Origin of the sequence: Klebsiella sp. HMSC16C06, from assembly GCF_001808325.1 — a bacterium.
Classification (GTDB): Bacteria; Pseudomonadota; Gammaproteobacteria; order Enterobacterales; family Enterobacteriaceae; genus Klebsiella; species Klebsiella variicola.
In genome coordinates, this window is the sequence record NZ_KV793007.1 from 1 (window position 1) to 56,012 (window position 56,012).

Below are 56,012 nucleotides of genomic sequence, written 5' to 3' on the forward strand. Positions count from 1 at the left end.
CGTAGGTTTTAGCCAGAACGGTAGTGATGGCAGCAGTCAGGGTAGTTTTACCATGGTCAACGTGGCCGATAGTACCAACGTTGACGTGCGGTTTTGTACGTTCAAATTTTTCTTTAGACACGGCTATATTCCTTACTATAGTGCTCTCCCCTTCGGAGAGAGCACGGGACTTAGGTTTTAATCCTGTGGATTATTTACCACGGGCTTCAATAACGGCCTGAGCAACGTTGTTCGGCGCATCATCATACTTCAGGAATTCCATGGTGTATGATGCACGACCTTTGGTCAGAGAACGCAGCTGAGTTGCATAACCGAACATTTCGGACAGCGGTACTTCAGCGTGGATCTTAACGCCGGTTACTTCGGATTCCTGACCGCGCAGCATACCGCGACGACGGCTCAAGTCACCGATAACATCACCAGTGTTCTCTTCCGGAGTTTCTACTTCAACCTTCATGATCGGCTCAAGCAGAACTGGTTTTGCTTTCTTAAAGCCTTCTTTAAAGGCAATAGACGCAGCCAGTTTAAACGCCAGCTCAGAGGAGTCAACGTCGTGGTAAGAACCGAAGTGCAGACGGATACCCATATCAACTACCGGGTAACCTGCCAGCGGACCAGCTTTCAGCTGTTCCTGGATGCCTTTATCAACGGCCGGGATGTATTCGCCAGGAATTACACCACCTTTGATGTCGTTGATGAACTCGTAACCTTTCGGGTTAGAGCCCGGCTCCAGCGGGTACATGTCGATCACAACGTGACCGTACTGACCACGACCACCAGACTGCTTGGCGTGTTTACCTTCGATATCGGTAACTTTCGCGCGAATCGCTTCACGGTAAGCAACCTGAGGTTTACCGACGTTCGCTTCAACGTTGAATTCACGCTTCATACGGTCAACGATGATGTCGAGGTGCAGCTCACCCATACCGGCGATGATGGTCTGGTTAGACTCTTCGTCAGTCCATACGCGGAATGACGGGTCTTCTTTAGCCAGACGACCCAGAGCCAGACCCATTTTTTCCTGGTCAGCTTTGGTTTTCGGCTCAACGGCGATGGAGATTACCGGCTCAGGGAATTCCATACGCTCCAGAATGATCGGCGCATCCGGGTCACACAGGGTGTCACCAGTGGTTACGTCTTTCAGACCGATAGCAGCAGCGATGTCGCCCGCGCGAACTTCTTTGATCTCTTCACGTTTGTTAGCGTGCATCTGTACGATACGACCGAAACGCTCACGTGCAGCTTTCACGGAGTTCAGTACGGTATCACCAGAGTTAACCACACCGGAGTACACACGGAAGAAGGTCAGGTTACCAACAAACGGGTCGGTAGCGATTTTGAACGCCAGTGCAGAGAACGGCTCTTCGTCGCTTGCGTGACGCTCAGCCGGGGTATCTTTACCGTCGTCCAGAATACCGTTGATTGCCGGAACATCAACCGGGGATGGCAGGTAATCAATTACCGCATCCAGCATCGCCTGAACACCTTTGTTCTTGAACGCAGAACCGCAGGTTACCAGGATGATTTCGTTGTTCAGAACACGCTGACGCAGAGCTTTTTTGATCTCTTCTTCAGTCAGTTCTTCACCACCCAGGTATTTCTCCATCAGCTCTTCGGAAGCTTCCGCAGCGGACTCGATCAGGTTCTGGTGCCATTCGTCAGCCAGGTCCTGCATGTCAGCCGGGATATCTTCGTATTCGAAGGTAACGCCCTGGTCTGCATCGTTCCAGTTGATGGCTTTCATTTTCACCAGGTCAACAACACCGGTGAAACCTTCTTCAGCACCAATCGCCAGCTGCAGCGGAACCGGGTTCGCGCCCAGACGGGTTTTGATCTGACCAACAACTTTCAGGAAGTTCGCACCCATGCGGTCCATTTTGTTAACGAACGCAATGCGCGGAACTTTATATTTGTTTGCCTGACGCCATACGGTTTCAGACTGTGGCTGAACACCACCAACTGCGCAGTAAACCATTACCGCACCATCAAGAACACGCATGGAACGTTCTACTTCGATAGTGAAGTCAACGTGCCCCGGGGTGTCGATGATGTTTACACGGTGCGGTTCATACTGCTTAGCCATACCAGACCAGAATGCAGTAGTCGCAGCGGAAGTGATGGTGATACCACGTTCCTGCTCCTGCTCCATCCAGTCCATGGTAGCGGCGCCGTCATGAACTTCACCGATTTTGTGGTTTACACCGGTGTAGAACAGAATACGTTCGGTAGTAGTGGTTTTACCGGCGTCGATGTGCGCACTGATACCGATGTTACGGTAGCGTGCGATGGGTGTTGTACGAGCCATTTGATTCCTCGTTTATTTCTTTAGGCGTTCAGTTAAGTTATCCAGAGCGGGCGACTCATCTGAAGCGCCCGCCTGGTGACTATGACTCCGAAGGGATTACCAACGGTAGTGTGCGAACGCCTTGTTGGCTTCGGCCATACGGTGAACGTCTTCACGTTTCTTAACTGCAGTACCTTTGTTGTCTGCAGCATCAGTGAGTTCGTTCGCCAGGCGCAGAGCCATGGATTTATCACCGCGTTTACGAGCAGCTTCAACGATCCAACGCATTGCCAGAGCATTACGACGAACCGGACGAACTTCAACTGGAACCTGATAAGTAGAACCACCAACGCGGCGAGACTTAACTTCTACAGTCGGGCGCACGTTGTCGAGAGCGACTTCGAAAGCTTCCAGTTCATTTTTACCAGAGCGCTGAGCCAGGGTCTCCAGCGCGCTGTATACGATTGCTTCTGCAGTAGATTTTTTACCATCTACCATCAGGATATTGACAAATTTAGCCAGCAGTTCTGATCCGAACTTCGGATCCGGCAGAATTTTACGCTGACCAATGACGCGACGACGTGGCATGGAAATACTCCGTTGTTAATTCAGGATTGTCCAAAACTCTAAGAGTTTAGTATGACATTAAGGTAAATCAGTTTGGCCTTACTTAACGGAGAACCATTAAGCCTTAGGACGCTTCACGCCGTACTTGGAGCGAGCCTGCTTACGGTCTTTAACGCCGGAGCAGTCAAGCGCACCACGAACGGTGTGGTAACGAACACCCGGAAGGTCTTTAACACGACCGCCACGGATCAGGATCACGGAGTGCTCCTGCAGGTTGTGACCTTCACCACCGATGTAGGAGGTGACTTCGAAACCGTTAGTCAGACGCACACGGCAAACTTTACGCAGTGCGGAGTTCGGTTTCTTAGGAGTGGTGGTATATACGCGAGTACATACGCCACGTTTCTGCGGGCAGGCTTCCAGCGCAGGCACGTTGCTCTTTGCAACTTTGCGTGCGCGTGGTTTGCGTACCAGCTGGTTAATTGTTGCCATTAAATAGCTCCTGGTTTTAGCTTTTGCTTCGTAAACACGTAATAAATCGCCTCATATAATATGAGGACGCAGAATTTTAGGGCGGTGCCGAAAAGGTGTCAAGAAATATACAACGATCCCGCCATCACCAGGCCAGCTGACCGGCATGTTTTACCGTGAGTCTGACGAAATCAGTATAGCTAACCCTACCGACACTGTCCGCAATTTGACCAGCCAGCCCGCGGGCGTCAACGTCGTCTTGCAGCACATAGAGGGTTATGGGGGCGGATTGCAGGATCTCAAGGAAGCGACCGCCGGCGATGGCCGCCGTGACGCCATCAGACAGCAATAACAGATCGTCGCCGTGATCCATCACGCGAAGCATTGCTGCAATATCGGCATGCCAGGGAGAAACACTGAGCGTATGGAGCATGGGGACCTCAGAAACGCAAAATCACATCAAATTCATGCAGACGGGCGCGCAGGGTATCCGGCGCCAGGCATTCGACATCCACCACCCACGGAGTAGCGGGGTCCAGACCGCGCTCCCGCGCGGAGTCGGCACACAGCCAGCACTGATCGATGTCATACAGTGACAGCAGTTTAAAGGTGGCTATGTAGTCGCGAGCCAGCACTGCACCCGGCCGTTGATCGGGCAGCAGTTGAAAAACGCCGTCGCCTACAAAGAACACGCCAATCTCGTCGGTGAGCGCGGAGGTTGCTAATAAGGCATCGAGCCCTTCCCTGCCGGCGGCGCTGCCGTGCGGCGCGGAGGAAAAAATAAAAGCCACACGTTTCATCAGAACTGCACCATCCGATCGCAAGTGAGCGCGGCTTCCGCCAGCGCGCCGAGCCCGCTCAGCGTGAAGCCGGGTTGCAAATTGTGGCTGGCCAGCGCGAGCTGTTGCGCCTCACGCTCGTCCGTTACGCCTCGACGCAAGGCAGCCGCCACGCAGATGTGTAGTGCCACACCTTGTTCATCGTGCAATGATTGCCACGCGCGCACCAGATCGAACTCATCGCTGGCGGGCGCCGTCAGTTGGTTAGCGTTGAGCACGCCTTCGCGATAGAAAAAAACGCATGCCAGTTCATGACCTTCCTGTAATACGGCCTGGGCAAACTGCCAGGCGCTGCTCGCCTGCTGGGTCCCATAGGCAGGGCCAGTCACCGTGAGGGCAAAACGCATTACTTATCCAGCCCCTGGAAATCGCCGCTCTTGAACTGGCGGATATAGAGGTAGACGGTATGCTTGGAGATATTCAGACGATCGGCCACCTGGTTAATGGCGTCTTTGATATCGAAGATCCCTTTTTCGTAGAGATTCAGCACGATTTGGCGGTTTTTCGCATTATTAGACACGCTGCGATCGGCGTTCACCTCTTCAATGGTGAATTCCAGCGTCTGCGCGACCAGATCGTCAACCGAGGAAGCAAAGTTCACCGGTGAGTTGACCTCCGGCGTTTCTGGCGGAATAAAGGTGCTCATGATCTGGGAAAAAGGCACATCCAGATTCATGTTGATGCACAGCAGACCGATCACCCGATGATCGCGATTGCGAATGGCTATCGTCACCGACTTCATCAGTACGCCGCTTTTGGCGCGGGTGAAGTAGCATTTGGAAACGCTGCTATCGGCGCCCGTCATATCGTGCAGCATGCGCAGCGCAAGATCGGTAATCGGTGAACCGATTTGGCGGCCGGTATGTTCACCATTGGCGATACGGATGGCAGAGCATTTAAGATCCTGCAAAGAATGCAGCACGATTTCACAGTGCGAACCGATGAGCATCGCCAACCCGTCCACCACCGCTTCATAAGATTTAAGAATATCGAAATCGGTCTGGTCAAAGGGACGTTGATCCAGCAGGTCAAGCTCGCTGGTTTCGTTGGTTAAAAGCGACCTGGACATGAAAAAAAGCACTCCTTTTCAGGAGCCTGTCGTTATTGTCAGGGCAGGCTCATCATCATTATTAAGCTATCTAAAGTAATACAGCGCCTGAGGATCTTTCCAGTTTTAATTATATCTGCGCTCAATAAAAAAGCCGCCGCCTCTGACGAGACGGCGGCCTGAACCCGATTACTTCTTAGCGTCAGCGTTCGCGTCTGCGGCTTTCGCGTCGCCAGCGGCTTCCGGCTGTGCATCCGCCTTCGGCGCCGGTTTGATATCCAGCAGTTCTACGTCAAAGACCAGCGTAGAGTTGGCCGGGATCCCCGGAACGCCGGTTTTGCCGTAAGCCAGATCCGGTGGAATGACCAGCTTGATTTTACCGCCTTTCTTGATGTTCTTCAGGCCTTCCGTCCAGCCCGGGATCACGCCGTCCAGGCGGAAAGAGAGCGGCTCACCGCGGGTATAAGAGTTATCAAACTCTTTACCGTCGATCAGGGTGCCTTTGTAGTTAACCACCACGGTGTCGCTGTCTTTCGGCGCATCACCAGTGCCTTCTTTCTCGACTTTATACAGCAGGCCAGTTTTCGATGTTTTCACGCCCTTCTCTTTAGCAAAGCTATCGCGGAAGGTTTTGCCTTTGGCTTCGTTCTCAGTCGCGTCTTTTTCCATTTTCTGCTGAGCCGCGGTCTTCACGCGCGTTTCAAAGGCCTGCAGAGTCTGTTCGATCTCCTGGTCGGACAGCTTGCTCTTATCGGCAAACGCGTCCTGTACGCCGGCGATCAGCTGGGCTTTGTCCAGTTTAATGCCCAGCTTTTCTTGTTCTTTCAGGGAGTTTTCCATGTAACGCCCGAGAGACGCGCCCAGTGCATAGGCGGATTTCTGATCGTCATTTTTAAATGCCGATTTACTCTCAGCCGCTGGGGCTGCCTTCGCCGCCGCATCTGCAGCAAAGGTCAGCGGTGCATTCAGGGCGACGGCCATTGTGGTCGCCAGCAGCGTTACTTTAAACAGTGATTTCATCCATTTCTCCAGGGCCGGGGCCTCTCACCCCAGGGTTATCGTAAAAAGCAAAAAACGTACTATAGAACGTTGCCGTTAAAATCTACATACGGACGTTCCTGAATATCGCCTCTTTTAGGACTATTTTTGTATGAATAAGTTTCCTGTCAGACGCAGCGATGCTGCGCGAAAAGAGAAACTTAAGTAGAATCCGCTCGCAGGATCAGACTAAAGAGGTTACCCATGCACGATAGCACATTAGAAACGCGCCTTGCAGAGCTGGAAAGCCGGCTGGCGTTTCAGGAAATCACCATCGAAGACCTCAATAAAACCGTGACCGCCCACGAGATAGAGATGGCGAAGATGCGGGAGCATATGCGTCTGATGATCGAGAAACTGAAGGCGACCCAACCGTCCCATATCGCCTCTCAGGCAGAAGAGACGCCGCCTCCCCATTATTGAGACGTAAAAAAAGCGGGTTTCCCCGCTTTTTTTGGCTATCCGCGCGAACGCGACGCCATTAGTGGCAACCGCAACCGCCGTTACCGCAACCACCTTTGCCGTGTTCATGGTCGTGACCATGATCGTGGCCGTGGCCGCCGCAGCAACCGTCATGACCATGGTCATGATCGTGATCGTGGCCATGCGCGCCATGCACGTGACCATGCTCCAGCTCTTCAGCCGTTGCTTCACGAATAGCGACAACTTCCACATTGAACTTCAGGTTCTGGCCAGCCAGCATGTGGTTGCCATCAACCACAACGTGGTCGTCTTCAACTTCAGTGATTTCTACCGGTACTGGACCCTGATCGGTTTCCGCCAGGAAGCGCATGCCAACCTGCAGTTCATCAACGCCCATAAAGACGTCTTTCGGTACACGCTGCACCAGGTTTTCGTCATACTGGCCGTAAGCGTCGTTAGCGCCGACGGCTACGTCAAATTTGTCGCCCACTTCGTGGCCATCCAGCGCGTTTTCCAGGCCGGAAATCAGGGAGCCGTGACCGTGCAGGTAATCCAGCGGCGCGCTTACCGGAGACTCATCAACCAACACACCGTCTTCTGTACGTACCTGATAGGCCAGGCTGACCACCAGGTCTTTTGCTACTTTCATGATATCTCCTGAGATGGGAAGAATAGTGGCGCAGATTGTAGCGGAATTCTGCAGCCGTGTACCCTCTAGCTTAAAAAAAGCCGACGGATAACGCTAGTCGGGATGAAAAATGCCAATCACCTGCTCCTCTTTGCGTACATGCTCACGGGCCTCTTTATCCGCCTCACGCATCTGATGACCGCACTTAACGCATTCAACGACATCGACATTATTCTCACGCCACATCGCCAGCGAATCCTGCGCCTGGCACGCCGGACATTTCGCCCCGGCAATAAAACGTTTACGCACTGCCATATGATTTACCTTTATTCAAACTCGTCCCAGCCGTCCAGCTGCCGGCTTTCTTTCTGCATTTCACGCTGAAAAATCTCTTCCAGTTCGCGTCGGGCTTCCCGCACGCGAGATACCTGTACCGTATCAGTATGCACTGGCATTAACTCGCGCAGCATTCGCATATCGAGCCGTCGGAAGTGCAGTTGCGCGCGCTGGGCCTGGTGAGGATGCATCCCCAGGGTGATGAGCGCTTTGCGCCCCAGTTCCAGTGCACTGGAGAAGGTTTCACGAGAAAACTGCGTCACACCGGCCTGCAGCAGCTCATGCGCCTCAACGCGACCGCGTGCGCGGGCCAGAATATGCAGATGTGGAAAGTGTTGTTGACACATTTCCACCAGCCGCATGGTGTCTTCTGGCTCATTACAGGTGATGACGATCGACTGCGCCTCTTCCGCTCCCGCCGAGCGCAGCAGCTCCAGCTGGGTGGCATCGCCAAAATAGACTTTATAGCCATAGTTACGCATCAGATTCACCGCGCTGATGTCCCGCTCCAGCACCGTAATACGCATCTTATTGGCCATCAGCAGGCGACCGATAACCTGACCAAAGCGACCAAACCCGACAATAATCACCTGCGGCTTGTCATCCTCCACCCACGGCGCCTCATCGGTATCATCTGCCGGATTCAGCCGTCGCGACAATAGCTTATCTATCCCCTTCATCAGCAGCGGCGTCGTCATCATCGACAACGTCACCGCCACCAGCAACAGCGCCATCTGGTCATGCTGAAACAACCGCTGAGACGCGGGCAACGAAAAGAGGACAAAGGCGAACTCGCCGCCCTGGCTTAATACGCCCGCAAACTGCATCCGCTCTGAACTTCGCAGGCCATAGAGACGGGCCAGCAGATAGAGCACCAGCATTTTTACCGCCACCAGCACCGCCACACTCACCGCCACCCACAGCAGATGGGTATACAGCACGCCAAGGTTCAGCGCCATGCCGACGGAGATAAAGAACAGCCCGAGCAGCAGCCCCTTGAACGGATCGATAGCGATTTCCAGTTCGTGGCGATACTCGCTTTCCGCCAGCAGCACGCCGGCGATAAAGGTACCCAGCGCCATCGACAACCCCAGCGCCTCCATAAACAGCGCCGACCCAAGGACCAGCAGTAGCGTGGCGGCAGTAAACACTTCCCTGACCCCTGAGCTGGCGATGAAACGGAACACCGGCCGCAGCAGATAGCGTCCGCCAATCAGCATCCCGGCAAAGGCCAGGACCTTCATACCGACCGTCAGCCAGTTAACATGCTCATCCACTGAACCGGCCAGCAGGGGCACCAGCGCCAGCGCCGGGATCACCGCCAGATCCTGAAACAGCAGGACCGAAAAGCCTAACTGCCCCGATTCGCTGCGGCTCATTCCCTTCTCACGCATCAGCTGCAGCGCCATGGCGGTGGAAGACATCGCCAGGCCGATCCCGCCGACCACCGCCGCCTGCCATGAAAACCCGGTCGTCATCAGCAGACCGCCGAGGATCGCCGCGCTGAGCATCACCTGCGCCGCGCCAACGCCGAAGATGGAGCTTCGCAGCCGCCATAGCTTGGCCGGATTAAGCTCCAGGCCAATGATAAACATCAGAAACACTACACCGAGCTCAGAGAAATGGAGAATTTCATCCACATCGCTGATAAACCCAAGTCCCCACGGGCCAATCGCAATCCCGGCCAGCAGATAGCCCAGCACCGCGCCAATACCCAATCTTGAGGCCAGAGGTACGGCAATAACGGCGGCGAACAAAAAAAGAACGCCCGCCAGCAGCAAATCAGATCCCGCCATGTATACCTCCGGCGGTAAGGGGATTGGCCAGCCAGTCCCGGTAGGCCCGAGCGCGGCTACGCAATTCCTCTGGCTGTTGCCGCCGGGCCCAGTAGACAATAATGGGGCTCATCCAGTGCATACGGCACATGCCGGCGGTCAGTTCAAAAGGACGTAAAATATCGTTCATCGGATAGCGATTGGCATCGCGACGGTAGGCGCTCTCAGGTTCGCCGGTGGTGATCACACTACGCCAGTACTTTCCCGCCAGTTCGTTCCCCCCGGCACCGCTGGCGAAGCCGCGGCTTAACACACGATCCAGCCACTCCTTGAGCAGCGCCGGACAGCTCCAGGTATATAAAGGATGCTGGAAAACAATCACCTCATGCTGGCGCAGCAGGTCCTGTTCATGAGCGATATCGATAAAAAAATCCGGATAGTGCGCGTAAAGATCGTGCACGGTGACGTTCGGCAACTGTAAGGCCGGCTCTAATAAAACCCGGTTGGCCACGGAATCATGAGATTCTGGGTGGGCATACAGCAGCAACACTTTCGCTGTCTGAGACATCATTCCCCTCCCGTAGGTCTTCTGGCGGCCTGCGCAGCCCCGGTGTTCTGACACCGCCAGAATGACTTTGTGTATCGTCTTCGTTTTGGGCTACCATGGCGGCCCGGTGAAGCGATTCGCTTCCACACTACATTATCATAATGACAAATTAACATAGTCTGAACATACGGCGCCTTATGATTGTTTTCTCCTCGTTACAAATTCGTCGCGGCGTACGCGTCCTGCTGGACAACGCCACCGCTACCATCAACCCTGGCCAAAAGGTCGGTCTGGTGGGGAAAAACGGCTGCGGGAAATCGACGCTGCTATCGCTTTTGAAAAACGAGATAAGCGCTGACGGCGGCAGTATGACCTTTCCAGGCAGCTGGCAGCTGGCATGGGTGAATCAGGAAACCCCGGCGCTGCCTCAGCCGGCTATCGATTATGTTATTGATGGCGATCGTGAATACCGCCAGCTGGAAGCCGCGCTCCAGCAGGCAAATGAGCGCAACGACGGCCATGCCATCGCCACGGTCCACGGCAAGCTGGACGCCATCGACGCCTGGACCATCCGTTCGCGCGCTGCCAGCCTGCTGCACGGTCTGGGATTCAGCAACGAACAGCTGGAGCGGCCGGTCAGCGATTTTTCCGGCGGCTGGCGTATGCGCCTTAACCTCGCCCAGGCGCTGATTTGCCGCTCCGATCTGCTGCTGCTCGATGAACCGACTAACCACCTCGACCTCGATGCCGTCATCTGGCTCGAAAAATGGCTTAAGGGTTACACAGGGACGCTGATCCTGATCTCCCACGATCGCGATTTTCTCGATCCTATCGTCGACAAAATTATCCATATCGAACAGCAGACGATGTTTGAGTACACCGGTAACTACAGCTCGTTCGAAGTGCAGCGCGCTACCCGTCTCTCTCAGCAGCAGGCGATGTACGAAAGCCAGCAGCAGCGCGTTGCGCATCTACAAAGCTATATCGACCGCTTCCGCGCGAAGGCCACCAAGGCCAAGCAGGCGCAAAGCCGTATCAAAATGCTGGAGCGGATGGAGCTTATCGCCCCGGCGCACGTGGATAACCCATTCCACTTCAGTTTCCGCCAGCCGGAGAGTCTGCCTAACCCGCTGCTGAAGATGGAGAAAGTCAGCGCCGGTTACGGCGAGCGTATTATCCTCGACTCCATCAAGCTCAATCTGGTGCCGGGCTCGCGCATCGGCCTGCTGGGCCGCAACGGCGCCGGGAAGTCGACGCTGATTAAGCTGCTGGCAGGTGAACTCCAGCCGGTGAGCGGCGAGATCGGTCTCGCAAAAGGTATCAAGCTCGGCTACTTCGCCCAGCATCAACTGGAGTTCCTGCGTGCCGATGAGTCGCCGCTGCAGCACCTGGCGCGCCTGGCCCCGCAGGAACTGGAACAAAAGCTGCGTGATTATCTGGGCGGCTTTGGTTTCCAGGGCGATAAGGTCAGCGAAGAGACCCGCCGCTTCTCTGGTGGAGAAAAAGCGCGCCTGGTACTGGCCCTGATCGTCTGGCAGCGCCCTAACCTGCTGCTGCTCGATGAACCGACCAACCACCTTGACCTCGATATGCGTCAGGCCTTAACCGAAGCGCTGATCGACTTTGAGGGAGCGCTGGTTGTCGTGTCGCACGATCGTCACCTGATCCGTTCCACCACCGACGATCTGTACCTCGTCCATGACGGTAAAGTCGAGCCGTTCGACGGCGATCTGGAAGATTATCAGCAGTGGCTCAGCGACTCGCAAAAACAGGAATCACAGAGCAGCGACGCGCCAAAAGAGAGCGGCAACAGCGCCCAGGCGCGCAAGGACCAGAAGCGTCGGGAAGCGGAACTGCGCAGCCAGACCCAACCGCTGCGCAAAGAGATCGCCCGTCTGGAAAAAGAGATGGACAAGCTCAACGCGCAGTTGGCCAGTGCGGAAGAAAAACTTGGCGACAGTGAGCTTTATGACGCCTCACGTAAAGCCGAACTAACCGAATGCCTGCAGCAGCAGGCCAGCGCGAAGTCCGGGCTGGAGGAGTGTGAAATGGCCTGGCTGGAGGCCCAGGAGCAGCTGGAGCAGATGCTTCAGGAAGGCTAATATTGACTTCCTCATCCTGCCTGCGCGTACGATGCCGCTGGCAGGGTGGGTTTCTGCCCTCTCCATGGCCTGCCATCAGTGACATCAATGATTTGTTTTTGCTGTAACCTGGCGTCGCTGGCCACAAGACCACATATTGGCTAACCCCTGTGCGCCCTGCGCGGTATAGTCATCATCACGTTTATTAATTGTTCTGGTGCTATGGTTGAAATCATCCCCACAGACATGACGCCCCCCGAAAACGATTCGCGTGAGTTCCATCCGATGCGCGGCGTGGGCAATCGTCATCTGCAAACCATGCTGCCGCGGCTGATTCGCCGTAAATTGCGCTTTACCCCGCACTGGCAGCGCCTTGAGCTGCCAGACGGCGATTTTGTCGATCTGGCCTGGAGCGAAGACCCGCATCAGGCGCGCCATAAGCCGCGCCTCGTCGTCTTTCATGGTCTCGAAGGAAGCCTGCACAGCCCGTACGCCCATGGTCTGATCCACGCGGCGATGCAGCGCGGCTGGCTGGGCGTGGTTATGCATTTCCGCGGCTGCAGCGGCGAACCTAACCGCAATAACCGCATCTATCACTCCGGCGAAACAGAAGATGGCACCTGGTTTCTGCACTGGCTACAGCGCGAGTTTGGTCCCGCGCCGACTGCGGCCGTCGGCTATTCACTGGGCGGCAATATGCTGGGCTGCCTGCTGGCAGAAGAAGGCGACCGCTGCCCGCTGGATGCGGCGGTGATCGTCTCCGCGCCTTTCATGCTCGAAGCCTGCAGCTATCATATGGATAAGGGCTTCTCGCGGGTTTATCAGCGCTATCTGCTCAATCTGTTAAAAGCCAATGCCTCACGCAAGCTGAAAGCGTATCCTGGCTCACTGCCTGTCGATTTACGCCAGCTTAAAGGGATGCGCCGCATCCGGGAATTTGACGATATGATCACCGCCAAAATCCATGGTTTCGCCGATGCGCTGGATTATTACCGGCAATGCAGCGCCATGCCGCGGCTCAGCGATATCACTAAGCCAACGCTCATCATTCACGCGAAAGACGATCCATTTATGGATCACCACTCCATACCACCGCAGGAGCAATTGCCGGCGAACGTTGAGTATCAATTAACTGAGCAAGGCGGCCACGTTGGTTTCGTCGGCGGCACCCTGCGTAAGCCGGAGATGTGGCTGGAAAGACGCATCCCGGACTGGTTAAACCGTTGGCTGGAGGTCCCCGTATGATTATTCCCTGGCAGGATCTGGATCCCGAAACGCTGGATAACCTGATTGAAAGCTTTGTGTTACGTGAAGGCACCGATTATGGTGAACATGAACGTTCACTTGCCGATAAAGTCGCCGATGTAAAACAGCAGTTGAAACGCGGAGAGGCGGTTCTTGTGTGGTCGGAACTGCATGAGACGGTCAATATTATGCCGCGCGCGCTGTTTAACGGCTAAGGCGACGCCACTACATCGTTTAACCAGGGAGTTGTTATGTCTGCCAAACATCCGGTGATCGCCGTCACGGGCTCCAGCGGCGCGGGCACTACCACCACCAGCCTTGCCTTTCGCAAAATCTTCGCGCAGCTAAACCTGCACGCCGCGGAGGTGGAAGGCGATAGCTTTCATCGCTACACCCGCCCGGAAATGGACATGGCGATCCGCAAGGCGCGGGATCAGGGCAAACATATCAGCTACTTTGGCCCGGAGGCGAACGATTTTGGCCTGCTGGAGCAGACCTTTGTCGACTATGGCCGCCACGGAAAAGGCCAGTCGCGGAAATACCTGCACACCTATGACGAAGCCGTACCGTGGAATCAGGTGCCAGGGACTTTCACCCCCTGGCAGCCGCTGCCGGAGCCGACAGACGTACTGTTCTATGAGGGGCTGCACGGCGGGGTTGTCACGCCGCATCATGATGTCGCCAGCCATGTCGACCTGCTGGTCGGCGTAGTGCCTATCGTTAACCTCGAGTGGATCCAAAAGCTTATTCGCGACACCAGCGAGCGCGGCCACTCCCGGGAGGCGGTGATGGACTCAGTCGTCCGCTCGATGGAAGACTACATCAACTTCATTACCCCGCAATTTTCCCGCACCCATATCAACTTTCAGCGCGTGCCGACGGTAGACACTTCCAACCCGTTTGCCGCGAAAACTATTCCCTCGCTGGACGAGAGCTTTGTGGTGATCCATTTCCGTAACCTGCAGAATATCGACTTCCCCTGGCTGCTGGCGATGCTGCAGGGGTCGTTTATCTCGCACATGAACACGCTGGTGGTGCCGGGCGGTAAAATGGGGCTGGCGATGGAGCTTATCATGACGCCGCTGGTCGAGCGCCTGATGGAAGGCCGCAAGATCGGCTAACAGAAAAAACCCCGGCCAGGCCGGGGTTGAGATGCTTCACAACGGCAGGCGAAGACTACGCCTCGATCACTTCATAGGAGTGGGTGATCTTCACCGCTTTTTCCAGCATCAGCGCCACCGAGCAGTATTTCTCTGCCGACAGATCCACCGCCCGGGAGACCGCGGCATCTTTCAGCGCCTTACCGGTGACGATAAAGTGCAGATTAATATGCGTAAACAGACGCGGCGCCTCTTCGCGGCGCTCCGACGTCAGCTTCACTTCGCAGTTGGTCACCTCATGGCGACCTTTTTGCAGAATAGAAACCACATCGATCGCACTGCAACCGCCCGCCGCCATCAGCACCATCTCCATCGGGCTGGGTGCCTTATCCCCGGAGTTGCCATCCATCAGAATCTGGTGTCCTGACGCGGACTCCCCGATAAAGGTTAACCCTTCAACCCATTTCACACGCGCTTGCATAAAATTTAACTCCAGTATCGCAATTTTCCTGTCAGATTACGCGCACATAACAATTCTCGCAACGGAAGGCGACCTGCGTCATGCTGAAGCGAGACACCAGGAGACATGCGGCGAAAGCTATGCTAAAACAGTCTGGATGCTACAGTATTACATTGATGTACTGCATGTATGCAGAGGAGTTCACATTACGGGCTGTCGAAAAATCATCAGCCAGCTTCCCAGGTATAGGGAAACAATACGATTGCATGCCCGGACGCCGTGTAGTGTCGGCGCCCGGAGATAGCTTATAACAGAGGATAACCGCGCATGGTGCTTGGCAAACCGCAAACAGACCCTACCCTTGAATGGTTCTTGTCTCATTGCCACATTCATAAGTACCCATCAAAGAGCACGCTGATCCACCAGGGTGAAAAAGCAGAAACGCTGTACTACATCGTTAAAGGCTCCGTGGCTGTACTCATCAAGGATGAAGAAGGTAAAGAGATGATCCTCTCCTACCTCAACCAGGGCGATTTCATCGGTGAATTAGGCCTGTTTGAAGAGGGTCAGGAGCGTAGCGCCTGGGTACGGGCGAAAACCGCATGTGAAGTGGCCGAAATCTCTTATAAGAAATTCCGTCAGCTGATCCAGGTTAACCCGGACATTCTGATGCGTCTCTCTTCGCAAATGGCTCGCCGTCTGCAGGTCACGTCTGAGAAAGTGGGCAACCTCGCCTTCCTCGACGTGACGGGCCGTATCGCCCAGACGCTGCTGAACCTGGCGAAGCAACCTGATGCCATGACCCACCCGGACGGTATGCAAATTAAAATTACCCGTCAGGAAATTGGTCAGATCGTCGGCTGCTCTCGTGAAACGGTTGGCCGTATTTTGAAAATGCTGGAAGATCAGAACCTGATTTCCGCACACGGTAAAACTATCGTCGTCTACGGCACCCGTTAAGTTGCTAAGCGGCGTATTGCTCCTGCAGTACGCCGTTCTTGTTTTTCCCTCATGTGGCGCAGGCTGATTTACCACCCGGAAGTCAACTATGCACTGCGGCAAACGCTGGTGCTGTGTCTGCCTGTGGCTATCGGTCTTCTGCTCGGCCATCTCCAGCAGGGGCTGTTGTTTTCCTTAGTGCCCGCCTGCTGCAACATTGCCGGTCTTGATACCCCGCATAAGCGCTTTTTCAAACGTCTGATTATCGGCGGCTGTCTGTTTGCCGGATGCAGTCTGGTGGTGCAGTTGCTGCTCGCTCAGGCCATTCCCCTGCCGCTTATTCTCAGCGGCCTGGCGCTATTGCTCGGCGTCACCGCGGAGATCAGTTCGCTGCACGCGCGCCTGCTGCCCGCGTCGCTGATCGCCGCTATCTTTACCCTGAGCCTGGCGGGCAATATGCCCATCTGGGAACCACTACTGATCTACGCTTTCGGTACGCTGTGGTACGGCGTGTTTAACTGGCTCTGGTTCTGGCTGTGGCGCGAACAGCCGCTGCGGGAGTCGCTCAGCCTGCTTTACCGGGAACTGGCTGACTATTGTGAAGCCAAATACAGTCTGTTGACCCAGCATACCGATCCGTCGACCGCCCTGCCGCCGCTGCTCACCCGCCAGCAGAAGGTAGTCGACCTGATTACCCAGTGCTATCAGCAGATGCATATGCTGGCAGCCAACCAACGCAACGATCACAAGCGTCTGCTGCGGGCGTTCCAGGTTGGGCTGGATCTACAGGAACATATTTCGGTTAGCCTGCATCAGCCAGAAGAGGGGCAAAGGCTGGTGGAACGCAGCCATGCCGAAGCGGTGATCCGCTGGAATGCCCAAACCGTCGCTGCCCGCCTGCGCGTACTGGCGGATGATATTCTCTATCATCGCTTTCCGCAGCGCTTTCAGATGGATAAACAGATTGAGGCTCTGGAAAAGATCGCCCGCCAGCATCCGGACAACCCGGTCGGTCAGTTCTGCGCCTGGCACTTTAGCCGTATCGCCCGGGTGCTGCATACCCAGCGCCCCCTGTATGCCCGGGATCTGATGGCCGACAAAGAGCGTCGTTTACCGCTGTTTCCCGCGCTAAAGAACTATCTGTCGCTGAAATCACCCGCACTGCGCAATGCCGCGCGCATCAGCGTGATGCTGAGCGTCGCCAGCCTGATGGGCAACGCCCTGCATTTGCCGAAGCCCTACTGGATCCTGATGACGGTGCTCTTCGTCACGCAAAACGGCTACGGCGCCACGCGGGTGCGAATTGTTCACCGGGCGGCGGGAACGCTCGCCGGCCTGGTCATCGCCGGGCTAACCTTGCACTTTCACGTTCCGGAGAGCTATACCCTGAGCGGGATGCTGCTGATTACCCTGCTCAGCTATCTGATCATCCGTAAACACTATGGCTGGGCGATGGTAGGCTTTACGGTGACGGCGGTGTATACCCTGCAACTGCTGACGCTCAACGGCGAACAGTTTATTGTCGCCCGGCTTATCGACACGCTTATCGGCTGCCTGATCGCCTTCGGCGGGATGGTCTGGCTATGGCCGCAGTGGCAGAGCGGCCTGCTGAAAAAAAACGCCCACGATGCGCTGGAGGCCGACCAGCAGGCGATTCGCCTGATCCTCAGCGCCGATCCAAAAGCCCCCGCGCTGGCCTACCAACGCATGCGCGTCAACCAGGCGCATAACGCGCTCTACAACTCCCTGAATCAAGCGATGCAGGAGCCCGGTTTTAATACCCATTATCTGGAAGATATGAAGCTGTGGGTGACGCACAGTCAGTTTATCGTCGAACACATCAACGCTATGACCACCCTGGCCCGGGAGCATACGATGCTCACCCCGGATCTTGCCCAGCGCTATCTCGAATCTTGTGAGATTGCCTTGCAACGCTGCCAGCAGCGGCTGGACAGCGATGGTCCCGGCAGCGCAGGGGATGCTAATATTCTGGAGTCGCCGGAAACAGAGGTGCCGAACGGTCCGTTAAGCACCCTGGAGCAGCACCTGCAACGCATTCTGAGCCATCTGAACACCATGCATACCATATCGTCAGTAGCATGGCGTCAGCGGCCGCATCATGGCATCTGGCTGCGGAAGATCAGCCGTTAATCACCTTTGCCACTGCCTGGGCAAAACGCGCCATCCCCTCGGCAATATCCTGCTCGTCGATGATCAGCGAGGGAACAAAACGCATCACGTCCGGCCCGGCGTTGAGCACCATGACGCCGGCTTGCGCAGCGGCATAGAGGAAATCACGCGCGCGGCCCTTGTGCTGCGGCTTGAGTTCGGCGCCAATCAGCAGGCCCATCCCGCGAATATCACTGAACAGATCAAATTCAGCATCCAGCTGCTGCAGGTGTTTGACGAACAGTTCGCGCTTCGCGCTCACGCCATCCAGCACCGCCGGGGTATTGATTAGATCGAAGGCGGCGTTGGCGACCGCGCAGGCCAGCGGGTTGCCGCCGTAGGTTGAGCCATGGGAACCCGCATGGAAGGCGCTGGCGATCTCATGGGTGGTCAGCATGGCGCTGACCGGGAAGCCGCCGCCGAGCGCTTTGGCGCTGGTCAGAATATCCGGCGTCACACCGTAATGCATATAGGCGAACAGCGATCCGGTACGTCCCATACCGCACTGCACTTCATCAAAGACTAACAACGCCTGGTGCTGATCGCACAGCTCACGCAGCCCCTGCAGGAAGGCCGGCGTCGCTGCCGTCACGCCGCCTTCGCCCTGAATCGGCTCCACCACCACTGCGCAAGTGTGGTCATCCATCACCGCTTTTACCGCCTGCAGGTCGTTGAAGGGAACATGGACAATATCCGCCGGTTTCGGGCCGAAACCATCGGAGTACTTCGGCTGCCCACCGACGGAAACGGTAAACAGGGAGCGGCCATGGAAGGCATTATGGAAGGCAATGATTTTGGTTTTATACGGGCTATGGCGGGTCACCGCATAGTGACGCGCCAGCTTAAAGGCCGTTTCATTGGCTTCCGTACCGGAGTTCATAAACACCACGCGCTCGGCGAAGGTGGCCTCGACAACTTTACGTCCCAGACGCAGCGCTGGCTCATTGGTAAAGACGTTGCTGGTGTGCCACAGCGTTTCGCCCTGCTCGTGGAGCGCCGCCACCAGCGCCGGGTGGCAATGGCCGAGCGCCGTCACCGCGATACCGCCGGCAAAATCAACATACTCTTTGCCCTGCTGATCCCAGACGCGGCTGCCTTTCCCTTTCACCGGGATGAATTCTGCTGGTGCATAAATCGGCAAAATAATTTCATCGAATGTGGCGCGGGTGATTGCCGGTTGTTCAGTTGCCATGTCTTGCCCATCCCTCTTCGTTATGCAGATGTAATCATGAAAATATAATCACAAAATATGCATAAAAAATCAGTCAATGGCAACTGAAAATCACCGCTTCAGAAAGTTTTCCAGCAATTGATGGCCCTGCTCGCTGAGGATGCTTTCCGGATGAAACTGCACGCCCTCAAGATCCCAGTCGCGGTGGCGGATCCCCATAATCTCAGCGCTGGCGCTGCGGGCGGTGACGATAAACTCGGGCGGGAGCGTCGGCGGATCAATCACCAGCGAGTGATAACGGGTCACCGTCAGGGGATTATTCAGCCCCTGAAACACCCCTTCGCCGTTATGCTCGATAAGCGAGGTTTTACCATGCATCACCTGTGCCGCCCGTACGATGGTCGCGCCAAACGCCTGGGCTATCGCCTGGTGCCCGAGACAGACGCCCAGTAGCGGCGTTTTCCCCGCATAGTGGCGGATAACCGCGAGGGAAATCCCCGCCTCATTCGGCGTGCAGGGGCCTGGCGAGATCACGATTTTCTCCGGCGCCAGCGCCGCTATCTCCTCCAGCGTCAACGCATCATTGCGCCTGACCAGTACTTCCGCACCCAGTTCGCAGAAGTACTGATACAGATTCCAGGTGAAAGAGTCATAGTTATCGATAAGCAGGATCATAGCGGCTCCGGAACAATCAAAACCGGGCTATTCTACTCAGATTCCCGCGCTTCGCTTACCACTTTGCGAAAGATCGCCACCAGCGGAGCCGGATCGCCCATCGCGCTCTGCTGGCAGGCCGCGCTCCAGCCGGCGGGGTCGACGTCACGCCAGTCAAGCAGGTAGCCGGCATGTATCGCCAGCTGTTCAAAGAAAATGCGCTGGGTCAGGCCATTGCCAAGACGAAAAGGGTGCAGCACATTAATTTCGCCATAGAACCAGCTCAGGCGTTCAATAAAGGTCTCGCGCGGCAGGCCATTGAGATAATCCTCCTGCTCAAGGGCCTGCATCAGGGCGTTCCCCTCCTCCTCGATCCGGGCAAAGTGGCAGAACGGCGTATCGCCCAGGTAGAGGTTCACTTCACGTAACCGGCCGGCCCAGTCAAACAGATCCTGATACAGCTGATGATGAATCGCGCACAGATAGGGTAAGCCGCGCACCCGCGGCCCCAGCGGCAAGGTTGCCGCCCGCAACGCCGTCATCTCAAAGGCGGCCTGTTGCAGATTTTTAGCCTGCCGGATGCCGAGGCGGTTGCGCAGGACATTCAGCGCCGGGTAGAGGTAAGGATCGCGTTCATCGCCGAATTTATCGCTCATACTCCCTCCGCAGCGTCGCCAGACGCGCCAGCGCCTCTTCGGCAGTCAACGTAACCAGCGGCACCGTCACGCCTTCAAGGCGACGACTGGCCTGAAAATTGGTATTGCGTGTCTGTTCCCAGAGTCGGGATTTTTGCTTTTCGGTGAGTGGACGCATCGTCGCCCCCCTTATCGTCCCCTGTGTGCCACAAGTATAAGCAGCAATTTCAGGTTATGCCGGGAGGCAACCGGGCGCGGCGATAGCACACCGCGCCGTGGAAGGATTAGGGCAGCACTTTCGCAGAGAGGATAACAACCGGTTTGGTCGGCACATTCTGGTATGGGCCGACGTTATGGGTCTGGACCTGGGAGATCTTATCCGCGACGTCCATACCTTTCACTACCTTGCCAAACACCGCATAGCCAAAGTCGCGCTGACCATGGTCAAGGAAGGCGTTATCCGCCACGTTGATGAAGAACTGGCTGGTGGCGCTATCCTGGTCGGCGGTACGCGCCATCGCGATGGTACCGCGGGTGTTGCGCAGGCCGTTGTCTGCTTCATTCTTAATCGGCGGGTTAGGCTGTTTCTGCTGCATCTGCTCGTTAAAGCCACCGCCCTGCACCATGAAACCCGGGATCACGCGGTGGAAGGTGGTGTTGTTGTAGAAGCCGCTGTTGACGTACTTCAGGAAGTTATCCACGGAAATCGGGGCTTTCTGACTGTTTAACTCAAGCTCAATGTTCCCTGCCGAGGTGGTCAGCAGCACATGCGGATCGCCCTTTGCCGCCATGGCCGGGGAGAACGCTGAAATGGCGAAAACGGCAGCCATCGCCGCCAGTGTTGATTTGAGCATGGAAATTCCTTAACGGAGCAGAATAAAAGCGAGTGCCTTGATTCTAAAGAGCCTTTGCATCCTGGGCCAGCCTTTTACCAAATTTTACTTAGCTGTAATAATTGTAACCGCGCAAACGTTCTCCTGTGCGGCGAATAAAGTGTGATGCATGTCACATTAAACCATGCAAAAGATAACCACTTTCACAATAAACATTTGATTACATCACCTGAACGAATAAAATCTGTCCGCCCGGCGCAGCGTCAACGCGCTTTACCTTTCTATTCACAGGCCAGTCATGACTAACAGCAACCGTATTAAGCTCACATGGATCAGCTTCTTCTCCTACGCCCTGACCGGCGCGTTGGTGATCGTCACCGGGATGGTGATGGGTAACATTGCGGATTATTTCCATCTGCCCGTTTCCAGTATGAGCAACACCTTTACCTTTCTGAACGCCGGTATTCTGATCTCTATCTTCCTCAATGCCTGGCTGATGGAAATCGTGCCGCTGAAAACTCAGCTGCGCTTTGGCTTTATTCTGATGGTGCTGGCGGTGGCCGGCCTGATGCTCAGCCACAGCCTGGCGCTGTTTTCCGCGTCGATGTTCGTTCTCGGGCTGGTGAGCGGGATCACCATGTCGATCGGGACCTTCCTGATCACCCATATGTATGAAGGCCGTCAGCGCGGAGCGCGTCTGCTGTTTACCGACTCCTTCTTTAGCATGGCGGGAATGATTTTCCCGATGGTCGCCGCCGTCCTGCTGGCGCGCAGCATCGAGTGGTACTGGGTCTACGCCTGTATTGGTCTGGTGTATGTCGCCATTTTCGTCCTGACTTTCGGCTGTGATTTTCCGGTGTTGGGCAAAAAAGCGCAGAGCGAAAACAGCCAGCCGGTAGTGAAAGAGAAGTGGGGCATCGGCGTGCTGTTCCTCTCCGTTGCGGCGCTGTGCTACATCCTCGGTCAGCTGGGCTTTATCTCCTGGGTACCGGAATATGCGAAGAGCCTGGGCATGAGCCTCGGGGATGCCGGTAAACTGGTGAGCGATTTCTGGATGTCCTACATGATCGGCATGTGGTCATTCAGCTTCATCCTGCGCTTCTTCGACCTGCAGCGTATCTTAACCGTCCTCGCCGGGCTCGCGACGGTGCTGATGTACCTGTTTATCAATGGTTCCCCGGAGCATATGCCGTGGTTTATTCTGACCCTGGGCTTCTTCTCCAGCGCCATCTACACCTCGATCATTACGCTCGGCTCGCAGCAGACGCGGGTCGCTTCGCCGAAGCTGGTGAACTTTATCCTCACCTGCGGCACCATCGGCACCATGCTCACTTTCGTGGTCACCGGCCCGATTGTGGCTGCCAGCGGTCCACTGGCAGCGCTGCACACCGCTAACGGCCTCTATGCCGTGGTATTCGTGATGTGCTTTATCCTCGGCTTCGTCTCCCGTCACCGCCAGAACAACGCTCAGGCGGCGTCTCACTAAGCCTTCGGCCCCTTTGCGTCCGCAAGGGGGCTGTTCCTCATAAAAGAGAGCTCCTCGCCACCGCGGTCGGTCTGGATCCAGGTTTGCGCCAGCTGGGTGGTCGCGATCACCCTTCCCTGACGAATTGACCAGCGCACAGGCACCTGGCAGCGGACGGCCTCAAAGCCATTCTCCGCCGGGAGAATGATCAGGTTAGCCGGGTTGCCGCTGACAATGCCGTAATCCTCCAGGCCAAACGTGCGGGCGCTGTTGGCGGTGATAAGCTTCAGACCGTCGTTGATCTGCTGGTAGCCCATCAGCTGGCAGACGTGCAGGCCCATATGCAGGACCTGCAGCATATTGCCGGTCCCCAGCGGGTACCACGGGTCAAAGACGTCATCATGACCAAAGCACACGTTGATCCCCGCCGCCATCAGCTCCTTCACCCGGGTAATCCCCCGTCGCTTAGGGTAGTCATCAAACCGGCCCTGCAGATGAATATTCACCAGCGGATTGGCGACAAAGTTGATACCGGAGAGCTTAAGCAGGCGGAACAGGCGCGAGGTATAAGCGCCATTATAGGAGTGCATGGCGGTGGTATGGCTGGCCGTCACCCGCGCCCCTATCCCCGCCTTTAACGCCAGCGCGGCAACGGTTTCAACAAAGCGCGACTGTTCATCGTCAATTTCATCGCAGTGAATATCCAGCGGGCGATCATATTTTTGCGCCAGCCGGAAGGCGATATGCAGCGACTCCACCCCATATTCACGGGTGAACTCAAAATGCGGGATGGCCCCAACGACGTCCGCCCCCAGCTTGAGGGCCTCCTCCAGCAGCGCCTCGCCGTTGGGGTAAGAGAGGATCCCCTCCTGTGGAAAAGCAACTATCTGCAACTCAACCCATGGCGCGACCTCCCGTTTGACCTCCAGCATCGCCTTCAGCGCTGTTAACGTGGGATCGGAGACGTCGACATGAGTGCGGACAAACTGCACGCCATTGGCGATCTGCCACTTCAGGGTTTTCCACGCCCGGGCTTTGACGTCCTCATGGCTGAGCAGCGCTTTTCGCTCCGCCCAGCGCTCAATCCCCTCGAACAGGGTGCCGGACTGGTTCCAGTGCGGCTCGCCGGCCGTCTGGGTGGTATCCAGGTGGATATGCGGCTCAATAAAAGGCGGGATCGCCAGCCCGCCGCGAGCGTTCAACACCTCGTAGCTTTCGTCGCGCGCCTCGCCCATCGGCGTGATCTCGCCAAAGCGGCCCTTATCAATCGCTATTTGCCACAGGCCGTCGCGGTCTGCCAGGCGTACGTTCTGAATTAACCAAAGCGGCGCTGCTGTCATATCACCTTCTCCATTCAATATGGCTAGTTTTCTGCCCAACCCCAATCGCGGCCCATCCAATTCTTGTACACAAAATCAGCAAAAAGGAAAAGCCAGCGTTTTCCATAACTTAGAAAAATACAGACAAATCAATTATATACCCATTAAGTGGTAGGTGAAGTTGTCATTGATTTGCATCAATAAGCCTGATGGCTGAATCGTTAAGGTAGGCGGTAATAGAAAAGAAATCGAGGCAAAAATGAGCAAAGTCAGAATCGCTATCATCGGTAACGGCATGGTTGGCCATCGCTTTATCGAAGAGCTTCTCGATAAGGCGCCTGCCGGACAGTTCGACATTACCGTGTTCTGTGAAGAACCGCGTATCGCCTACGACCGTGTCCACCTGTCGTCTTATTTCTCCCACCATACCGCAGAAGAGCTGTCGCTGGTGCGCGAAGGTTTCTATGAGAAACACGGCGTCAAGGTGCTGGTCGGCGAACGGGCGATCACCATCAACCGCCAGGAGAAGGTGATCCACTCCAGCGCCGGGCGCACCGTGTTCTACGACAAGCTGATTATGGCGACCGGCTCATACCCCTGGATCCCGCCGATTAAAGGCGCGGAAACTCAGGATTGCTTCGTTTATCGCACCATTGAAGATCTTAACGCGATTGAATCCTGCGCCCGTCGCAGCAAACGCGGCGCGGTGGTCGGCGGTGGCCTGCTAGGCCTGGAAGCCGCAGGCGCCCTGAAAAACCTCGGCGTGGAAACCCACGTGATCGAGTTCGCGCCGATGCTGATGGCCGAGCAGCTCGACCAGATGGGCGGCGAGCAGCTGCGGCGCAAAATTGAAAGCATGGGCGTGAAAGTTCACACCAGTAAAAATACCAAAGAGATCGTCCAGCAGGGCACCGAGGCGCGTAAAACCATGCACTTCGCCGACGGTAGCGAGCTGCAGGTCGATTTCATCGTCTTCTCAACCGGGATCCGCCCGCGCGATAAGCTGGCCACCCAGTGCGGGCTGGCGGTCGCCCAGCGCGGCGGCATCATGGTCAACGATAGCTGCCAGACCTCCGACCCGGACATCTACGCCATCGGGGAATGCGCCAGCTGGAACAACCGCGTGTATGGCCTCGTCGCCCCGGGTTATAAAATGGCCCAGGTGGCCGTCGACCATCTCCTCGGCAGTGAAAACAGCTTCACCGGCGCCGACCTCAGCGCCAAGCTGAAGCTGCTGGGTGTGGACGTGGGTGGGATCGGCGATGCCCACGGCCGTACGCCGGGCGCCCGCAGCTACGTCTATCTCGACGAAAGCAAAGAAGTTTATAAGCGCCTGATCGTCAGCGCCGACAATAAAACGCTGCTCGGCGCGGTGCTGGTCGGTGACACCAGCGACTATGGCAATCTGCTGCAACTGGTGCTCAACGCTATCGAGCTGCCGGAAAATCCGGATTCGCTGATCCTTCCGGCCCACGCCGGCAGCGGCAAGCCGTCGATCGGCGTCGATAAACTGCCGGACAGCGCGCAGATCTGCTCCTGCTTTGACGTCAGTAAAGGCGACCTGATCGCCGCCATCAACAAAGGCTGCCACACCGTCGCGGCGCTGAAAGCGGAAACCAAAGCCGGAACCGGCTGCGGGGGTTGTATCCCTCTGGTGACGCAGGTGCTCAATGCCGAACTGGCGAAACAGGGCATCGAGGTCAACAACAACCTGTGCGAACACTTCGCTTACTCCCGCCAGGAGCTGTTCCACCTGATCCGCGTGGAAGGCATTAAAACCTTCGACGAACTACTGGAAAAACACGGTCAGGGTTATGGCTGCGAGATCTGTAAGCCGACCGTCGGCTCTCTGCTGGCCTCCTGCTGGAATGAGTACATCCTCAAACCGCAGCACACGCCGCTACAGGACACCAACGACAACTTCCTTGCCAACATTCAGAAAGATGGCACCTACTCGGTGATCCCGCGCTCCGCTGGCGGCGAAATCACGCCGGAAGGGCTGGTCGCCGTGGGCCGTATCGCGCGTGAATTCAATCTCTACACCAAAATCACCGGCTCCCAGCGCATCGGCCTGTTTGGCGCGCAGAAAGACGACCTGCCGGAGATCTGGCGTCAGCTGATTGAAGCGGGCTTCGAAACCGGCCACGCCTACGCCAAAGCGCTGCGGATGGCGAAAACCTGCGTCGGTAGCACCTGGTGCCGCTACGGGGTCGGCGACAGCGTCGGCTTCGGCGTGGAACTGGAAAACCGCTACAAAGGCATCCGCACCCCGCACAAGATGAAGTTCGGCGTCTCCGGCTGCACCCGCGAATGTGCGGAGGCCCAGGGCAAAGACGTGGGGATCATCGCCACCGAGAAAGGCTGGAACCTGTACGTGTGCGGTAATGGCGGGATGAAGCCGCGCCACGCCGATCTGCTGGCCGCGGACCTTGATCGCGAGACGCTGATTAAGTATCTCGACCGCTTTATGATGTTCTACATCCGCACCGCCGATAAGCTGACCCGCACCGCGCCGTGGCTGGACAACATGGAAGGCGGCATCGACTATCTGCGCAGCGTCATCATCGATGACAAGCTGGGCCTGAACGACCATCTGGAAGAGGAGCTGGCTCGCCTGCGCGCCGCCTTCGCCTGCGAGTGGACCGAAACCGTCAACAACCCGGCGGCGCAGACCCGCTTCAAACACTTTATCAACAGCGACCAGCGCGACCCGAACGTACAGGTGGTGCCGGAACGTGACCAGCACCGCCCGGCCACGCCGTATGAGCGCATCCCGGTCACGCTGGTGGAGGAAAACGTATGAGCCAGTGGGTAAACATCTGCAAAATTGACGACATCCTGCCGGCCACCGGCGTCTGCGCGCTGCTCGGCCAGCAGCAGGTGGCAGTCTTCCGTCCCTACCAGGACGACAGGGTATTCGCCATCAGCAACATTGACCCGTTCTTCAACGCCAGCGTGCTGTCTCGCGGGATTATCGCCGAACATGACGGCGCGCTATGGGTTGCCAGCCCGCTGAAAAAGCAGCGCTTCCGCCTGAGCGACGGCCTGTGCATGGAAGATGCCAGCCACTCCATCGCCCGCTTCGACGCCCGGGTGAAAGACGGCCAGGTGCAGCTTAAAGCGTAAGTCCTCTTCCTCCCCCCGGCTACGGGGGGAGACATAAGCAACACTTCTGACCGACAACGCATGAGTGCGGGATAAGTCGCATGTTTTGTATTACCTTTGCTGCTATTCTACGACCACGCATTTTCTACCCCTTATTTTCATGAGGTTATTCTGTGGATCACTTACCCATATTCTGCCAGTTACGCCATCGCGATTGTTTACTGGTTGGCGGCGGGGATGTCGCCGAACGCAAGGCCCGCCTGCTACTGGATGCCGGCGCGAACGTCACGGTCAATGCGCTCGACTTCACCCCCCAGTTTCAGGTGTGGGCCGATTCACAGATGCTAACCCTGGTGCAGGGGGAGTTTACCCCCTCGCTGCTGGACACCTGCTGGCTGGCCATTGCCGCTACCGATAATGAGACGGTGAACCAGCAGGTCAGCGATGCGGCCGAAGCGCGGCGTATCTTCTGTAACGTGGTGGATGCCCCGCGTCAGGCCAGCTTTATTATGCCATCCATCATTGACCGCTCGCCGCTGATGGTCGCCGTCTCTTCGGGCGGGACATCGCCAGTGCTGGCGCGCCTGCTGCGCGAGAAGCTGGAGTCAGTCTTACCCCTGCATCTTGGCCAGCTGGCCCGCTATGCCGGCCATCTGCGCGCGCGCGTTAAGCAGCAGTTTGCCAGCGTGGGCGAACGTCGCCGCTTCTGGGAGAAGCTGTTTGTGAACGACCGGCTGGCGCAGTCGCTGGCCAATGACGATCGGCAGGCGGTGGCGGATACCACCGAGCAGCTGCTGACGGAGCCGTTGGAGCATCGCGGCGAGGTCGTCCTGGTTGGCGCCGGCCCCGGTGACGCCGGGCTGCTCACGCTCAAAGGTCTGCAGCAGATCCAGCAGGCCGACGTGGTGGTTTATGACCGGCTGGTTTCCGACGACATCATGAATCTGGTGCGTCGCGACGCTGACCGGGTGTTCGTCGGCAAACGTTCTGGCTACCACTGCGTCCCGCAGGAGGAGATCAACCAGATCCTGCTGCGTGAAGCGCAAAAAGGAAAACGCGTGGTCCGGCTGAAAGGCGGCGATCCCTTTATCTTTGGCCGCGGAGGGGAAGAGCTGGAAACCCTCTGTGAGGCGGGCATCCCCTTCTCCGTTGTTCCAGGCATCACCGCCGCCTCCGGCTGCTCCGCCTACTCGGGGATCCCGTTAACACACCGCGATTTCGCCCAGGGCGTCCGCCTGGTCACCGGCCACCTGAAAACCGGCGGCGAGCTGGACTGGGCGAACCTGGCGGTGGAGAAGCAAACCCTGGTGTTCTACATGGGTCTGAACCAGGCGCCGGCGATCCGCGAGAAGCTCATTGCTCACGGCATGGCTGAAGATATGCCCGCCGCCATCGTCGAGAACGGCACCGCCGTGTCGCAAAAAGTGGTCAGCGGCACCTTAGGGCAACTGGATATCCTGGCGCAGCAGATGGCTAGTCCGGCGCTGATCATCGTCGGTCGCGTGGTTGGCCTGCGGGATAAACTGAACTGGTTCTCGAACCACTAACCTTCGCCTCCCCACATGGACGACAGACATAAAAAAAGCGGGATAATATCCCGCCTTTTTAGCTGTTGCGTCGCTTACGGCCTGGCGACAAAACCAATCGCTTCGTATACCGCTTTCAGGGTCTGAGAAGCGCGCGCGCTGGCTTTCTCTGCGCCGTCTTTCATTACCTGGTTGAGAAACGCTTCGTCGTTACGGAAACGATGATAGCGCTCCTGCAGCTCGGTCAGCATACCCGACACCGCTTCAGCGACTTCACCTTTCAGGTGGCCATACATTTTGCCTTCAAAATGCTGCTCCAGCTCAGGAATGGTTTTCCCGGTGACCGCGGAGAGGATATCCAGCAGGTTGGAGACACCCGCTTTTTCTTTCAGGTCGTAGCGTACCACCGGCGGCTCGTCGGAGTCGGTCACCGCGCGTTTGATCTTCTTGACCACCGATTTCGGATCTTCCAGCAGGCCGATGACGTTGTTGCGGTTGTCGTCGGACTTGGACATCTTTCTGGTCGGCTCCAGCAGCGACATCACGCGTGCGCCGGACTTCGGAATAAACGGCTCAGGCACTTTAAAGACATCGCCATAGATGGCGTTAAAACGCTGGGCGATATCGCGGCTCAGCTCCAGGTGCTGTTTCTGATCTTCCCCTACCGGAACCTGGTTGGTCTGATACAGCAGAATGTCAGCGGCCATCAGTACCGGGTAATCAAACAGACCGGCGTTGATGTTCTCCGCGTAGCGCGCGGACTTGTCTTTAAACTGGGTCATGCGGCTCAGTTCGCCGAAATAGGTGTAGCAGTTCAGCGCCCAGCCTAACTGGGCGTGTTCCGGCACGTGCGACTGAACGAAGATAGTGCTTTTCTGCGGATCGATGCCGCAGGCCAGATACAGCGCCAGGGTATCCAGGGTCGCCTTGCGCAGCTGCTGCGGATCCTGGCGCACGGTAATGGCGTGTTGGTCCACGATGCAATAGATGCAGTGGTAATCGTCCTGCATGTTTACCCACTGACGCAGCGCACCCATGTAGTTGCCAATGGTCAGTTCACCTGAGGGCTGTGCGCCACTAAAAACGATGGGCTTAGTCATGTTTCAATTCCTGAGTTTCACTGTGCGGTAACCCGAGAGCGGGTAAGAGTTCATTAAACTGGTCGAAGAGATAGTCCGGCTCGCTCAGCGCAAGCGGTTCGCCATAGTTATAACCGTAGGTCAGGCCGACAGAGCAGCAGCCTGCCGCTTTGGCCGCCTGAATATCATTGCGCGAATCGCCGACGAACAGCAGCTCGGCAGGAGCCAGAGAGAGCTTTTCCGCTACCAGCAGCAGCGGTTCCGGATGCGGCTTTTTGTTCTGCACGTCATCGCCGCCAATCACCACGGTAAAATATTTCGCGATATCGAGCGCGTCCAGCAGCGGGGCGACAAACGGCGTCGGCTTATTGGTGACCAGCGCCAGCGGCAGGCCTTTGGCATGCAGCGCGCCGAGCGTATCGGCCACCGCCGGGAACAGGAAGCTACCCTCTTCCGCCGTTTCGGCGTAATAGCGGTCAAACAGTTTACGCAAAATGCGCAGCTGTTCGTCTTGCGGAATATCATGATCGTCGACGGAAGGCTTACCCATCGCCGCCCGTAACGTCGCACGCTCCTGACGAGCCCAGGTCAGCGCCCGCTCCATCAGGACATCGGCGCCGTTGCCGATCCAGGTGACAACGCGTTCTTCTCCCGCCACCGGCAACTCCAGGGCGTAGAGGGCGTTATCAACCGCCGAGGTTAGACCCGGCGCACTGTCCACCAGCGTACCGTCGAGATCAAACGCGATGCCGCGGATCGCCTGTAATTTATCCATGACTCACCTTCGCTAATTCACTACGCATTTGATCAATCACTTTCTTGTAGTCCGGCTGACCGAAGATCGCCGAACCGGCAACAAACATATCCGCACCCGCCGCGGCGATTTCGCCAATATTGCTGGCTTTCACGCCGCCATCCACTTCCAGGCGAATATCGTAGCCAGAAGCATCGATGCGCTGGCGTACTTCACGCAGTTTATCCAGCGTCTGGGGAATAAAGGACTGGCCGCCAAAGCCCGGGTTAACCGACATCAGCAGGATCACGTCCAGCTTATCCATCACGTAATCGAGGTAGCTCAGGGGCGTCGCCGGGTTAAACACCAGGCCCGCTTTACAGCCGTGCTCTTTAATCAGCTGCAGGCTGCGATCGACGTGTTCGGAGGCTTCAGGATGGAAGGTGATGATGCTGGCGCCGGCTTCGGCAAAATCAGGAATGATGCGGTCGACCGGCTTCACCATCAGGTGGACGTCGATTGGCGCGGTAATACCGTAATTGCGCAGCGACTTCAGCACCATCGGGCCAATCGTCAGATTCGGCACGTAGTGGTTGTCCATGACGTCGAAGTGCACGACATCCGCACCCGCCGCCAGCGCCTTCGCGGTATCCTCACCCAGACGGGCAAAATCAGCTGACAGAATCGAAGGGGCAATCAAATACTGCTTCATCCGCATCTCCTTGAAATTTATTTGGTCTTAGGCGGACGGTAGAGCGCTAACAGCTCATCCACCTTTTTACGCGTACCACCGTTGCTGCTGATGCTGCGCCGAACCTTCACAATATGTGTTTCTGCCGCGTTTTTATACCATTCCTGCGTCAACGGTGTGCGGTGGTTGGAAATCAGCACCGGGATCCGCTTTTTCATCAGCGATTCCGCCTTTTGCGCCAGCAGTACCTGTTGTTCCAGATTGAAGCTGTTGGTGTGGTAGGCGGTAAAGTTCGCCGTCGCCGTCAGCGGCGCATAGGGTGGATCGCAATATACCACCGCGCGGCTATCTGCACGTTGCATGCACTCTTCATACGATTCGCAGTAAAACTCGGCGTTTTGTGCTTTCTCGGCGAAATGATAGAGCTCTGCCTCGGGGAAATAGGGCTTTTTATAGCGGCCAAACGGCACATTAAACTCGCCGCGCAGATTGTAGCGACACAGGCCGTTGTAGCCGTGGCGATTCAGATACAGGAACAGCACCGCGCGACGCAGCGGATCCTGGCTTTGGTTGAATTCATCACGATACTGGTAGTAGCGCTCAGCGACGTTGTTTTCCGGGACAAACATCTCACGCGCAGCGGCGACGTATTCGTCGGTACGCAATTTAACGATGTTGTACAGGCCAATTAAGTCACTGTTGATATCCGCGAGGATATAACGAGAAAAGTCGGTATTGAGAAATACCGACCCGGCGCCCACAAAGGGCTCGATTAAGCACTCGCCTTCCGGCAAATGCTTTTTAATATCGTCAAGCAGGGGGTACTTCCCCCCTGCCCACTTCAGAAAAGCGCGATTCTTTTTCATGCTGCCTAACTAATTACACGTTCTCCGGCTGTGGAGAAAGCTCCGACAGCATCCTGCGCTTAAGACTACCCCACGGCATTATTTCAGGTCAGCCTGTACCTGATGCAGTGGTTTTGCCCATGGATTTTTCGCCTGCACGTCCGCTGGCAGCGAGGTGACAGCGCGTTTCGCTTCTTCTTTCGAAGCATAGATACCGCTCACCAGCACGTACCACGGTTGGCCGTTACGCGACGTTTCATAGACAACATATCTATCCAGCTTCTCTTTCTTCGCCCAGTTGTTCAGGTTGTCGTAGTTAGAGGAGCTGCTGAGCTGCAGGGTATAGTTACCCGACGGCGCAGATTTCATTGAGCTCACGTCACCTGCCGTTTTACCGCTCTTCGCGGCTGGCGCTGCCGTTGCGGCTGGCGCGGCAGTGGTGGTGGACGCTGTTGCTACCGGTTTGCTCTGCGCTGTTGCCACCGGTTTGCTTTCGGTTACGGTGGTTTTCGCCGGGGCGGTAGTCGCCGCGCTTTCAACATGCTTCGGCTGAACCGGCTTCGTTTCTACCGGCGCTTTTGCCACGGCCTGAGGCTTCGTCTGCGGCTTCGCTTCGATAACGGTGTGCTTACGCTCTGCCGGACGCGGCGTTGCAGCCGTCTGACGCTCGGTCGCCTGGCGCGGCGCCGCAGTGCTATTGGCGCCATTACGGATCGGCGCGACGGTTGCCGGTTCAGTTGGCAGCGTCGAGTTAGCCACGGCGCCGTCCAGCTGGCCCTGCTGCTGGGTCAGCGCATTGTTCAGATCGCCCTGAACTTCAATACGCTGCTGGCCCTGCGGCTCTGATACTGCCTGGCCCTGCGTCGGGTTCGCGGCAATAGGCGGAACCGTTACGTCCTGCTGTGGGGTGGTGTTGGCCGCAGCAGTCTGATCCTGACCGGCAGCAGGCGTGCTGGTGGACTGATCGTCAGACAAATTAATGCTCTTCTCGCCGGAAGCGGTCTGCTGGCTGGACGAGGATGGCGATTTCAGCGCAGAACCAATACCCACGATTAACAGCAGCAGCACCAGAATCCCCACGCCCATCATGATGTACTGACGGGAGGCAGGTTTGGCCGGCGCTTTTTTACGCTTGCGCGGACGACGCTCTACAGGCTGCTCTTCGAGCAGTTCCTCGTCTTCCGCATCCAGTTCTTCTTCGAACTCTTCCTCTTCACGCTCGCGACGGGCCTTACCGGCGCGCGTCGGACGGCCTTCATCGGCATCAAGATCGACGTCGTCAAAATTGATCTGCGGATCGGCATCACGCTCGGAAGACTGACGGGAACGACCAGCACGACGATCGTTGCGATCGGCTTTCATATCGTCTTCTGGTTTGAAATCATCCATTTAACACCCCACTAAAAGGCTTATGCTCACGATTATTGCACATCACCCGAAATGATAACGCCGCGCGAACGCGGCCAGACCTTCTTATTGTTGCGCCTGCTGAGTATCAGCAATCGCGCCAAGAACCACATCATGCGGCACTCCGCCGCGCAGCTCGCTGCTTCCTATTGCGAGCGGGAGCACCAGCCGCATGTCGCCCGCCAGTACTTTTTTATCGCGCATCATATGGGGCAAATACGCCTGCGCACTCATCTCCTGCGGGCCGCGTACCGGTAAGCCTGCACGCTTGAGCAGATCGATAATGCGCTGTGTATCCTGCGCGCGGAACTGCCCCAGCCGTTCGGACGTATGCGCCGCCATCACCATACCTGCCGCCACCGCTTCGCCGTGCAGCCAGTTACCGTAGCCCATTTCCGCCTCGATAGCATGGCCGAAGGTATGTCCAAGATTGAGTAAAGCACGTAACCCGGTTTCACGCTCGTCGGCAGCCACAACTTCCGCTTTCAGCTCACAGCAACGGCGAATACAGTACGCCATCGCTTTTTCATCCAGCGCCAGCAGCGCATCAATGTTGTTTTCCAGCCAGCTGAAGAATTCGCCGTCGAGGATCACACCGTACTTGATGACCTCAGCCAGTCCGGAAGCGAGTTCACGCGCCGGGAGGGTCTTCAGACAGTTAAGATCAACCACCACCGAAACCGGCTGCCAGAAGGCGCCAATCATATTTTTGCCGAGAGGATGGTTCACTGCGGTTTTGCCGCCGACCGACGAATCGACCTGTGACAGCAGAGTGGTAGGGACCTGGATAAAACGCACCCCGCGCTGATAGCTTGCCGCGGCGAAACCGGTTAAATCACCAATTACGCCACCGCCAAGCGCCACCAGCGTGGTGTCGCGGCCATGCGGTTTTTGCAACAGCGCGGTAAAAACAGTATCCATCACCGCCAGGCTTTTATACTGCTCGCCATCGGGCAGGATCACGCTGTCAACGTTGACCCCTGCCTGCTCCAGCACAGAGCGGACGGTATCCAGATAAAGCGGCGCCAGCGTTTCGTTGGTGACCAGCATAGCCTGGTCGCCCGACTTGAGTGGCAGGAAGGAAGCTGGATCGTTAAACAAACCAGCCGCGATGGTAATCGGGTAACTACGTTCCCCGAGGGTAACAGTAAGCCTCTCCATAACGCGACGTCCACCTCAGTGACTTTTACTCTGACGCACTTTTATTAAGCCAGAATCAATTGCTTTCCAGCATATGAATAATCTGGTTCGCGACGACTTTCGCACTCTGATCGTCTGTGCGGATAGTCACATCGGCGATCTCTTCATACAGCGGGTTACGCTCGTCAGCCAGCGCTTCCAGCACTTCACGAGGCGGCGCATCGACTTGTAGCAAAGGACGCTTTTTATCGCGCTGCGTACGGGCCAACTGCTTCTCGATTGTCGTTTCCAGGTAGACCACCACGCCGCGGGCGGAGAGACGGTTACGCGTTTCACGGGATTTTACAGAGCCGCCGCCAGTCGCCAGCACAATCCCCTGTTTTTCCGTCAACTCATTGATAATTTTTTCTTCACGGTCGCGGAAGCCTTCTTCGCCTTCAACATCGAAGACCCAGCCCACATCAGCGCCAGTGCGTTTCTCAATTTCTTGATCGGAATCGTAAAATTCCATGTTGAGCTGTTGGGCTAACTGGCGCCCAATAGTGCTTTTGCCGGCACCCATAGGCCCAACCAGAAAGATATTGCGTTTCTCTGCCATTTTTTCGGTACTACTAAGACTATTCGTTAATGATAAACCCGCTTCGCAGACACCCAGCGCCGCAGGGCATGAACTGAAACCTCATATGCAATAGAGCGAGAGTCAGACTAAAAATTATCTCAATACTCCGGCTGGTTTGGCAACTGAATAAAATCGCCGGACAATAAAGGGAGGATTGATGTCGTACCCGACTCTCAAATCGGTACCCCTTGTATGCTAAATCCGTCCTCACGTCAAACACCTGAAACGTGTTTAGCATGAAAAACCTGCTTAACGTACCGCCAGAATCCGTGGCGTAATAAAGACAACCAGTTCACGGCGTTCATTATCTTTCCCGTCGCGACGAAACAGACGCCCCAGCACCGGGATATCGCCAAGCAGCGGGACGCTGTCACGGGCGGTTTTGTTTTTCTGCGAAAAGATGCCGCCCAACGCTAACGTCTCGCCGCTGCGAACTTCCACCAGGGTCTCTATCTCTTGTTTATCGATGGCCAGCGCCTCGCCATTATCCTGCTTCAGCACCTGACCCGGCGTATTTTCGCTGATCCTCAGCTTCAGCCGCACTCTCCCCTGCTGCAGCACCGTCGGCGTCACCTCCATGCCCAGCACGGCCTCTTTAAACTCCACCGACGTGGCGCCGCTTTCACCGCTGGAAACCTGATAGGGGATCTCGCTCCCCTGCTTGATGCTGGCGGGCTGCATATGCGAGGCCAGCAAACGAGGGCTGGCGATAATATCGACCTGCTGCTTGCGCTCCAGCGCGGAAAGTTCCAGTTCGAGTAAGCGACCGTTAATCTTGCCGATGTTAAACCCCGCACGGGTGCTGGCATCGTTCACCGACACATCGCTGCTCAGGGTGGTGATTTGTCCTGATCCCGGCGAGCCTCCGGCCTCCGCCAGCCGCCACTTCACCCCCAGCTCGCGAAGACTGGTTTCGCTCATCGACACGATATGAGCGGCCAACTCCACCTGTCCGACGGGCAGATCCATCTCCTGCGCCCAGTCTTTCAATGCCGGCAGATGCCGGGCATCATCGCGGATCAGCAGCCGGTTGGTCCGTTTGTCCGCCATCAGGTGCCCCCTGGCGCTAAGCAACTTACCGCCCGTTTTAGCCAGCTCCTCGGCATCGGCATAGTGCAGGGTCACGTTCTCGGCCTGCAGGGGCAGGTTCTGCAGGCGTTTCTCCTGTTCCGCTTCACGCTGCGCCTGATTCGCCTTTTGCCAGGCCTGGGTATGCGCGTAGATGACCGTCCCCTGCTGTTGCAAAGAGAGGCCTGCGCTATCCGCCACCGCCCGCAGCGCCTGGGTCCAGGGGACCGTTTGCAGATGCAGGGAGAGCGTACCGCTAACGTCCGGCGCCACAACAAGGTTCTTGTGGTTCATTTCGGCCAGTGCTTGCAGCACATGAGCCACCGGCGCGTCATCAACCACCAGCGAAATTGTCTTTTCATTTCGGGCGGCGCCCGCCGCCAGCGGCAGCAGCAGAAGCAGTAGGCTTATCCATCGCATCATATTGTTTCCCTTCACGTTGCCAGCGCCACGCTGGCGGTTCACACCCCGCAGGCGTGACGATCTCCAGCTCGCCGGTCGTCAGCCGGCTCACCCGCCAGCCCGTGGGCAATTGATCATCCATGCGCACCCGCCGCCATTTGCCGCTCCCGTCCTGCAGAAACCCCGTCCAGCCTGCGCCATCCCCGGCCGCGCCGCCATAGCGCCATTGTGATAACTGCGCCGTGCGGCAGGGATCCTCTACCGGCTGAAAAGGATCGCGCTCGGCCGCCAGCAGCGACAGCGGCAGCCACAGTAAAGCCCAGCGTTTACGTCCCATCTTCCGCCTCCAGTTGCAAACGCAGGCGGAGCACCTGCGCCTCACGCTCCAGCGAGAACGATCGCGGGTTCATCCCGCAGCGCGCCAGCCAGGAAAAAAACGCGGGCAGCGTCTGCCAGGGCAGGGTCAGCTCCATCTCGCCCCCGCTTCCCTGAGGTCGCCAGGCGATAAGCTTCACCCCGGCAAGCGGAATGGCTATCGGCGAAAACGGCTGCTTGTCGATGCGCCCTCCGGGTGTTTCACCGGCAGGCATGCGCAATGCCATCACCCGGCGCCACTGCGTTTGCAGGACGGGGTCGCGGGACACTGCCGCCAGCGGCGGCCCGGCAGCGCACCAGAGCGTAACGCCGAAGCCCAGCCCCCCCATCGCGAGCAGGGTCAGCAGCACCGCCTGGCTGCGCCGGCTGCTAATCCACATCGGCACGCTCTTCTGCAAGGGTAAAACTGAACTGCCAGCGTCCCTCGGCGTCGCGCTGCGTTCCGCCCGCTTTTGCCGGCGCGAATCCCGCCACATTGGTCAGAATGCGCTCCAGTCCGGCCAGCGCCTGAAGGTTGAGGGCCAGGCCATTCACGGTCAGAACCGCGCCCTGGTAATCCAGCCGCGTCAGCCACGCCTGCGCGGGCAGATCTGCCGCCAGCGCCAGCAGCCTGGGTTGCCAGGCGGCGATCGCCGCTCTACGCCGTTGCTGTTGACGATGACGCTGGTGCTGCTGCCACGCCTCGCGCATTGGAAGCTCGCGCTGTTTAAGCGAGGCGAGCAACTGCGCGTCGGCCGTCGCGTGGAGTGTCGCCAGGGCGAGATGCTGCAGACGGACCGTGCGACATACCTGCAGGATCATCAATCCCAGCAGCATAATGCCGGTAGCAATCAGCAGGATGAAGCGCAGGCGCTGGCGCCGCCGCAGGTCGCGCCAGGGGAGAAGATTAACGGCATGCGTCATGGTGTTCACTCCCCAGCGCCAGCCCAAGGGCGATAGCGTAGCGATCGCCATCGACCGGCAGAGGAGGCTGCCGGCGGTGAATGACCTGCCAGACATCTAAGTTGCTGGCCTCGTCGCCAGCGTCAGCGCACAGACGCAAAGGAACCTGAAGCTGCTCCGCCAGCTGGCTTAACGACTTCACCTCATCGCAGGTGACACAACCCCAGGCCTCCTGCGTCGCCCATAGCCAGTGATTTTCATCCCGCCACGCGAGGCCCTGCGACTGCGGGTTCAGCAAGGGGACAAACGCGCCGAGCGCGCTGGCATCCGGCACGATGGCCGCTACCCGCAGTCGTAGCCGTCCTGCCAGCGCCCGCAGGACATTGATGTCCAGCCGCTGCGCCGCCGTGACCTGCCAACCGTCATCCCGCGAGGTGGGAGCATAATCAATGCTTAAGGAGGCGGCGGGCATCGCCAGTTGCTGGGTCATCGCGCTGGCTATCCACGTCGCCTGTTCACGATCCCGCAGGGCGAACTGGGGATAAGGCAGGCGCTTTTGCAGCGTGCGAACGGCGGGGAAAGCGATACTGACCTGATGCTGCACCGGTAGCTCCCGCCGCCAGGCGCTAAGCTGTGCGCCAAGGGCGCTGACGTCCACCACCATCCCCTGCCGTACCAGGCCTGGCGGCAGCGGAATACGCCACCAGCGGCGCAGCGCCCAGTGTGAGCGTTCATGCAATAGCGCGACAATGGCGATGCTATCCTGCTGGATATGCATCCCGATCCGCCAGTTTCTGAAAGCCATGCTTACGATCTCCTTATCCGGCAAAACTGTCCGGCTATATCAATGCACCTGGCTTGCCTTTATACTACCGCGCGTTTGTTTATAAACTGCCCAAATAAAACTAAATGGGAAAACACCGGTGAAGTTCGTAAAGTATCTATTGATCCTTGCAGTCTGTTGCGTACTGCTGGGAGCAGGCTCGATTTTTGGCCTCTACAAATACATAGAGCCGCAACTCCCCGACGTCGCAACCCTGAAGGATGTGCGTTTGCAGATCCCGATGCAGGTCTATAGCGCCGACGGTGAGCTTATTGCGCAATATGGCGAAAAACGCCGAATCCCTGTGACGCTGCAGCAAATTCCCCCCGAGCTGGTGAAAGCGTTTATCGCCACTGAAGACAGCCGTTTCTATGAGCATCACGGCGTCGATCCGGTGGGTATTTTCCGCGCCGCCAGCGTGGCGATGTTTTCAGGCCATGCCTCCCAGGGCGCCAGCACCATCACCCAGCAGTTAGCACGTAACTTCTTCCTCAGCCCCGAGAAGACGTTGATGCGTAAGATTAAAGAGGCCTTTCTGGCTATCCGCATCGAGCAGTTGCTGAACAAAGATGAAATCCTTGAGCTGTATCTGAACAAGATCTACCTCGGCTACCGCGCCTATGGCGTCGGCGCCGCGGCGCAGGTCTATTTTGGCAAACCTATCGACCAGTTGACCCTGAGTGAGATGGCGGTGATTGCCGGTCTGCCGAAAGCGCCTTCTACCTTTAACCCACTCTATTCCATGGATCGCGCGACCGCCCGTCGCAACGTGGTGCTGTCGCGTATGTTGAGCGAGGGGTACATCACCCAGGCGCAATATGATGAGGCGCGCAGCGAAGCGATCGACGCCAGCTATCACGCGCCGAAAATCGCTTTCTCCGCCCCTTACCTGAGCGAAATGGTGCGCCAGGAGATGGTGAATCGCTACGGCGAGCAGGCCTATGAAGATGGCTACCGGGTTTACACCACCATTACTCGCAAGAATCAGCAGGCAGCCCAGCAGGCGGTACGCAATAACGTGCTGGATTACGATATGCGTCACGGCTACCGCGGCCCGGCCAGCGTGCTGTGGAAAGTCGGTGAAACGCCGTGGGAGACGAAGAAAATCATCGACTCGCTGAAGCGTCAGTCTGGCTACGGCCCGCTTTTCCCGGCGGTGGTCACTTCCGCGAATGCCCAGGAGGCCGTCGCGCTGTTGGCTAACGGCGACTCGGTTTCTCTGACGATGGACGGCGTGCGCTGGGCCCGGCGCTTTATCTCGGATACGCAGCAGGGGGCGACCCCGCGTAAAGTCAACGACGTCCTGCAGGCCGGGCAGCAGATCTGGGTTCGTAAAGTGGCTGACGGCTGGTGGCTGTCACAGGTCCCGGACGTCAACTCAGCGCTGGTCTCCATTAATCCGCAAAACGGCGCGATTATTGCTCTCGTCGGCGGGTTTGACTTTAACCAGAGCAAGTTCAACCGCGCCACTCAGGCGCTGCGTCAGGTCGGCTCCAACATTAAGCCGTTCCTCTATACCGCCGCGATGGATAAAGGCTTAACGCTGGCCAGTATGCTCAACGATGTGCCGATCTCGCGCTGGGACGCAGGCGCAGGATCCGACTGGCGGCCGAAGAACTCGCCGCCGCAGTATGCCGGTCCGATTCGTTTACGCCAGGGGCTTGGACAGTCGAAAAACGTGGTGATGGTGCGCGCTATGCGCGCCATGGGCGTTGACTATGCCGCCGAGTATCTGCAGCGCTTTGGCTTCCCGGCGCAAAACATTGTCCACACAGAATCGCTGGCCCTGGGCTCCGCCTCCTTTACGCCCCTGCAGGTTGCCCGCGGATATTCGGTGATGGCCAACGGCGGCTTCCTGGTCAACCCGTTCTTTATCAGTAAGATTGAGAATGATCAGGGCGGCGTTCTCTTCGAAGAACGTCCGAAAATCGCCTGCCCGCAGTGTGATTTACCGGTCATTTACGGTGATACGCCAAAATCCAACGTGCTGGAAAATAAAGATGTGGAAGATGTCGCCACCTCGACGGAACCGCAGAACGGCAACGTGCCGCCACAGCCGCAGCTGGAGCAGGCCAACCAGTCGCTGGTTGCACAGAGCGGCGCCCAGGAATACGCGCCGCATGTGATTAACACGCCGCTGTCGTTCCTGATAAAAAGCGCACTGAACAGCAACATCTTTGGCGAACCGGGCTGGATGGGAACCGGCTGGCGTGCCGGACGCGATCTGCAGCGGCATGACATCGGCGGGAAAACCGGGACCACCAACAGCTCGAAGGATGCCTGGTTCTCAGGCTACGGCCCAGGTGTAGTGACTTCGGTATGGATCGGCTTTGACGATCATCGTCGCGATCTTGGCCGCACCACCGCCTCCGGGGCGATTAAAGATCAGATCTCCGGTTATGAGGGGGGTGCTAAAAGTGCCCAGCCGGCCTGGGACAGCTTTATGAAGAGCGTGCTGGAAGGAGTGCCGGAAGAGCCGTTAACCCCGCCGCCGGGGATCGTCACGGTGAATATCGACCGCAGCACTGGTCAGCTGGCTAACGGGGGCAACAGCCGCGCGGAATACTTCATTGAAGGAACCCAGCCCACGCAGCAGGCGGTCCATGAGGTGGGCACCACCCTGACTGACGGCGGTGGTGAAACCCACGAACTGTTCTGACAAAAAAAGCGCCTGCGGGCGCTTTTTTATTGCTGCTAACGGCGCGCTTTCTCTCAGAGCCGGCCCTGAGCCAGCAGCCACTCGCGCACTAAAAACAGCGCGCTGACGTTACGGGCTTCGTTAAAATCTTCTTCATCCAGCAGCGACATCAGCTGCGCCAGCGGCCAGCGCACCTGCGGCAGCGGCTCAGGTTCATCGCCCGGCAGTGACTCAGGATAGAGGTCTTCCGCCACCAGGATATTCATTTTGCTGGAGAAGTAAGAGGGGGCCATACTGAGCTTCTTCAGAAACGTCAGCTTATTGGCGCCAAAGCCAACCTCTTCTTTCAGCTCGCGATTCGCTGCTTCATCCACGGTTTCACCCGGGTCAATCAACCCTTTGGAGAAACCCAGCTCGTAGGATTCCGTGCCGACGGCATACTCGCGAATCAAAATAATGTGATCATCAACAATCGGCACAATCATCACCGCTTCACGGGTGGATGGCCGCATACGTTCATAAACGCGACGCACACCGTTGCTGAATTCCAGATCGACGCTTTCGACATTAAAGAGGCGCGAACGGGCGACAGTTTCAACATTGAGAATGGTGGGTTTTTGTAATGATTTGCTCATTGTCATCGGTCTATGCTGTGATTAAGCAGTCATTGTGCGATACGCAACACGCTTTCGGCAATCCAAATCGCTACTTATTTACAGAGTTGTAACCTTTTACCGGCAAAGGGGAAAGTAATAAAGATAAAAAAGTCAATAGCTTGAATTCTGTTTGAGAATTTACCGATTTCTGCGCATTAACGTTTTTGGTAAGCTTATACGTTGCTGCATGACATATTCACTACCCTGTAACCAGGTGCGCCACTAACACTGCAGCTTGACGTTAGTCTTCACGTTCACCGACGATATCGTAAGAAAAAAATAACTATGATGGGATGGGCATGGGCACCTTTCTGATTTTCCTTACAGCTCTGCTAATCTGCGTATTGCTCATCGGATGGTGGTACCGGTCTCACGCCAGACGCCGACGCCTTCCTCTACTGCACGCCTTTAGCGACGCCACTACGCGGCCGCTTCCTGCCGATGAGCGTCAGGCTATCGAAAAGTATCTTGCGGAGCTCAGTCGCACCCTGCAGGTCCCGGCGTCCGGCGCAACGACCGCGCCCGTCGCTTTGGCGCTGAATGAACAGAGTGATACGGTCTACGCGGTGACGCGAGCCATCACTCGCTACGGGATCACTACCGACGCGCCGAATAAATGGCGCTACTTTCTCGATTCGGTGGAAGTCCATCTGCCGCCGTTCTGGGAACAGCATATCAACGACGAAAACAGCGTTGAGCTGATCCCCACCGACAGCCTGCCGCTGGTTATCACCCTTAACGGACATAGCCTGAGCGACTATCGTCAGGAGGCGCAAAGCTACGCCCTGGAACGCGCATCGGCCACCCAGGCCTCCATTCGCGGCGAAGAGAGCGAACAGGTAGAGCTACGGCAGATCCGTCGGGAAAGTCGGGAAGAACACGCCCTCAACCGGCCGGATGGGCTGCGCGAAGCGATCCTGATCGTCGCCTCCTTTCTGTTCTTTTATTTCAGCCTGATTGGGCCAGCCGTTTTTACCCCCTGGCTGGTGGCCGCGGGGGTACTGCTTCTCGCCGCTGGCGTGGGGGGGATCTATGCCCCGCCGCGCCGCGCCGCGTTGCGCGAAATCCACTGCCTGCGTGGCGTTCCCAAGCGCTGGGGACTGTTTGGCGAAAACGATCAAGAACATATCAATAATATCTCGCTGGGCATTATCGATCTTATCTATCCGCGCCACTGGCAGCCATGGATCGCCCAGGACCTGGGACAGCAGACCGATATTGATATCTATCTCAACCGTCACGTGGCCCGCCAGGGACGCTACCTGTCGCTCCATGATGAAGTGAAAAACTTCCCGCTACAGTACTGGCTGCGCAGCGCGATTATCGCCGCCGGCGCGCTGGTAGTGGTGATCATGCTGTGGGTCAGCGTACCGCTAAATATGCCGTTTAAGTTCACCCTGTCGTGGTTGAAGGGCGCCCAGACGATTGAAGCGACTACCGTCGACCAGCTGGCGAAAGCCCATGTGCGCATTGGCGATACGCTGCGTCTGACAGGCACCGGGATGTGTAATATCCGCACGCCGGGTAGCTGGTCGGCCAAAGAGGATTCGCCGTTCCTGCCTTTCGATTGTTCACAGATTGTATGGAACGACGCCCCTCCTCTGCCGCTGCCGGAGTCTGATATTGTCAGCAAAGCGACCGCCCTGATGCAGTCCGTCCAGCGCCAGCTGCACCCGGAAACCGACGATGACTCCCGCGTCAGCCCGGCGCTGCGCTCCGCGATTCAGAAATCAGGCATGGTGCTGCTGGATGATTTCGGCGATATCGTCCTGAAAACCAACGATCTCTGCTCGGCAAAGGATGACTGCCTGCGCCTGAAGAATGCGCTGGTCAACCTCGGAAATACCCGTAACTGGGAGGCGCTGACCAAGCGCGCCACCGCCGGAAAACTGGACGGCGTGAACGTGCTGCTGCGCCCGGTCAGCGCGGAGTCGCTGGAGAATCTGGTGACCACTTCCACCGCCCCCTTTGTAATGCGTGAAACTTCGCGAGCCGCGCAGGCGCTAAACAGCCCGGCGCCCGGCGGTTTCTTGATCGCCAGCGATGAAGGCAGCGTGCTGGTCAATCAGCCGTGGCCGGCGGTGAGCCTGTATGATTATCCGGCACATGAGCAGTGGAGCGAGCTGCGGCGACTGGCCGGTATGCTCATGCATACCCCTTTCCACGCCGAAGGGATCGTCACCAATCTGTTTACCGACGCCAACGGCACCCAGCATATCAATCTGCACCGCATCCCCGACCGCAGCGGACTGTGGCGCTATCTGGGCATTACGCTGCTGCTGTTGTCGATGCTGGGATGCATGGCTTACCACGGCATACAGGCGCTGCGTCGTTATCAACGCCATCGCCAGCGTATGGAAGAGATTCAGAAATATTACGAAAGCTGCCTGAACCCGGTACTGCTCCCCGCGTCTGACCCGCAAGATTAATTTTCCCGGCGACAGGGTATGATACCCTGTCGCCCATTTTCTGCTCGCTGGAGAGTCATCATGCATTTTGATATCGCCTGGCAGGAGGTCGATACCGTTCTGCTGGATATGGACGGCACGCTCCTGGACCTCGCTTTCGACAACTATTTCTGGCAAACGCTGGTGCCTGAAACCTGGGGAGCCGCCCGCGGCCTCAATCTGCAGGAGGCGAAAGACGCCATGCGCCAGGAGTATCACGCCGTGCAGCATACGCTAAACTGGTACTGTCTGGATTACTGGAGCGAGCGCCTGGGTTTGGATATTTGTGCGATGACCAGCGAACAGGGTCCGCGCGCCACGCTGCGCGAGGATACGGTGCCGTTCCTTGATGCGCTCAAGGCCTGCGGTAAGCGACGCATTCTGTTGACCAATGCCCATCCCCACAATCTGGCGGTGAAGCTCAAACACACCGGCCTGGATGCGCACCTTGATTTATTACTTTCCACCCACACATTTGGTTATCCGAAAGAGGATCAGCGCCTGTGGCGCGCCGTGGCGGAGGAGACTGGCCTTGAGGCCCATAAAACGCTGTTTGTCGACGACAGCGAGGCGATTCTGGATGCCGCGAGGGAATTTGGCATTCGTTACTGCCTGGGCATTACCAATCCCGACTCCGGGCTGGCGGAAAAGCAGTATCTGCGCCACCCAGGATTGAATGATTACCGGCGACTGATCCCTTCGCTTACCCCGAAGGAGAGGCGATGAAAGAGAAGCCCAGCGAAACCGTCAGACTGGACAAATGGCTTTGGGCCGCCCGCTTTTACAAGACCCGCGCGCTGGCGCGGGAGATGATTGAAGGCGGCAAGGTGCATTACAACGGACAACGCAGCAAACCCGGGAAAATTGTCGAGCTGGACGCCATGCTGACGCTGCGCCAGGGCAATGACGAGCGTACGGTACGGATTGTCGGTATTACCGAACAGCGCCGCCCGGCAAGTGAAGCCGTCGCCCTGTATGAAGAGACGGCGGAAAGTATCGAGAAGCGTGAAAAAGTGGCCCTGGCGCGCAAAATGAACGCCCTGACCATGCCGCACCCTGACAGACGTCCGGACAAGAAAGAGCGCCGCGACCTGATGAGATTTAAACACGGCGAGAGTGAGTAACTCGCGCCAGAAAGAGAGATGATTATGACTCAACACGATCAATTACATCGTTATCTGTTTGAAAACTATGCCGTACGCGGCGAGCTGGTGACGGTGTCGGAAACCCTGGAACAGATTCTGGCGAATCACACCTATCCACAGCCGGTGAAAACGGTGCTGGCGGAGCTGCTGGTCGCCACCAGCCTGCTGACCGCGACGCTGAAGTTTGCTGGTGATATTACCGTTCAGCTGCAGGGCGATGGCCCTTTACAGCTGGCGGTGATCAACGGCAATAACCAGCAGCAGTTGCGCGGCGTCGCGCGCGTGCAGGGCGATATTGCGGACGATGCGGATCTGAAAACGATGGTCGGCAACGGCTATCTGGTCATTACCATCTCCCCGAAAGAGGGTGAACGTTATCAGGGTGTGGTCGGTCTGGAAGGCGATACGCTGGCCGCCTGCCTGGAAGATTACTTCCAGCGTTCAGAGCAGCTGCCGACGCGCCTCATCATTCGCACCGGGGAACATGAAGGTCAGCCGATGGCCGGTGGGATGCTGCTGCAGGTGATGCCGGCGCAGGATACCCAGACGACCGACTTCGAGCACCTGGCGACGCTCACCGAGACCATCAAGGCGGAAGAGCTGTTCACCCTGCCGGCGAACGATGTGCTGTGGCGCCTGTACCATGAGGAAGAGGTCACGGTCTACGAGCCGCAGAGCGTCGAGTTCAAATGTACGTGTTCTCGTGAACGCTGCGCTGGCGCGCTGAAGACCCTGCCGGATGAAGAGATAGATAGCATCCTCGCCGATGAAGGCGAGATTGATATGCACTGCGACTACTGCGGTAACCACTATATCTTCAATGCCATGGATATTGCCGAGATCCGTAATAACGCCTCTCCGGCCGACCCACAGGTCCATTAATCCCCGCGTCTTCCACAGGTACAGGGTGGCGATGTTGTTCGTCGCCTTGTGCCTGACTTTTATTTATTCACGAGTTGAATCGATTTTCCCTGAAAGAGTTACGTAATTTTATTCCAGGAAAGCGATTACATTCACAATTCAGTAGTTTTTTTAATTACTTTTTAACCATTAATAAACATCTACCCCCAACATCCGTCCATTTCCTGAGATAATCCACTTCACTTCGTGACAGGAGTCACCGTTTTTTTCGTCATTCTGAGGAATGTCGAGATACGTAAATCTATGAGCCTGGTCGCGGTCAATACCCGGTAAGAAACCCTACAATTTACAGCAGTACATCTTGGCTAAGGAGCAGTGACATGCGCGTTAATCATGGTTTAACCCCGCAGGATCTCAAGGCTTATGGTATCAATGACGTTCAGGATATCGTCCACAACCCCAGCTACGATATGTTGTTTCAGGAAGAGCTCGACCCCAGCCTGGAAGGTTACGAACGTGGCGTATTAACCAGTCTGGGTGCTATCGCCGTCGACACGGGCATTTTTACCGGCCGTTCTCCGAAAGATAAGTATCTCGTTCGCGACGACACCACCCGCGATACCGTCTGGTGGTCCGATAAAGGCAAAGGTAAAAACGACAACAAGCCGCTTTCACAGGAAACCTGGCAGCATCTGAAAGGGCTGGTGACCCAGCAGTTGTCCGGTAAACGGCTGTTTATCGTCGACGCCTTCTGCGGCGCCAACGCCGATACCCGTCTCAGCGTGCGCTTTATTACCGAAGTGGCCTGGCAGGCGCACTTCGTTAAAAACATGTTCATCCGCCCGAGCGATGAAGAGCTGGCGGACTTCGAGCCCGACTTCATCGTGATGAACGGCGCGAAGTGCACCAACCCGCAGTGGAAAGAGCAAGGTCTGAACTCGGAAAACTTCATCGCCTTCAACCTCACCGAGCGCATCCAGCTGATCGGCGGCACCTGGTATGGTGGCGAAATGAAGAAAGGGATGTTCTCGATCATGAACTACCTGCTGCCCCTGAAGGGCATCGCCTCCATGCACTGCTCAGCCAACGTCGGCGAAAAAGGCGATGTCGCTATTTTCTTCGGCCTCTCAGGCACCGGCAAAACCACCCTCTCCACCGATCCAAAACGCCGCCTGATTGGCGATGATGAACATGGCTGGGATGACGACGGCGTGTTTAACTTCGAAGGGGGCTGCTACGCCAAGACCATCAAGCTCTCTGAAGCGGCCGAGCCGGATATCTATCACGCCATTCGCCGCAATGCTCTGCTGGAAAACGTGGTGGTGCGCGCCGATGGCACTATCGATTTCGATGACAGTTCGAAGACTGAAAACACCCGCGCCTCCTACCCCATCGACCATATCGACAACATTGTTAAACCGGTTTCCAAAGCGGGTCACGCCACCAAAGTGATCTTCCTGACGGCCGATGCGTTCGGCGTCCTGCCACCGGTCTCCCGCCTGACCGCCGATCAGACCCAGTACCATTTCCTGTCCGGGTTTACCGCCAAACTGGCCGGCACCGAACGCGGCGTGACCGAGCCCACGCCAACCTTCTCCGCCTGCTTTGGCGCCGCCTTCCTGTCGCTGCATCCGACACAGTACGCCGAAGTGCTGGTTAAACGTATGCAGGCGGCCGGCGCGCAGGCTTATCTGGTCAATACCGGCTGGAACGGCACCGGCAAGCGTATCTCGATTAAAGATACCCGCGCCATCATCGACGCCATCCTCAATGGCTCGCTGGACAACGCGGAGACCTTTACCCTGCCGATGTTTAACCTGCAGATCCCAACGGCGCTCCCGGGTGTGGATACCCAGATCCTCGATCCGCGCAGCACCTATGGTTCCCCGGAGCAGTGGCAGGAAAAAGCCGATCAGCTGGCGAAGCTGTTTATCGAGAACTTTGAGAAGTATACCGATACGCCAGCGGGCGCCGCGCTGGTGGCGGCAGGGCCGCAGCGCTAACGGGCGCAGAGGTGAAAAAGCCGGGCTTGCCCGGCTTTTTGTTGTGCAACGTCCTGATCGGCCAATCGCGGTCGCGATCAGCTCTCTTTGGCGGGTTTCATCGGCGCCAGCATCCGGTGCACCGGTAGCCAGGCGCGGATCAGTAATCCGCCGCGTTCGCTGGAGCCAATCTCCAGCCGGCCGTTGTGATTGTCGATAATACGCTGAACAATCGCCAGCCCCAGCCCGGTGCCGCTGGTACTGCGGGCGCTATCGCCGCGTACAAACGGCTGGAACAGATGTTCGCGCTGCTCAGGTTTGATCCCCGGCCCGTCATCTTCCACCTGGAACCAGGCCCGACTCGCTTCGCTGCCGCTGCTGACCTTGATCCAGCCATTGCCGTAGCGGGCCGCATTCACCACCATATTCGCCAGCGCACGCTTGATAGACAGGGGATGCATGCGTACCGGGATTTCACCGGCCTGCAGGGCAGTGGCGATCTCACGTTCATAGCCGCTCTCTGCGGCGATCACTTCCCCCAGCACCGCATTGAGGTCCGCCAGCTCCATCGGCATCTCCTGCCCGGTGCGCAGATAATCGATAAACTGCTCGATGATGGCGTTGCACTCTTCGATATCTTTGTTAATCGACTCCGCGAGATACCCGTCCTGCTCGCCCATCATCTCGGTGGCCAGACGAATGCGCGTCAGCGGAGTACGTAAATCGTGGCTGACCCCGGCCATCAGCAACGTACGGTCGTCAGCCAGCTGTTTCACGCCCGCGGCCATATGGTTAAAGGCGCGGGTCACAGAGCGCACCTCAGAGGCGCCATACTCTCGCAGCGGCGGCGGGATAATACCGCGCCCGACCTGCAGCGCCGCGTGTTCGAGATCTACCAGCGGACGGTTCTGAATACGGATAAACAGCCAGGCGCCGCCTATCGCCAACAGCATGATCGCCAGGGTATAGCGGAACAGCGGCGAGAAGTCGCCCTGATGGATCTCGGTCAGCGGTACCCGCACCCAGATATTGGGCGACAGCCAGGTCTTCAGCCACACCACGGGGGAGCTTTTATTGACCTCCACCCGCACCTCAGTGGGGCCGCCGAGCTGATGCGCCATCTGCTGGCTTAAGAATTCATAATGCTGCGCCCAGCGCAGCCCTGCGTCTTCCGCCGCTTCATTGGAATAGAGCGAAATCCCCAGCTCACGATAAATTTCACGACGAAACGCCGGGGGCACCACCAGCTGGGTGCCATCCTCCAGCTGCAGTTTGTCGGTCATCAGCATACGGACTTCGTAGGCCAATACTTTATTAAACTGCTGGAGACTCGGCAGGATCGCGAAATTCAGTACCACCAGATAGGTCGTCACCAGGCTGACGAACAGCAAGGTGACGATCAGGAGCAGCGTGCGAGCAAAGGAGCTGCGCGGCGAAAAGCGCACGCGTTTCATGCCTTAGAGCCGTCCGGGACGAAGACGTAGCCCAGACCCCAGACGGTCTGGATATAGCGCGGATGCGCCGGGTCCTCTTCCACCATGCGGCGCAGGCGGGAGATCTGAACGTCGATGGAGCGCTCCATCGCTGAATATTCGCGGCCGCGGGCGAGGTTCATCAGCTTATCGCGCGACAGCGGTTCGCGAGGATGACTCACCAGCGCCTTCAGGACCGCAAATTCGCCGCTGGTCAACGGCATCGGCTCGTCTTCACGGAACATCTCGCGGGTGCCCAGGTTCAGTTTGAATTTACCAAAGGCGATAACCGCCTCTTCCTGCGATGGCGCGCCCGGCAGTTCATTCGCCTGACGACGCAGCACCGCCCGAATACGGGCCAGCAGTTCACGCGGGTTAAACGGCTTCGGAATGTAGTCGTCAGCCCCGATTTCCAGGCCAACGATCCGGTCAACCTCTTCACCTTTCGCCGTCACCATAATGATCGGCATCGGGTTGCTCTGACTGCGCAGACGACGGCAAATCGAGAGACCATCTTCCCCAGGCAGCATCAGATCCAGCACCATCAGGTGGAAGGATTCACGGGTTAACAGACGATCCATCTGTTCGGCGTTCGCCACGCTACGAACCTGGAAGCCCTGCTCGGTCAGATAACGTTCGAGCAGCGCACGCAGGCGCATGTCGTCATCCACAACCAGAATCTTATAATTCTCTTGCATTGTTTGTACTCCCAAAGGTTCACTGCAATAGTCAGTGCGTATTCTCAAAAAAGCCCGGCGCGCTCACCAGCTAAATCTGGTATATATTCCAGGCTAAATTGTTACAAAGCATATTTAACAGCAGGTTAAGTATACATTTAATCATAAGACACAGTATTTATCCTGTCGGTATTATTACGCGCTACAAATTGTGCGCAACGACAGACTGTCAGAAGGTTGAACTCACGATGAAAACGCCGCTGATCACCCGCGAGGGATATGAAAAACTGAAGCAGGAAATGGACTACCTGTGGCGCCAGGAGCGCCCGGAAGTGACCAAAAAGGTCACCTGGGCCGCCAGCCTTGGCGACCGCAGCGAGAACGCGGACTACCAGTACAACAAAAAGCGACTGCGGGAGATCGATCGCCGGGTCCGCTATCTGACCAAATGTCTGGAACAGTTAAAGATCGTCGATTATTCCCCGCAGCAGGAAGGCAAAGTCTTCTTTGGCGCCTGGGTAGAGATCGAAAACGACGAGGGCGATACCAAACGCTTTCGCATCGTCGGCTACGATGAGATTTTTGGCCGCAAAGACTACATCTCCATCGACTCACCGATGGCGCGCGCCTTGCTGAAAAAAGAGGTCGGCGATCTGGCTATCGTTAACACGCCGGCGGGCGAAGCCAGCTGGTATGTCAACGAGATCGAATACGTAAAATAGACAAGAACTTTCCGAGAGACACTGGGCGCGACTGGCATTTTCAGCCGTCAGTCCGTATAACTAGTCCCTGATTTTTGACCCTAAAGATGAATTAAAAGCCATGATGAATGATTCGCTCTGCCGCATTATTGCGGGTGAACTTCAGGCCAGAGCCGAACAGGTAGAAGCTGCCGTTCGCCTGCTTGATGAAGGGAACACCGTGCCGTTTATTGCACGTTATCGTAAAGAAGTCACCGGCGGTCTGGATGACACGCAGCTGCGTAATCTGGAAACCCGCCTTGGCTATCTGCGCGAACTGGAAGACCGTCGTCAGGCGATCCTCAAATCCATCGCTGAACAGGGCAAACTGACCGACGCGCTGGAAAAAGCCATCACCTCCACGCTGAGCAAAACCGAACTGGAAGACCTCTACCTGCCGTACAAGCCGAAGCGCCGTACCCGCGGGCAGATCGCCATCGAAGCCGGGCTGGAGCCGCTGGCTGACCTGCTGTGGAACGAACCGGCCCACGATCCGGAAGCGGAAGCCGCAAAATATATTAACGCTGACAACGGCATCGCCGACAGCAAAGCGGCCCTGGACGGCGCGCGCTATATTCTGATGGAGCGGTTTGCCGAAGACGCCGCGCTGCTGGCGAAGGTCCGTGACTATCTGTGGAAAAACGCCCACCTGGTCTCCACCGTCGTCAGCGGCAAAGAAGAGGAAGGCGCCAAATTCCGCGACTACTTCGATCACCATGAACCGATCGCCACCGTGCCGTCGCATCGCGCGCTGGCGATGTTCCGCGGTCGCAACGAAGGCGTGCTGCAGCTCTCTTTAAACGCCGATCCGCAGTTTGACGAGCCGCCGAAAGAGAGCCACGGCGAGCAAATTATTATCGACCACCTTGGCCTGCGCCTGAATAACGCCCCGGCGGACAGCTGGCGTAAAGGTGTCGTCAGCTGGACCTGGCGTATCAAAGTGCTGATGCACCTCGAAACCGAGCTGATGGGCACCGTGCGCGAGCGCGCGGAGGACGAAGCCATCAACGTCTTCGCCCGTAACCTGCACGACCTCCTGATGGCCGCGCCCGCCGGGCTGCGCGCCACCATGGGACTCGATCCGGGCCTGCGCACCGGGGTGAAAGTGGCCGTCGTCGACGCCACCGGTAAACTGGTCGCCACCGATACCATCTATCCCCATACCGGCCAGGCCGCCAAAGCGGCCGTCGTCGTCGCCGCGCTGTGTGAAAAGTACAATGTTGAGCTGGTGGCCATCGGCAATGGTACCGCCTCGCGTGAAACCGAGCGTTTCTTCCTCGACGTGCAGAAGCAGTTCCCGAAAGTCACCGCCCAGAAGGTGATCGTCAGCGAAGCCGGGGCTTCCGTTTACTCCGCCTCCGAGCTGGCGGCCCAGGAGTTCCCGGACCTCGACGTGTCGCTGCGCGGCGCGGTCTCCATCGCCCGCCGTCTGCAGGATCCCCTGGCCGAGCTGGTGAAAATCGACCCGAAATCGATTGGCGTCGGCCAGTATCAGCACGATGTCAGCCAGACCCAACTGGCGCGTAAGCTGGACGCAGTGGTGGAAGACTGCGTGAACGCCGTCGGCGTTGACCTGAACACCGCCTCCGTTCCGCTGCTGACCCGCGTCGCCGGCCTGACCCGCATGATGGCGCAGAACATCGTTGCCTGGCGCGACGAGAACGGCCAGTTCCAGAATCGCCAGCAGTTGCTGAAGGTCAGCCGTCTGGGGCCGAAAGCCTTTGAACAGTGCGCCGGCTTCCTGCGTATCAACCATGGCGATAACCCGCTGGATGCCTCCACCGTGCACCCGGAAGCCTATCCGGTGGTCGAGCGCATTCTGGCCGCCACCCAACAGGCGCTGAAAGATCTGATGGGCAACAGCAGCGAACTGCGTCATCTGAAGGCCGTGGATTTCACCGATGAGAAGTTCGGCGTTCCGACCGTCACCGACATTATCAAAGAGCTGGAAAAACCGGGCCGCGATCCGCGTCCGGAGTTTAAGACGGCGAAGTTCGCCGACGGCGTAGAGACCATGAACGATCTGCTGCCGGGGATGATCCTGGAAGGCGCCGTCACCAACGTCACCAATTTCGGCGCGTTTGTCGATATCGGCGTCCATCAGGATGGACTGGTACACATTTCGTCGCTTTCTGACCGGTTTGTTGAAGATCCGCACACCGTGGTGAAAGCGGGCGACATCGTGAAGGTCAAAGTCATGGAAGTCGATCTGCCGCGTAAACGTATCGCTCTGACCATGCGTCTCGACGAGCAGCCAGGCGACAGCAACGCCCGCCGCGGCGGCGGTCAGGATCGCCCCCAGGGCAACCGCCCGGCCGCGAAAGCCGCCAAACCCCGCGGTCGCGAGGCACAGCCTGCCGGTAACAGCGCAATGATGGATGCCCTCGCTGCGGCGATGGGTAAAAAACGCTAATCTCTCCCTGCCCCTTTTCAGGGGCAGTTTTCATTTTTTATCCCCTGGCGATACGGCCGCCATTACGCGCAAAACGGGTTCAGTCATTTCTGATAATCTGCATTAATTCCGTTAAGGAAAGGTCGCGAAATTATTATTTTCATTTCGTTAACTTAAGAAACCTTAATTAAACATTAGATCGCCGAAATAATATTTTGCGCTATTTGATCACCGACTGGATTTTGCGGCATATCAATAAAAAGGTGATTTTCGCTATAAAAATAGCGCGAAGCGCATCATATGTATTGATGATAAAAACCATTCTCATTATCATCACTTTCAGAACGTTTTTTCCTTTTTCGTTGGCTACGGTCCCCGGCGCAGCTGCCTCCAGGCGTCCGGAAAATTCTTCTTCGGTTAGCGATAGACAAGTAGGCCCTATGCAATTCACACCTGATAGTGCGTGGAAAATTACCGGATTCTCCCGCGATATTAGCCCAGCATACCGTCAGAAATTACTCTCCCTCGGCATGCTGCCCGGTTCCTCTTTTCATGTGGTTCGCGTAGCGCCGCTCGGCGATCCTGTTCATATTGAAACCCGACGCGTCAGTCTGGTATTACGCAAAAAAGATCTCGCCTTAATCGAACTGGAAGCGGTTGCACAATAACGGCTGGCCCGGCACAAGAGTCTGAAATATGAAAAAATTAACCGTTGGTTTAATTGGTAATCCTAATTCTGGCAAGACCACCTTATTTAATCAGCTGACCGGCGCCCGCCAGCGCGTAGGCAACTGGGCCGGGGTCACCGTTGAGCGTAAAGAGGGCGTTTTCGCCACCACTGACCATCAGGTCACGCTGGTCGACCTGCCGGGAACCTACTCCCTGACCACCATCTCTTCGCAGACCTCGCTGGACGAGCAGATTGCCTGCCACTACATCCTGAGCGGCGATGCCGACATGCTGATTAACGTGGTTGATGCCTCCAACCTTGAGCGAAACCTCTATCTGACGCTGCAGCTGCTCGAGCTGGGGATCCCCTGCGTCGTCGCGCTGAACATGCTGGATATCGCCGAAAAGCAGCAGGTGCGTATCGATATCGACGCCCTCGCCGCCCGTCTCGGCTGCCCGGTCATTCCGCTGGTCTCAACCCGCGGACGCGGAATCGAAGCGCTGAAGATTGCCCTCGACCGTCATCAGGCGAACAGCGATATTGAGCTGGTTCACTATCCGCAGCCGCTGCTGCGCGAAGCTGACCTGCTGGCGCAGCAAATGTCAGCGCAGATCCCGACCCGGCAGCGGCGCTGGCTGGGTCTGCAGATGCTGGAGGGCGATATCTACAGCCGGGCCTATGCCGGCGACGCCGCCGATAAACTGGATATTGCTCTGGCGAATCTCAGCGACGAGATCGACGACCCGGCGTTGCATATCGCAGACGCACGCTATCAGACCATCGCCGCCATTTGCGACGCCGTCAGCAACACCCTGACCGCCGAGCCGAGCCGCTTCACCGCGGCGATGGACAAAGTGATCCTCAACCGCTTCCTCGGGTTGCCGATTTTTCTCTTTGTCATGTACCTGATGTTCCTGCTGGCGATCAACATCGGCGGCGCGCTGCAGCCGATTTTTGATGCCGGTTCGGTCGCGGTCTTTATTCACGGTATTCAATGGCTGGGCTACACCCTGCACTTCCCGGACTGGCTGACCGTGTTCCTCGCCCAGGGGATCGGCGGCGGTATCAACACCGTACTGCCGCTGGTGCCGCAGATCGGCATGATGTATCTGTTCCTCTCCTTCCTCGAGGACTCCGGCTACATGGCGCGCGCCGCCTTTGTCATGGACCGCCTGATGCAAGCCCTCGGCCTGCCGGGGAAATCCTTTGTCCCGTTGATTGTCGGTTTCGGCTGCAACGTGCCGTCGGTGATGGGCGCCCGCACCCTTGACGCACCGCGCGAGCGTCTGATGACCATTATGATGGCGCCGTTTATGTCCTGCGGCGCGCGGCTGGCGATCTTCGCCGTCTTCGCGGCCGCGTTCTTTGGTCAGAACGGTGCGCTGGCGGTCTTCTCGCTCTACGTGCTGGGCATTGTGATGGCCATTCTCACCGGCCTGATGCTGAAGCACACCATTATGCGTGGCGAAGCCTCGCCGTTCGTGATGGAGCTGCCGGTGTACCACGTCCCGCACATCAAGAGCCTGATTATCCAGACCTGGCAGCGCCTGAAAGGCTTTGTGCTGCGCGCCGGGAAGGTGATCGTCATTGTCAGCATCTTCCTCAGCGCG

Annotated in this window: 56 protein-coding genes (1 of these 56 running past the window's edge); 21 read left to right on the plus strand and 35 right to left on the minus strand. The window is 57.2% G+C overall.

All coding sequences use genetic code 11. The features are described 5' to 3' along the window. The 9 genes from HMPREF3142_RS28100 to fkpA all read right to left on the minus strand — a co-directional run. The coding region (locus tag HMPREF3142_RS28100) for a GTP-binding protein (protein WP_001693590.1) at positions 1-121 on the minus strand (121 nt) is incomplete at its 3' end. A gap of 69 nt (positions 122-190) precedes the next feature. Next, the gene (gene fusA, locus HMPREF3142_RS16300; protein ID WP_008807045.1) at positions 191-2,305 is read right to left on the minus strand and encodes an elongation factor G; all 2,115 of its coding nucleotides are present in this window, start codon (positions 2,303-2,305) and stop codon (positions 191-193) included. A gap of 96 nt (positions 2,306-2,401) precedes the next feature. After that, complete coding sequence (gene rpsG, locus HMPREF3142_RS16305) at positions 2,402-2,872, minus strand: 30S ribosomal protein S7 (RefSeq protein WP_008807044.1); 471 nt, start codon at positions 2,870-2,872, stop codon at positions 2,402-2,404. A gap of 96 nt (positions 2,873-2,968) precedes the next feature. Then, the gene (rpsL, locus tag HMPREF3142_RS16310; protein ID WP_002920115.1) at positions 2,969-3,343 is read right to left on the minus strand and encodes a 30S ribosomal protein S12; all 375 of its coding nucleotides are present in this window, start codon (positions 3,341-3,343) and stop codon (positions 2,969-2,971) included. 124 nt (positions 3,344-3,467) lie between these two features. After that, a complete protein-coding gene (gene tusB / locus HMPREF3142_RS16315) occupies positions 3,468-3,755 on the minus strand; it encodes a sulfurtransferase complex subunit TusB (RefSeq protein WP_008807043.1) in 288 nt (95 codons plus the stop codon). Between the two features lie 7 nt (positions 3,756-3,762). Then, positions 3,763-4,122 (minus strand): sulfurtransferase complex subunit TusC, encoded by a 360-nt coding sequence (tusC, locus tag HMPREF3142_RS16320; protein WP_070612229.1) that lies wholly within the window; start codon positions 4,120-4,122, stop codon positions 3,763-3,765. Further along, the gene (tusD, locus tag HMPREF3142_RS16325; RefSeq protein WP_008807041.1) at positions 4,122-4,508 is read right to left on the minus strand and encodes a sulfurtransferase complex subunit TusD; all 387 of its coding nucleotides are present in this window, start codon (positions 4,506-4,508) and stop codon (positions 4,122-4,124) included. Before tusD ends, tusC begins: the two co-directional genes overlap by 1 nt. Continuing rightward, positions 4,508-5,230 (minus strand): helix-turn-helix transcriptional regulator, encoded by a 723-nt coding sequence (locus tag HMPREF3142_RS16330; protein ID WP_002920130.1) that lies wholly within the window; start codon positions 5,228-5,230, stop codon positions 4,508-4,510. The genes tusD and HMPREF3142_RS16330 overlap by 1 nt, the downstream gene beginning before the upstream one ends. 168 nt (positions 5,231-5,398) lie before the next feature. Further along, positions 5,399-6,229 carry an FKBP-type peptidyl-prolyl cis-trans isomerase gene (gene fkpA / locus HMPREF3142_RS16335; RefSeq protein WP_012540430.1) on the minus strand — a complete coding sequence of 277 codons (831 nt, stop codon included), beginning with the start codon at positions 6,227-6,229 and terminating at the stop codon, positions 5,399-5,401. A gap of 222 nt (positions 6,230-6,451) precedes the next feature. On the opposite strand from fkpA, the gene HMPREF3142_RS16340 reads away from it, so the two are divergent. Further along, the gene (locus HMPREF3142_RS16340; protein ID WP_002920136.1) at positions 6,452-6,670 is read left to right on the plus strand and encodes a protein SlyX; all 219 of its coding nucleotides are present in this window, start codon (positions 6,452-6,454) and stop codon (positions 6,668-6,670) included. A gap of 58 nt (positions 6,671-6,728) precedes the next feature. On the opposite strand, the gene slyD is transcribed toward HMPREF3142_RS16340, so the two are convergent. From slyD to kefG, 4 genes are all read right to left on the minus strand, one after another. Then, complete coding sequence (gene slyD / locus HMPREF3142_RS16345) at positions 6,729-7,319, minus strand: peptidylprolyl isomerase (RefSeq protein ID WP_008807039.1); 591 nt, start codon at positions 7,317-7,319, stop codon at positions 6,729-6,731. Between the two features lie 93 nt (positions 7,320-7,412). After that, positions 7,413-7,613: a YheV family putative zinc ribbon protein gene (locus tag HMPREF3142_RS16350; protein WP_002920143.1), complete on the minus strand. Its 201-nt coding sequence runs from the start codon at positions 7,611-7,613 to the stop codon at positions 7,413-7,415. A gap of 11 nt (positions 7,614-7,624) precedes the next feature. Then, on the minus strand, positions 7,625-9,430 hold the full coding sequence (gene kefB, locus HMPREF3142_RS16355) for a glutathione-regulated potassium-efflux system protein KefB (protein ID WP_070612230.1): 1,806 nt from the start codon (positions 9,428-9,430) through the stop codon (positions 7,625-7,627). After that, on the minus strand, positions 9,417-9,980 hold the full coding sequence (gene kefG, locus HMPREF3142_RS16360; protein ID WP_008807037.1) for a glutathione-regulated potassium-efflux system ancillary protein KefG: 564 nt from the start codon (positions 9,978-9,980) through the stop codon (positions 9,417-9,419). Before kefG ends, kefB begins: the two co-directional genes overlap by 14 nt. 173 nt (positions 9,981-10,153) lie before the next feature. On the opposite strand from kefG, the gene HMPREF3142_RS16365 reads away from it, so the two are divergent. The 4 genes from HMPREF3142_RS16365 to HMPREF3142_RS16380 all read left to right on the plus strand — a co-directional run bounded on the left by HMPREF3142_RS16365 (position 10,154) and on the right by HMPREF3142_RS16380 (position 14,403). After that, complete coding sequence (locus HMPREF3142_RS16365) at positions 10,154-12,058, plus strand: ABC transporter ATP-binding protein (protein ID WP_008807036.1); 1,905 nt, start codon at positions 10,154-10,156, stop codon at positions 12,056-12,058. Between the two features lie 225 nt (positions 12,059-12,283). Next, entirely contained in the window at positions 12,284-13,282 is a 999-nt protein-coding gene (locus HMPREF3142_RS16370) for a hydrolase (RefSeq protein WP_162493231.1), read from the plus strand. Next, positions 13,279-13,497, plus strand: coding sequence for a YheU family protein (locus HMPREF3142_RS16375; RefSeq protein ID WP_002920151.1), 219 nt, complete (start codon positions 13,279-13,281; stop codon positions 13,495-13,497). The genes HMPREF3142_RS16370 and HMPREF3142_RS16375 overlap by 4 nt, the downstream gene beginning before the upstream one ends. A gap of 36 nt (positions 13,498-13,533) precedes the next feature. After that, positions 13,534-14,403 (plus strand): phosphoribulokinase, encoded by an 870-nt coding sequence (locus HMPREF3142_RS16380; protein WP_008807033.1) that lies wholly within the window; start codon positions 13,534-13,536, stop codon positions 14,401-14,403. A 55-nt stretch (positions 14,404-14,458) separates the two neighbouring features. On the opposite strand, the gene HMPREF3142_RS16385 is transcribed toward HMPREF3142_RS16380, so the two are convergent. After that, complete coding sequence (locus HMPREF3142_RS16385; protein ID WP_004202200.1) at positions 14,459-14,863, minus strand: OsmC family protein; 405 nt, start codon at positions 14,861-14,863, stop codon at positions 14,459-14,461. 306 nt (positions 14,864-15,169) lie between these two features. Here HMPREF3142_RS16385 and crp point away from each other — a divergent pair, with 306 nt between their 5' ends. Both crp and HMPREF3142_RS16395 read left to right on the plus strand, forming a co-directional pair. After that, positions 15,170-15,802: a cAMP-activated global transcriptional regulator CRP gene (gene crp / locus HMPREF3142_RS16390; protein WP_000242758.1), complete on the plus strand. Its 633-nt coding sequence runs from the start codon at positions 15,170-15,172 to the stop codon at positions 15,800-15,802. A 51-nt stretch (positions 15,803-15,853) separates the two neighbouring features. Then, positions 15,854-17,932 carry a YccS/YhfK family putative transporter gene (locus HMPREF3142_RS16395; protein WP_070612231.1) on the plus strand — a complete coding sequence of 693 codons (2,079 nt, stop codon included), beginning with the start codon at positions 15,854-15,856 and terminating at the stop codon, positions 17,930-17,932. On the opposite strand, the gene argD is transcribed toward HMPREF3142_RS16395, so the two are convergent. From argD to ppiA, 5 genes are all read right to left on the minus strand, one after another. Further along, the gene (argD, locus tag HMPREF3142_RS16400; protein ID WP_048268273.1) at positions 17,922-19,142 is read right to left on the minus strand and encodes a bifunctional acetylornithine/succinyldiaminopimelate transaminase; all 1,221 of its coding nucleotides are present in this window, start codon (positions 19,140-19,142) and stop codon (positions 17,922-17,924) included. The genes HMPREF3142_RS16395 and argD overlap by 11 nt on opposite strands. Before the next feature lie 90 nt (positions 19,143-19,232). Next, positions 19,233-19,796, minus strand: a complete 564-nt coding sequence (gene pabA / locus HMPREF3142_RS16405; protein ID WP_008807029.1) for an aminodeoxychorismate synthase component 2 — start codon at positions 19,794-19,796, stop codon at positions 19,233-19,235. A 32-nt stretch (positions 19,797-19,828) separates the two neighbouring features. After that, complete coding sequence (locus tag HMPREF3142_RS16410; protein WP_008807028.1) at positions 19,829-20,431, minus strand: putative adenosine monophosphate-protein transferase Fic; 603 nt, start codon at positions 20,429-20,431, stop codon at positions 19,829-19,831. Further along, complete coding sequence (locus HMPREF3142_RS16415) at positions 20,421-20,588, minus strand: YhfG family protein (RefSeq protein WP_012540423.1); 168 nt, start codon at positions 20,586-20,588, stop codon at positions 20,421-20,423. Before HMPREF3142_RS16415 ends, HMPREF3142_RS16410 begins: the two co-directional genes overlap by 11 nt. A 106-nt stretch (positions 20,589-20,694) precedes the next feature. After that, positions 20,695-21,264 (minus strand): peptidylprolyl isomerase A, encoded by a 570-nt coding sequence (gene ppiA / locus HMPREF3142_RS16420; RefSeq protein ID WP_002920238.1) that lies wholly within the window; start codon positions 21,262-21,264, stop codon positions 20,695-20,697. A gap of 277 nt (positions 21,265-21,541) precedes the next feature. Here ppiA and tsgA point away from each other — a divergent pair, with 277 nt between their 5' ends. Further along, positions 21,542-22,729 carry an MFS transporter TsgA gene (gene tsgA, locus HMPREF3142_RS16425; RefSeq protein WP_002920240.1) on the plus strand — a complete coding sequence of 396 codons (1,188 nt, stop codon included), beginning with the start codon at positions 21,542-21,544 and terminating at the stop codon, positions 22,727-22,729. Here tsgA and HMPREF3142_RS16430 read toward each other — a convergent pair. Beyond that, the gene (locus tag HMPREF3142_RS16430; protein ID WP_012540421.1) at positions 22,726-24,048 is read right to left on the minus strand and encodes a cytosine deaminase; all 1,323 of its coding nucleotides are present in this window, start codon (positions 24,046-24,048) and stop codon (positions 22,726-22,728) included. The two genes, tsgA and HMPREF3142_RS16430, sit on opposite strands and share 4 nt — an antisense overlap. Before the next feature lie 238 nt (positions 24,049-24,286). Here HMPREF3142_RS16430 and nirB point away from each other — a divergent pair, with 238 nt between their 5' ends. The 3 genes from nirB (at position 24,287) to cysG (ending at position 28,679) form a co-directional block, all read left to right on the plus strand. Beyond that, a complete protein-coding gene (gene nirB / locus HMPREF3142_RS16435; RefSeq protein WP_008807025.1) occupies positions 24,287-26,830 on the plus strand; it encodes a nitrite reductase large subunit NirB in 2,544 nt (847 codons plus the stop codon). Next, positions 26,827-27,153, plus strand: a complete 327-nt coding sequence (nirD, locus tag HMPREF3142_RS16440; protein ID WP_012540420.1) for a nitrite reductase small subunit NirD — start codon at positions 26,827-26,829, stop codon at positions 27,151-27,153. The genes nirB and nirD overlap by 4 nt, the downstream gene beginning before the upstream one ends. 152 nt (positions 27,154-27,305) lie before the next feature. Continuing rightward, on the plus strand, positions 27,306-28,679 hold the full coding sequence (cysG, locus tag HMPREF3142_RS16445) for a siroheme synthase CysG (RefSeq protein WP_064171486.1): 1,374 nt from the start codon (positions 27,306-27,308) through the stop codon (positions 28,677-28,679). Positions 28,680-28,753: 74 nt separating this feature from the next. Here the strand turns inward: cysG and trpS are convergent, their stop codons facing one another. The 12 genes from trpS to HMPREF3142_RS16505 form a co-directional block, all read right to left on the minus strand. Next, complete coding sequence (gene trpS / locus HMPREF3142_RS16450; protein WP_008807022.1) at positions 28,754-29,758, minus strand: tryptophan--tRNA ligase; 1,005 nt, start codon at positions 29,756-29,758, stop codon at positions 28,754-28,756. Continuing rightward, a complete protein-coding gene (gph, locus tag HMPREF3142_RS16455; RefSeq protein ID WP_012540418.1) occupies positions 29,751-30,512 on the minus strand; it encodes a phosphoglycolate phosphatase in 762 nt (253 codons plus the stop codon). The genes trpS and gph overlap by 8 nt, the downstream gene beginning before the upstream one ends. Continuing rightward, entirely contained in the window at positions 30,505-31,182 is a 678-nt protein-coding gene (rpe, locus tag HMPREF3142_RS16460) for a ribulose-phosphate 3-epimerase (RefSeq protein ID WP_004202179.1), read from the minus strand. The genes gph and rpe overlap by 8 nt, the downstream gene beginning before the upstream one ends. A gap of 17 nt (positions 31,183-31,199) precedes the next feature. Next, positions 31,200-32,027 carry an adenine-specific DNA-methyltransferase gene (gene dam, locus HMPREF3142_RS16465; protein ID WP_008807019.1) on the minus strand — a complete coding sequence of 276 codons (828 nt, stop codon included), beginning with the start codon at positions 32,025-32,027 and terminating at the stop codon, positions 31,200-31,202. Between the two features lie 78 nt (positions 32,028-32,105). Next, on the minus strand, positions 32,106-33,395 hold the full coding sequence (damX, locus tag HMPREF3142_RS16470) for a cell division protein DamX (protein ID WP_012967143.1): 1,290 nt from the start codon (positions 33,393-33,395) through the stop codon (positions 32,106-32,108). An 84-nt stretch (positions 33,396-33,479) separates the two neighbouring features. After that, a complete protein-coding gene (aroB, locus tag HMPREF3142_RS16475) occupies positions 33,480-34,574 on the minus strand; it encodes a 3-dehydroquinate synthase (RefSeq protein ID WP_008807017.1) in 1,095 nt (364 codons plus the stop codon). A 55-nt stretch (positions 34,575-34,629) separates the two neighbouring features. Next, complete coding sequence (aroK, locus tag HMPREF3142_RS16480; RefSeq protein ID WP_002920267.1) at positions 34,630-35,151, minus strand: shikimate kinase AroK; 522 nt, start codon at positions 35,149-35,151, stop codon at positions 34,630-34,632. Between the two features lie 270 nt (positions 35,152-35,421). Then, on the minus strand, positions 35,422-36,663 hold the full coding sequence (hofQ, locus tag HMPREF3142_RS16485; RefSeq protein WP_070612232.1) for a DNA uptake porin HofQ: 1,242 nt from the start codon (positions 36,661-36,663) through the stop codon (positions 35,422-35,424). After that, positions 36,599-36,979, minus strand: a complete 381-nt coding sequence (locus HMPREF3142_RS16490; RefSeq protein ID WP_040968923.1) for a HofP DNA utilization family protein — start codon at positions 36,977-36,979, stop codon at positions 36,599-36,601. Before HMPREF3142_RS16490 ends, hofQ begins: the two co-directional genes overlap by 65 nt. Then, positions 36,969-37,397 (minus strand): HofO family protein, encoded by a 429-nt coding sequence (locus tag HMPREF3142_RS16495; protein WP_008807014.1) that lies wholly within the window; start codon positions 37,395-37,397, stop codon positions 36,969-36,971. Before HMPREF3142_RS16495 ends, HMPREF3142_RS16490 begins: the two co-directional genes overlap by 11 nt. Then, on the minus strand, positions 37,387-37,920 hold the full coding sequence (locus tag HMPREF3142_RS16500; protein WP_012540413.1) for a PilN domain-containing protein: 534 nt from the start codon (positions 37,918-37,920) through the stop codon (positions 37,387-37,389). The genes HMPREF3142_RS16495 and HMPREF3142_RS16500 overlap by 11 nt, the downstream gene beginning before the upstream one ends. Continuing rightward, positions 37,904-38,704, minus strand: a complete 801-nt coding sequence (locus tag HMPREF3142_RS16505; protein WP_012967139.1) for a type IV pilus biogenesis protein PilM — start codon at positions 38,702-38,704, stop codon at positions 37,904-37,906. The genes HMPREF3142_RS16500 and HMPREF3142_RS16505 overlap by 17 nt, the downstream gene beginning before the upstream one ends. 118 nt (positions 38,705-38,822) lie before the next feature. Between HMPREF3142_RS16505 and mrcA the strand changes: the two genes are divergently transcribed. Beyond that, positions 38,823-41,381 (plus strand): peptidoglycan glycosyltransferase/peptidoglycan DD-transpeptidase MrcA, encoded by a 2,559-nt coding sequence (gene mrcA, locus HMPREF3142_RS16510; protein ID WP_008807011.1) that lies wholly within the window; start codon positions 38,823-38,825, stop codon positions 41,379-41,381. Positions 41,382-41,434: 53 nt separating this feature from the next. On the opposite strand, the gene nudE is transcribed toward mrcA, so the two are convergent. After that, positions 41,435-41,995, minus strand: coding sequence for an ADP compounds hydrolase NudE (gene nudE, locus HMPREF3142_RS16515; protein ID WP_012967138.1), 561 nt, complete (start codon positions 41,993-41,995; stop codon positions 41,435-41,437). A gap of 320 nt (positions 41,996-42,315) precedes the next feature. On the opposite strand from nudE, the gene HMPREF3142_RS16520 reads away from it, so the two are divergent. From HMPREF3142_RS16520 to pckA, 5 genes are all read left to right on the plus strand, one after another. Beyond that, positions 42,316-44,445 carry an intracellular growth attenuator family protein gene (locus tag HMPREF3142_RS16520; protein ID WP_064323929.1) on the plus strand — a complete coding sequence of 710 codons (2,130 nt, stop codon included), beginning with the start codon at positions 42,316-42,318 and terminating at the stop codon, positions 44,443-44,445. A 60-nt stretch (positions 44,446-44,505) separates the two neighbouring features. Then, complete coding sequence (yrfG, locus tag HMPREF3142_RS16525; protein ID WP_004181456.1) at positions 44,506-45,189, plus strand: GMP/IMP nucleotidase; 684 nt, start codon at positions 44,506-44,508, stop codon at positions 45,187-45,189. Next, positions 45,186-45,587: a ribosome-associated heat shock protein Hsp15 gene (hslR, locus tag HMPREF3142_RS16530; RefSeq protein WP_008807008.1), complete on the plus strand. Its 402-nt coding sequence runs from the start codon at positions 45,186-45,188 to the stop codon at positions 45,585-45,587. The genes yrfG and hslR overlap by 4 nt, the downstream gene beginning before the upstream one ends. Before the next feature lie 18 nt (positions 45,588-45,605). After that, the gene (gene hslO / locus HMPREF3142_RS16535) at positions 45,606-46,490 is read left to right on the plus strand and encodes an Hsp33 family molecular chaperone HslO (RefSeq protein ID WP_008807007.1); all 885 of its coding nucleotides are present in this window, start codon (positions 45,606-45,608) and stop codon (positions 46,488-46,490) included. A gap of 359 nt (positions 46,491-46,849) precedes the next feature. Further along, a complete protein-coding gene (gene pckA / locus HMPREF3142_RS16540; RefSeq protein WP_070612233.1) occupies positions 46,850-48,472 on the plus strand; it encodes a phosphoenolpyruvate carboxykinase (ATP) in 1,623 nt (540 codons plus the stop codon). Positions 48,473-48,549: 77 nt separating this feature from the next. Here pckA and envZ read toward each other — a convergent pair whose 3' ends face one another. Then, complete coding sequence (envZ, locus tag HMPREF3142_RS16545; RefSeq protein WP_012540408.1) at positions 48,550-49,905, minus strand: two-component system sensor histidine kinase EnvZ; 1,356 nt, start codon at positions 49,903-49,905, stop codon at positions 48,550-48,552. Beyond that, entirely contained in the window at positions 49,902-50,621 is a 720-nt protein-coding gene (ompR, locus tag HMPREF3142_RS16550) for an osmolarity response regulator transcription factor OmpR (RefSeq protein ID WP_001157751.1), read from the minus strand. Before ompR ends, envZ begins: the two co-directional genes overlap by 4 nt. Before the next feature lie 227 nt (positions 50,622-50,848). Between ompR and greB the strand changes: the two genes are divergently transcribed. The 4 genes from greB to feoB all read left to right on the plus strand — a co-directional run. Beyond that, positions 50,849-51,322: a transcription elongation factor GreB gene (greB, locus tag HMPREF3142_RS16555; RefSeq protein ID WP_008807004.1), complete on the plus strand. Its 474-nt coding sequence runs from the start codon at positions 50,849-50,851 to the stop codon at positions 51,320-51,322. 100 nt (positions 51,323-51,422) lie between these two features. Then, the gene (locus tag HMPREF3142_RS16560; RefSeq protein WP_012967135.1) at positions 51,423-53,753 is read left to right on the plus strand and encodes a Tex family protein; all 2,331 of its coding nucleotides are present in this window, start codon (positions 51,423-51,425) and stop codon (positions 53,751-53,753) included. Positions 53,754-54,172: 419 nt separating this feature from the next. Beyond that, positions 54,173-54,400 carry a ferrous iron transporter A gene (feoA, locus tag HMPREF3142_RS16565; RefSeq protein WP_002920506.1) on the plus strand — a complete coding sequence of 76 codons (228 nt, stop codon included), beginning with the start codon at positions 54,173-54,175 and terminating at the stop codon, positions 54,398-54,400. 28 nt (positions 54,401-54,428) lie between these two features. Then, a protein-coding gene (gene feoB / locus HMPREF3142_RS16570) for a Fe(2+) transporter permease subunit FeoB (RefSeq protein WP_008807002.1) crosses the window boundary here: on the plus strand, positions 54,429-56,012 show its 5' portion. The gene runs 735 nt beyond the window's last position; only the first 1,584 of its 2,319 coding nucleotides appear in the window; its start codon is at positions 54,429-54,431; the stop codon falls past the right edge of the window.

Excerpts from the sequence above, each read along its gene's own strand:
- HMPREF3142_RS16410 (WP_008807028.1), bottom strand. The coding sequence starts at position 20,431 with ATGAGCGATAAATTCGGCGATGAACGCGATCCTTACCTCTACCCGGCG.
- HMPREF3142_RS16365 (WP_008807036.1), top strand. The coding sequence starts at position 10,154 with ATGATTGTTTTCTCCTCGTTACAAATTCGTCGCGGCGTACGCGTCCTG.
- HMPREF3142_RS16340 (WP_002920136.1), top strand. The coding sequence starts at position 6,452 with ATGCACGATAGCACATTAGAAACGCGCCTTGCAGAGCTGGAAAGCCGG.
- HMPREF3142_RS16415 (WP_012540423.1), bottom strand. The coding sequence starts at position 20,588 with ATGCGTCCACTCACCGAAAAGCAAAAATCCCGACTCTGGGAACAGACA.
- HMPREF3142_RS16495 (WP_008807014.1), bottom strand. The coding sequence starts at position 37,397 with ATGTGGATTAGCAGCCGGCGCAGCCAGGCGGTGCTGCTGACCCTGCTC.
- HMPREF3142_RS16375 (WP_002920151.1), top strand. The coding sequence starts at position 13,279 with ATGATTATTCCCTGGCAGGATCTGGATCCCGAAACGCTGGATAACCTG.
- HMPREF3142_RS16520 (WP_064323929.1), top strand. The coding sequence starts at position 42,316 with ATGGGCACCTTTCTGATTTTCCTTACAGCTCTGCTAATCTGCGTATTG.
- HMPREF3142_RS16380 (WP_008807033.1), top strand. The coding sequence starts at position 13,534 with ATGTCTGCCAAACATCCGGTGATCGCCGTCACGGGCTCCAGCGGCGCG.
- aroB (WP_008807017.1), bottom strand. The coding sequence starts at position 34,574 with ATGGAGAGGCTTACTGTTACCCTCGGGGAACGTAGTTACCCGATTACC.
- fkpA (WP_012540430.1), bottom strand. The coding sequence starts at position 6,229 with ATGAAATCACTGTTTAAAGTAACGCTGCTGGCGACCACAATGGCCGTC.
- yrfG (WP_004181456.1), top strand. The coding sequence starts at position 44,506 with ATGCATTTTGATATCGCCTGGCAGGAGGTCGATACCGTTCTGCTGGAT.
- pckA (WP_070612233.1), top strand. The coding sequence starts at position 46,850 with ATGCGCGTTAATCATGGTTTAACCCCGCAGGATCTCAAGGCTTATGGT.
- HMPREF3142_RS16395 (WP_070612231.1), top strand. The coding sequence starts at position 15,854 with ATGTGGCGCAGGCTGATTTACCACCCGGAAGTCAACTATGCACTGCGG.
- argD (WP_048268273.1), bottom strand. The coding sequence starts at position 19,142 with ATGGCAACTGAACAACCGGCAATCACCCGCGCCACATTCGATGAAATT.
- slyD (WP_008807039.1), bottom strand. The coding sequence starts at position 7,319 with ATGAAAGTAGCAAAAGACCTGGTGGTCAGCCTGGCCTATCAGGTACGT.
- HMPREF3142_RS16330 (WP_002920130.1), bottom strand. The coding sequence starts at position 5,230 with ATGTCCAGGTCGCTTTTAACCAACGAAACCAGCGAGCTTGACCTGCTG.
- aroK (WP_002920267.1), bottom strand. The coding sequence starts at position 35,151 with ATGGCAGAGAAACGCAATATCTTTCTGGTTGGGCCTATGGGTGCCGGC.
- fusA (WP_008807045.1), bottom strand. The coding sequence starts at position 2,305 with ATGGCTCGTACAACACCCATCGCACGCTACCGTAACATCGGTATCAGT.
- envZ (WP_012540408.1), bottom strand. The coding sequence starts at position 49,905 with ATGAAACGCGTGCGCTTTTCGCCGCGCAGCTCCTTTGCTCGCACGCTG.
- tusB (WP_008807043.1), bottom strand. The coding sequence starts at position 3,755 with ATGCTCCATACGCTCAGTGTTTCTCCCTGGCATGCCGATATTGCAGCA.
- HMPREF3142_RS16350 (WP_002920143.1), bottom strand. The coding sequence starts at position 7,613 with ATGGCAGTGCGTAAACGTTTTATTGCCGGGGCGAAATGTCCGGCGTGC.
- rpe (WP_004202179.1), bottom strand. The coding sequence starts at position 31,182 with ATGAAGCAGTATTTGATTGCCCCTTCGATTCTGTCAGCTGATTTTGCC.
- ompR (WP_001157751.1), bottom strand. The coding sequence starts at position 50,621 with ATGCAAGAGAATTATAAGATTCTGGTTGTGGATGACGACATGCGCCTG.
- nirD (WP_012540420.1), top strand. The coding sequence starts at position 26,827 with ATGAGCCAGTGGGTAAACATCTGCAAAATTGACGACATCCTGCCGGCC.
- pabA (WP_008807029.1), bottom strand. The coding sequence starts at position 19,796 with ATGATCCTGCTTATCGATAACTATGACTCTTTCACCTGGAATCTGTAT.
- HMPREF3142_RS16370 (WP_162493231.1), top strand. The coding sequence starts at position 12,284 with ATGACGCCCCCCGAAAACGATTCGCGTGAGTTCCATCCGATGCGCGGC.
- kefG (WP_008807037.1), bottom strand. The coding sequence starts at position 9,980 with ATGATGTCTCAGACAGCGAAAGTGTTGCTGCTGTATGCCCACCCAGAA.
- rpsL (WP_002920115.1), bottom strand. The coding sequence starts at position 3,343 with ATGGCAACAATTAACCAGCTGGTACGCAAACCACGCGCACGCAAAGTT.
- crp (WP_000242758.1), top strand. The coding sequence starts at position 15,170 with ATGGTGCTTGGCAAACCGCAAACAGACCCTACCCTTGAATGGTTCTTG.
- HMPREF3142_RS16560 (WP_012967135.1), top strand. The coding sequence starts at position 51,423 with ATGATGAATGATTCGCTCTGCCGCATTATTGCGGGTGAACTTCAGGCC.
- rpsG (WP_008807044.1), bottom strand. The coding sequence starts at position 2,872 with ATGCCACGTCGTCGCGTCATTGGTCAGCGTAAAATTCTGCCGGATCCG.
- tsgA (WP_002920240.1), top strand. The coding sequence starts at position 21,542 with ATGACTAACAGCAACCGTATTAAGCTCACATGGATCAGCTTCTTCTCC.
- nirB (WP_008807025.1), top strand. The coding sequence starts at position 24,287 with ATGAGCAAAGTCAGAATCGCTATCATCGGTAACGGCATGGTTGGCCAT.
- HMPREF3142_RS16500 (WP_012540413.1), bottom strand. The coding sequence starts at position 37,920 with ATGACGCATGCCGTTAATCTTCTCCCCTGGCGCGACCTGCGGCGGCGC.
- ppiA (WP_002920238.1), bottom strand. The coding sequence starts at position 21,264 with ATGCTCAAATCAACACTGGCGGCGATGGCTGCCGTTTTCGCCATTTCA.
- hslO (WP_008807007.1), top strand. The coding sequence starts at position 45,606 with ATGATTATGACTCAACACGATCAATTACATCGTTATCTGTTTGAAAAC.
- dam (WP_008807019.1), bottom strand. The coding sequence starts at position 32,027 with ATGAAAAAGAATCGCGCTTTTCTGAAGTGGGCAGGGGGGAAGTACCCC.
- gph (WP_012540418.1), bottom strand. The coding sequence starts at position 30,512 with ATGGATAAATTACAGGCGATCCGCGGCATCGCGTTTGATCTCGACGGT.
- HMPREF3142_RS16385 (WP_004202200.1), bottom strand. The coding sequence starts at position 14,863 with ATGCAAGCGCGTGTGAAATGGGTTGAAGGGTTAACCTTTATCGGGGAG.
- damX (WP_012967143.1), bottom strand. The coding sequence starts at position 33,395 with ATGGATGATTTCAAACCAGAAGACGATATGAAAGCCGATCGCAACGAT.
- HMPREF3142_RS16430 (WP_012540421.1), bottom strand. The coding sequence starts at position 24,048 with ATGACAGCAGCGCCGCTTTGGTTAATTCAGAACGTACGCCTGGCAGAC.
- nudE (WP_012967138.1), bottom strand. The coding sequence starts at position 41,995 with ATGAGCAAATCATTACAAAAACCCACCATTCTCAATGTTGAAACTGTC.
- tusD (WP_008807041.1), bottom strand. The coding sequence starts at position 4,508 with ATGCGTTTTGCCCTCACGGTGACTGGCCCTGCCTATGGGACCCAGCAG.
- hslR (WP_008807008.1), top strand. The coding sequence starts at position 45,186 with ATGAAAGAGAAGCCCAGCGAAACCGTCAGACTGGACAAATGGCTTTGG.
- greB (WP_008807004.1), top strand. The coding sequence starts at position 50,849 with ATGAAAACGCCGCTGATCACCCGCGAGGGATATGAAAAACTGAAGCAG.
- HMPREF3142_RS16505 (WP_012967139.1), bottom strand. The coding sequence starts at position 38,704 with ATGGCTTTCAGAAACTGGCGGATCGGGATGCATATCCAGCAGGATAGC.
- trpS (WP_008807022.1), bottom strand. The coding sequence starts at position 29,758 with ATGACTAAGCCCATCGTTTTTAGTGGCGCACAGCCCTCAGGTGAACTG.
- tusC (WP_070612229.1), bottom strand. The coding sequence starts at position 4,122 with ATGAAACGTGTGGCTTTTATTTTTTCCTCCGCGCCGCACGGCAGCGCC.
- feoA (WP_002920506.1), top strand. The coding sequence starts at position 54,173 with ATGCAATTCACACCTGATAGTGCGTGGAAAATTACCGGATTCTCCCGC.
- kefB (WP_070612230.1), bottom strand. The coding sequence starts at position 9,430 with ATGGCGGGATCTGATTTGCTGCTGGCGGGCGTTCTTTTTTTGTTCGCC.
- HMPREF3142_RS16490 (WP_040968923.1), bottom strand. The coding sequence starts at position 36,979 with ATGGGACGTAAACGCTGGGCTTTACTGTGGCTGCCGCTGTCGCTGCTG.
- hofQ (WP_070612232.1), bottom strand. The coding sequence starts at position 36,663 with ATGATGCGATGGATAAGCCTACTGCTTCTGCTGCTGCCGCTGGCGGCG.